General features: G+C 62.8%; 63 protein-coding genes and 1 pseudogene (1 of these 64 running past the window's edge). 31 read left to right on the top strand and 33 right to left on the bottom strand.

Annotated features, from left to right (window positions below):
• Positions 1-32: the final stretch of a 30S ribosomal protein S20 gene (gene rpsT, locus AC1DZ5_RS20125; RefSeq protein ID WP_305644320.1), read on the top strand. Its footprint begins 268 nt before the window's first position; the window shows 32 of its 300 coding nt (coding positions 269-300); the start codon falls outside the window, past its left edge; its stop codon occupies positions 30-32.
• A 120-nt stretch (positions 33-152) separates the two neighbouring features.
• On the opposite strand, the gene AC1DZ5_RS20120 is transcribed toward rpsT, so the two are convergent.
• Positions 153-464, bottom strand: coding sequence for a DUF3579 domain-containing protein (locus tag AC1DZ5_RS20120; protein ID WP_310338169.1), 312 nt, complete (start codon positions 462-464; stop codon positions 153-155).
• A 242-nt stretch (positions 465-706) separates the two neighbouring features.
• On the opposite strand from AC1DZ5_RS20120, the gene AC1DZ5_RS20115 reads away from it, so the two are divergent.
• From AC1DZ5_RS20115 to AC1DZ5_RS20085, 7 genes are all read left to right on the top strand, one after another.
• Positions 707-1,924, top strand: a complete 1,218-nt coding sequence (locus AC1DZ5_RS20115) for an acetylornithine/succinylornithine family transaminase (RefSeq protein ID WP_477892353.1) — start codon at positions 707-709, stop codon at positions 1,922-1,924.
• Positions 1,921-2,886: an ornithine carbamoyltransferase gene (argF, locus tag AC1DZ5_RS20110; RefSeq protein ID WP_477892351.1), complete on the top strand. Its 966-nt coding sequence runs from the start codon at positions 1,921-1,923 to the stop codon at positions 2,884-2,886. The genes AC1DZ5_RS20115 and argF overlap by 4 nt, the downstream gene beginning before the upstream one ends.
• 88 nt (positions 2,887-2,974) lie before the next feature.
• Entirely contained in the window at positions 2,975-3,115 is a 141-nt protein-coding gene (locus AC1DZ5_RS20105; protein WP_477892349.1) for a hypothetical protein, read from the top strand.
• 157 nt (positions 3,116-3,272) lie between these two features.
• On the top strand, positions 3,273-3,776 hold the full coding sequence (locus AC1DZ5_RS20100; protein WP_477892347.1) for a BON domain-containing protein: 504 nt from the start codon (positions 3,273-3,275) through the stop codon (positions 3,774-3,776).
• Positions 3,777-3,863: 87 nt separating this feature from the next.
• Positions 3,864-4,481, top strand: a complete 618-nt coding sequence (locus tag AC1DZ5_RS20095; RefSeq protein WP_477892344.1) for a LysE family translocator — start codon at positions 3,864-3,866, stop codon at positions 4,479-4,481.
• 23 nt (positions 4,482-4,504) lie between these two features.
• Positions 4,505-5,338, top strand: a complete 834-nt coding sequence (locus tag AC1DZ5_RS20090; protein WP_477892342.1) for a helix-turn-helix transcriptional regulator — start codon at positions 4,505-4,507, stop codon at positions 5,336-5,338.
• Entirely contained in the window at positions 5,331-5,648 is a 318-nt protein-coding gene (locus AC1DZ5_RS20085) for a YkgJ family cysteine cluster protein (protein WP_477892340.1), read from the top strand. Before AC1DZ5_RS20090 ends, AC1DZ5_RS20085 begins: the two co-directional genes overlap by 8 nt.
• Here the strand turns inward: AC1DZ5_RS20085 and AC1DZ5_RS20080 are convergent.
• Entirely contained in the window at positions 5,645-6,136 is a 492-nt protein-coding gene (locus AC1DZ5_RS20080) for a hypothetical protein (RefSeq protein ID WP_477892338.1), read from the bottom strand. The genes AC1DZ5_RS20085 and AC1DZ5_RS20080 overlap by 4 nt on opposite strands.
• 117 nt (positions 6,137-6,253) lie before the next feature.
• On the opposite strand from AC1DZ5_RS20080, the gene kynU reads away from it, so the two are divergent.
• Together kynU and kynA are read left to right on the top strand one after the other, a co-directional pair.
• Positions 6,254-7,552, top strand: a complete 1,299-nt coding sequence (kynU, locus tag AC1DZ5_RS20075; RefSeq protein ID WP_477892336.1) for a kynureninase — start codon at positions 6,254-6,256, stop codon at positions 7,550-7,552.
• Between the two features lies 1 nt (position 7,553).
• Positions 7,554-8,447, top strand: coding sequence for a tryptophan 2,3-dioxygenase (kynA, locus tag AC1DZ5_RS20070; RefSeq protein ID WP_477892334.1), 894 nt, complete (start codon positions 7,554-7,556; stop codon positions 8,445-8,447).
• A gap of 16 nt (positions 8,448-8,463) precedes the next feature.
• On the opposite strand, the gene AC1DZ5_RS20065 is transcribed toward kynA, so the two are convergent.
• The 12 genes from AC1DZ5_RS20065 to AC1DZ5_RS20010 form a co-directional block, all read right to left on the bottom strand.
• Positions 8,464-9,843, bottom strand: coding sequence for a hypothetical protein (locus AC1DZ5_RS20065; RefSeq protein WP_477892332.1), 1,380 nt, complete (start codon positions 9,841-9,843; stop codon positions 8,464-8,466).
• 162 nt (positions 9,844-10,005) lie between these two features.
• Positions 10,006-10,443, bottom strand: a complete 438-nt coding sequence (locus tag AC1DZ5_RS20060; RefSeq protein ID WP_477892330.1) for a nuclear transport factor 2 family protein — start codon at positions 10,441-10,443, stop codon at positions 10,006-10,008.
• Positions 10,440-11,165 (bottom strand): alpha/beta fold hydrolase, encoded by a 726-nt coding sequence (locus tag AC1DZ5_RS20055; RefSeq protein WP_477892328.1) that lies wholly within the window; start codon positions 11,163-11,165, stop codon positions 10,440-10,442. Before AC1DZ5_RS20055 ends, AC1DZ5_RS20060 begins: the two co-directional genes overlap by 4 nt.
• Positions 11,166-11,167: 2 nt before the next feature.
• Positions 11,168-12,340: an ABC transporter substrate-binding protein gene (locus AC1DZ5_RS20050; RefSeq protein WP_477892326.1), complete on the bottom strand. Its 1,173-nt coding sequence runs from the start codon at positions 12,338-12,340 to the stop codon at positions 11,168-11,170.
• 98 nt (positions 12,341-12,438) lie between these two features.
• On the bottom strand, positions 12,439-13,653 hold the full coding sequence (locus AC1DZ5_RS20045; RefSeq protein WP_477892324.1) for a LysR family transcriptional regulator: 1,215 nt from the start codon (positions 13,651-13,653) through the stop codon (positions 12,439-12,441).
• 5 nt (positions 13,654-13,658) lie between these two features.
• Positions 13,659-14,282: a phytanoyl-CoA dioxygenase family protein gene (locus AC1DZ5_RS20040; protein WP_477892322.1), complete on the bottom strand. Its 624-nt coding sequence runs from the start codon at positions 14,280-14,282 to the stop codon at positions 13,659-13,661.
• Between the two features lie 9 nt (positions 14,283-14,291).
• On the bottom strand, positions 14,292-15,752 hold the full coding sequence (locus tag AC1DZ5_RS20035) for a pyridoxal phosphate-dependent decarboxylase family protein (RefSeq protein WP_477892320.1): 1,461 nt from the start codon (positions 15,750-15,752) through the stop codon (positions 14,292-14,294).
• A 4-nt stretch (positions 15,753-15,756) separates the two neighbouring features.
• Positions 15,757-16,110, bottom strand: coding sequence for a RidA family protein (locus AC1DZ5_RS20030; RefSeq protein ID WP_477892318.1), 354 nt, complete (start codon positions 16,108-16,110; stop codon positions 15,757-15,759).
• On the bottom strand, positions 16,107-16,370 hold the full coding sequence (locus AC1DZ5_RS20025) for a hypothetical protein (RefSeq protein ID WP_477892316.1): 264 nt from the start codon (positions 16,368-16,370) through the stop codon (positions 16,107-16,109). Before AC1DZ5_RS20025 ends, AC1DZ5_RS20030 begins: the two co-directional genes overlap by 4 nt.
• Positions 16,371-16,448: 78 nt before the next feature.
• Positions 16,449-17,165 carry a hypothetical protein gene (locus tag AC1DZ5_RS20020; RefSeq protein ID WP_477892314.1) on the bottom strand — a complete coding sequence of 239 codons (717 nt, stop codon included), beginning with the start codon at positions 17,163-17,165 and terminating at the stop codon, positions 16,449-16,451.
• 144 nt (positions 17,166-17,309) lie between these two features.
• Complete coding sequence (locus AC1DZ5_RS20015; RefSeq protein ID WP_477892312.1) at positions 17,310-17,984, bottom strand: dihydrodipicolinate reductase; 675 nt, start codon at positions 17,982-17,984, stop codon at positions 17,310-17,312.
• A 28-nt stretch (positions 17,985-18,012) separates the two neighbouring features.
• Positions 18,013-18,516, bottom strand: a complete 504-nt coding sequence (locus AC1DZ5_RS20010) for a DinB family protein (RefSeq protein WP_477892310.1) — start codon at positions 18,514-18,516, stop codon at positions 18,013-18,015.
• Positions 18,517-18,629: 113 nt separating this feature from the next.
• Here AC1DZ5_RS20010 and AC1DZ5_RS20005 point away from each other — a divergent pair, with 113 nt between their 5' ends.
• From AC1DZ5_RS20005 to AC1DZ5_RS19995, 3 genes and pseudogenes are all read left to right on the top strand, one after another.
• Positions 18,630-19,106 carry an Rrf2 family transcriptional regulator gene (locus AC1DZ5_RS20005; RefSeq protein ID WP_477892308.1) on the top strand — a complete coding sequence of 159 codons (477 nt, stop codon included), beginning with the start codon at positions 18,630-18,632 and terminating at the stop codon, positions 19,104-19,106.
• On the top strand, positions 19,103-19,987 hold the full coding sequence (locus tag AC1DZ5_RS20000) for an NAD(P)/FAD-dependent oxidoreductase (protein WP_477892306.1): 885 nt from the start codon (positions 19,103-19,105) through the stop codon (positions 19,985-19,987). Before AC1DZ5_RS20005 ends, AC1DZ5_RS20000 begins: the two co-directional genes overlap by 4 nt.
• Positions 19,974-20,099 (top strand): annotated as a pseudogene (locus AC1DZ5_RS19995) (FCD domain-containing protein); the annotation flags it as partial. The gene AC1DZ5_RS20000 and the pseudogene AC1DZ5_RS19995, both read left to right, overlap by 14 nt.
• A 67-nt stretch (positions 20,100-20,166) precedes the next feature.
• On the opposite strand, the gene AC1DZ5_RS19990 reads toward AC1DZ5_RS19995, so the two are convergent.
• Entirely contained in the window at positions 20,167-21,000 is an 834-nt protein-coding gene (locus AC1DZ5_RS19990) for a hypothetical protein (RefSeq protein ID WP_477892304.1), read from the bottom strand.
• A 284-nt stretch (positions 21,001-21,284) separates the two neighbouring features.
• Between AC1DZ5_RS19990 and AC1DZ5_RS19985 the strand changes: the two genes are divergently transcribed.
• The 6 genes from AC1DZ5_RS19985 (at position 21,285) to AC1DZ5_RS19960 (ending at position 25,130) form a co-directional block, all read left to right on the top strand.
• Positions 21,285-22,223, top strand: a complete 939-nt coding sequence (locus AC1DZ5_RS19985) for a hypothetical protein (RefSeq protein WP_477892302.1) — start codon at positions 21,285-21,287, stop codon at positions 22,221-22,223.
• Entirely contained in the window at positions 22,160-23,068 is a 909-nt protein-coding gene (locus tag AC1DZ5_RS19980) for a hypothetical protein (protein WP_477892300.1), read from the top strand. Before AC1DZ5_RS19985 ends, AC1DZ5_RS19980 begins: the two co-directional genes overlap by 64 nt.
• A 67-nt stretch (positions 23,069-23,135) precedes the next feature.
• On the top strand, positions 23,136-23,423 hold the full coding sequence (locus AC1DZ5_RS19975; protein WP_477892298.1) for a WYL domain-containing protein: 288 nt from the start codon (positions 23,136-23,138) through the stop codon (positions 23,421-23,423).
• A 242-nt stretch (positions 23,424-23,665) separates the two neighbouring features.
• A complete protein-coding gene (locus AC1DZ5_RS19970) occupies positions 23,666-24,013 on the top strand; it encodes an NIPSNAP family protein (RefSeq protein WP_477892296.1) in 348 nt (115 codons plus the stop codon).
• Positions 24,010-24,726: an ArsR/SmtB family transcription factor gene (locus tag AC1DZ5_RS19965; RefSeq protein ID WP_477892294.1), complete on the top strand. Its 717-nt coding sequence runs from the start codon at positions 24,010-24,012 to the stop codon at positions 24,724-24,726. Before AC1DZ5_RS19970 ends, AC1DZ5_RS19965 begins: the two co-directional genes overlap by 4 nt.
• Before the next feature lie 152 nt (positions 24,727-24,878).
• Complete coding sequence (locus AC1DZ5_RS19960) at positions 24,879-25,130, top strand: hypothetical protein (protein WP_477892292.1); 252 nt, start codon at positions 24,879-24,881, stop codon at positions 25,128-25,130.
• Positions 25,131-25,424: 294 nt separating this feature from the next.
• Here AC1DZ5_RS19960 and AC1DZ5_RS19955 read toward each other — a convergent pair whose 3' ends face one another.
• The 3 genes from AC1DZ5_RS19955 to AC1DZ5_RS19945 all read right to left on the bottom strand — a co-directional run bounded on the left by AC1DZ5_RS19955 (position 25,425) and on the right by AC1DZ5_RS19945 (position 28,536).
• On the bottom strand, positions 25,425-27,083 hold the full coding sequence (locus tag AC1DZ5_RS19955; RefSeq protein WP_477892290.1) for a hypothetical protein: 1,659 nt from the start codon (positions 27,081-27,083) through the stop codon (positions 25,425-25,427).
• 39 nt (positions 27,084-27,122) lie between these two features.
• On the bottom strand, positions 27,123-27,875 hold the full coding sequence (locus AC1DZ5_RS19950) for an SDR family oxidoreductase (RefSeq protein ID WP_477892288.1): 753 nt from the start codon (positions 27,873-27,875) through the stop codon (positions 27,123-27,125).
• Between the two features lie 61 nt (positions 27,876-27,936).
• The gene (locus tag AC1DZ5_RS19945; RefSeq protein ID WP_477892286.1) at positions 27,937-28,536 is read right to left on the bottom strand and encodes an ATP-dependent Clp protease proteolytic subunit; all 600 of its coding nucleotides are present in this window, start codon (positions 28,534-28,536) and stop codon (positions 27,937-27,939) included.
• A gap of 91 nt (positions 28,537-28,627) precedes the next feature.
• On the opposite strand from AC1DZ5_RS19945, the gene AC1DZ5_RS19940 reads away from it, so the two are divergent.
• A complete protein-coding gene (locus tag AC1DZ5_RS19940; RefSeq protein WP_477892284.1) occupies positions 28,628-29,428 on the top strand; it encodes an RNA polymerase sigma factor in 801 nt (266 codons plus the stop codon).
• A gap of 77 nt (positions 29,429-29,505) precedes the next feature.
• On the opposite strand, the gene hutH (AC1DZ5_RS19935) is transcribed toward AC1DZ5_RS19940, so the two are convergent.
• The 8 genes from hutH (AC1DZ5_RS19935) to hutC (AC1DZ5_RS19900) all read right to left on the bottom strand — a co-directional run bounded on the left by hutH (AC1DZ5_RS19935) (position 29,506) and on the right by hutC (AC1DZ5_RS19900) (position 38,433).
• Positions 29,506-31,053: a histidine ammonia-lyase gene (hutH, locus tag AC1DZ5_RS19935; RefSeq protein WP_477892282.1), complete on the bottom strand. Its 1,548-nt coding sequence runs from the start codon at positions 31,051-31,053 to the stop codon at positions 29,506-29,508.
• Positions 31,050-32,621: a histidine ammonia-lyase gene (gene hutH, locus AC1DZ5_RS19930; RefSeq protein ID WP_477892280.1), complete on the bottom strand. Its 1,572-nt coding sequence runs from the start codon at positions 32,619-32,621 to the stop codon at positions 31,050-31,052. The genes hutH (AC1DZ5_RS19935) and hutH (AC1DZ5_RS19930) overlap by 4 nt, the downstream gene beginning before the upstream one ends.
• A complete protein-coding gene (locus tag AC1DZ5_RS19925) occupies positions 32,622-33,410 on the bottom strand; it encodes an ABC transporter ATP-binding protein (protein WP_477892278.1) in 789 nt (262 codons plus the stop codon).
• A 7-nt stretch (positions 33,411-33,417) separates the two neighbouring features.
• Positions 33,418-34,140, bottom strand: a complete 723-nt coding sequence (locus tag AC1DZ5_RS19920) for an ABC transporter permease (RefSeq protein WP_477892276.1) — start codon at positions 34,138-34,140, stop codon at positions 33,418-33,420.
• Position 34,141: 1 nt separating this feature from the next.
• Complete coding sequence (locus AC1DZ5_RS19915; RefSeq protein WP_477892274.1) at positions 34,142-34,867, bottom strand: ABC transporter permease; 726 nt, start codon at positions 34,865-34,867, stop codon at positions 34,142-34,144.
• 39 nt (positions 34,868-34,906) lie between these two features.
• Positions 34,907-35,758 carry a transporter substrate-binding domain-containing protein gene (locus tag AC1DZ5_RS19910; RefSeq protein WP_477892272.1) on the bottom strand — a complete coding sequence of 284 codons (852 nt, stop codon included), beginning with the start codon at positions 35,756-35,758 and terminating at the stop codon, positions 34,907-34,909.
• A 104-nt stretch (positions 35,759-35,862) separates the two neighbouring features.
• On the bottom strand, positions 35,863-37,557 hold the full coding sequence (hutU, locus tag AC1DZ5_RS19905; protein ID WP_477892270.1) for a urocanate hydratase: 1,695 nt from the start codon (positions 37,555-37,557) through the stop codon (positions 35,863-35,865).
• Positions 37,558-37,665: 108 nt separating this feature from the next.
• Complete coding sequence (gene hutC, locus AC1DZ5_RS19900; protein ID WP_477892268.1) at positions 37,666-38,433, bottom strand: histidine utilization repressor; 768 nt, start codon at positions 38,431-38,433, stop codon at positions 37,666-37,668.
• A 218-nt stretch (positions 38,434-38,651) separates the two neighbouring features.
• Here hutC (AC1DZ5_RS19900) and hutC (AC1DZ5_RS19895) point away from each other — a divergent pair, with 218 nt between their 5' ends.
• Genes hutC (AC1DZ5_RS19895) through AC1DZ5_RS19875 form a run of 5 tightly spaced genes read left to right on the top strand, consistent with a single transcriptional unit; the run spans position 38,652 to position 43,357 of the window.
• Complete coding sequence (gene hutC, locus AC1DZ5_RS19895) at positions 38,652-39,386, top strand: histidine utilization repressor (protein ID WP_477892266.1); 735 nt, start codon at positions 38,652-38,654, stop codon at positions 39,384-39,386.
• The gene (locus AC1DZ5_RS19890; protein ID WP_477892264.1) at positions 39,383-39,973 is read left to right on the top strand and encodes a HutD/Ves family protein; all 591 of its coding nucleotides are present in this window, start codon (positions 39,383-39,385) and stop codon (positions 39,971-39,973) included. Before hutC (AC1DZ5_RS19895) ends, AC1DZ5_RS19890 begins: the two co-directional genes overlap by 4 nt.
• The gene (gene hutI / locus AC1DZ5_RS19885) at positions 39,970-41,187 is read left to right on the top strand and encodes an imidazolonepropionase (protein WP_477892262.1); all 1,218 of its coding nucleotides are present in this window, start codon (positions 39,970-39,972) and stop codon (positions 41,185-41,187) included. Before AC1DZ5_RS19890 ends, hutI begins: the two co-directional genes overlap by 4 nt.
• On the top strand, positions 41,184-41,981 hold the full coding sequence (gene hutG / locus AC1DZ5_RS19880; RefSeq protein ID WP_477892260.1) for an N-formylglutamate deformylase: 798 nt from the start codon (positions 41,184-41,186) through the stop codon (positions 41,979-41,981). The genes hutI and hutG overlap by 4 nt, the downstream gene beginning before the upstream one ends.
• Entirely contained in the window at positions 41,978-43,357 is a 1,380-nt protein-coding gene (locus AC1DZ5_RS19875; RefSeq protein WP_477892258.1) for a formimidoylglutamate deiminase, read from the top strand. The genes hutG and AC1DZ5_RS19875 overlap by 4 nt, the downstream gene beginning before the upstream one ends.
• A gap of 212 nt (positions 43,358-43,569) precedes the next feature.
• Here the strand turns inward: AC1DZ5_RS19875 and AC1DZ5_RS19870 are convergent, their stop codons facing one another.
• Both AC1DZ5_RS19870 and AC1DZ5_RS19865 read right to left on the bottom strand, forming a co-directional pair.
• A complete protein-coding gene (locus AC1DZ5_RS19870; protein WP_477892256.1) occupies positions 43,570-44,433 on the bottom strand; it encodes a hypothetical protein in 864 nt (287 codons plus the stop codon).
• A gap of 165 nt (positions 44,434-44,598) precedes the next feature.
• Positions 44,599-44,886, bottom strand: coding sequence for a hypothetical protein (locus tag AC1DZ5_RS19865; RefSeq protein ID WP_477892254.1), 288 nt, complete (start codon positions 44,884-44,886; stop codon positions 44,599-44,601).
• Between the two features lie 102 nt (positions 44,887-44,988).
• Here AC1DZ5_RS19865 and AC1DZ5_RS19860 point away from each other — a divergent pair, with 102 nt between their 5' ends.
• Entirely contained in the window at positions 44,989-45,633 is a 645-nt protein-coding gene (locus tag AC1DZ5_RS19860; RefSeq protein WP_477892252.1) for a hypothetical protein, read from the top strand.
• A 41-nt stretch (positions 45,634-45,674) separates the two neighbouring features.
• Here AC1DZ5_RS19860 and AC1DZ5_RS19855 read toward each other — a convergent pair whose 3' ends face one another.
• Positions 45,675-46,619, bottom strand: coding sequence for a LysR family transcriptional regulator (locus tag AC1DZ5_RS19855; protein ID WP_477892250.1), 945 nt, complete (start codon positions 46,617-46,619; stop codon positions 45,675-45,677).
• A 118-nt stretch (positions 46,620-46,737) separates the two neighbouring features.
• Between AC1DZ5_RS19855 and AC1DZ5_RS19850 the strand changes: the two genes are divergently transcribed.
• From AC1DZ5_RS19850 to AC1DZ5_RS19840, 3 genes are all read left to right on the top strand, one after another.
• Positions 46,738-47,412, top strand: a complete 675-nt coding sequence (locus AC1DZ5_RS19850; protein ID WP_477892248.1) for a glutathione S-transferase family protein — start codon at positions 46,738-46,740, stop codon at positions 47,410-47,412.
• A 55-nt stretch (positions 47,413-47,467) separates the two neighbouring features.
• Entirely contained in the window at positions 47,468-48,421 is a 954-nt protein-coding gene (locus AC1DZ5_RS19845) for a hypothetical protein (protein WP_477892246.1), read from the top strand.
• 191 nt (positions 48,422-48,612) lie between these two features.
• The gene (locus AC1DZ5_RS19840; RefSeq protein ID WP_477892244.1) at positions 48,613-48,834 is read left to right on the top strand and encodes a hypothetical protein; all 222 of its coding nucleotides are present in this window, start codon (positions 48,613-48,615) and stop codon (positions 48,832-48,834) included.
• Between the two features lie 63 nt (positions 48,835-48,897).
• Here the strand turns inward: AC1DZ5_RS19840 and AC1DZ5_RS19835 are convergent, their stop codons facing one another.
• The 4 genes from AC1DZ5_RS19835 to AC1DZ5_RS19820 are packed head-to-tail and all read right to left on the bottom strand — an operon-like array spanning position 48,898 to position 51,172.
• The gene (locus AC1DZ5_RS19835; protein WP_477892243.1) at positions 48,898-49,134 is read right to left on the bottom strand and encodes a hypothetical protein; all 237 of its coding nucleotides are present in this window, start codon (positions 49,132-49,134) and stop codon (positions 48,898-48,900) included.
• A 34-nt stretch (positions 49,135-49,168) separates the two neighbouring features.
• Complete coding sequence (locus AC1DZ5_RS19830) at positions 49,169-49,804, bottom strand: DsbA family protein (protein ID WP_477892241.1); 636 nt, start codon at positions 49,802-49,804, stop codon at positions 49,169-49,171.
• A 24-nt stretch (positions 49,805-49,828) separates the two neighbouring features.
• Entirely contained in the window at positions 49,829-50,269 is a 441-nt protein-coding gene (locus AC1DZ5_RS19825; protein WP_477892239.1) for a nuclear transport factor 2 family protein, read from the bottom strand.
• A 36-nt stretch (positions 50,270-50,305) separates the two neighbouring features.
• The gene (locus AC1DZ5_RS19820) at positions 50,306-51,172 is read right to left on the bottom strand and encodes an MBL fold metallo-hydrolase (RefSeq protein WP_477892237.1); all 867 of its coding nucleotides are present in this window, start codon (positions 51,170-51,172) and stop codon (positions 50,306-50,308) included.
• A gap of 128 nt (positions 51,173-51,300) precedes the next feature.
• Between AC1DZ5_RS19820 and AC1DZ5_RS19815 the strand changes: the two genes are divergently transcribed.
• Both AC1DZ5_RS19815 and AC1DZ5_RS19810 read left to right on the top strand, forming a co-directional pair.
• Positions 51,301-52,191: a LysR family transcriptional regulator gene (locus AC1DZ5_RS19815; RefSeq protein ID WP_477892235.1), complete on the top strand. Its 891-nt coding sequence runs from the start codon at positions 51,301-51,303 to the stop codon at positions 52,189-52,191.
• Between the two features lie 221 nt (positions 52,192-52,412).
• Positions 52,413-52,664, top strand: coding sequence for a histone protein (locus AC1DZ5_RS19810; RefSeq protein ID WP_477892233.1), 252 nt, complete (start codon positions 52,413-52,415; stop codon positions 52,662-52,664).
• Positions 52,665-52,910: the final 246 nt, after the last annotated feature.

Genomic DNA, 52,910 nt, shown 5'->3' with positions numbered 1-52,910 from the left:
CCAAGGTGAAAGCCTTGGCCCTCGCAGCCTAACTCGTTAGGCAATCGCACGAATCCTGCTGGTCAGGATTCGCCGTTTGTAGTGGGTGCGCTGTCAGCAAAGCAGAAAAGCCGTTCAATTGAACGGCTTTTTTGTTTCTGGGTGTTTTTCGCTCAGCGCGCGGGAATTTCGGGGCGGGTTTCGCTGACCTGCAGCTCGTTGTCACGCGCGAAATTCAGGCAAAAGTCCCAGGCCATCACGTCGTAGTCGCGCAGGTCGCGGTGCACGATGACGCACTTGGTCTGCCCAAACGAGGTGGGCACGCACCAGGGGGAGTACCCTAAATGGCTGCCCGGCTGGGGACCGCCGGGGCGGAACTGGCTCATCACCCCGGCCAGTCGCTCTGCCCAATCGCTGGGGCGAAACGTCTTGCCTTGCAAGGTCAATCCCAGGATGTAGAGTTCTTTGGAAGGAGTGGAAGCCATCGGGTACAGGGTTAGTGCGGCTGGATGCGCACACGTCTTGGATGCGTGCTGCGCCGCACAAGAATTCTACCCGCTCCGCTGTCATGAAGATGACATCCGGGTTACCAAACAGCGCATCACTGTGATGTGCATTTGTCACCAAACGGCCACGAGGCCTGCGCCTAAAATCAGGCTTCAACGGCCCAACCTGCCTTTGTTCATGTTGGGCCGCCTTGTTTTCTAGCCAACCCCGGAGTTATTGCATGACCGCCGCTCTCGCCACCACGCCGTCCTCACCCCACGTGATGAACACCTATGGCCGACTGCCCATCGCCCTGAGCCATGGCCAAGGCTGCCGCGTGTGGGATACCAACGGCCGCGAATACCTGGACGCGCTGGGCGGCATTGCCGTCAACACCCTGGGCCACAACCACCCCCAGCTGGTGCCCGCGCTGCAAGACCAGCTGACCAAGCTGATCCACACCTCCAACTACTACCACGTGCCCTTGCAGGAAGAACTGGCCAAGCTGCTGGTCGAGCGCTCGGGCATGACCAATGTGTTCTTCTGCTCTACCGGGCTGGAGGCCAACGAGGCCGCGCTAAAGCTGGCGCGCAAGTTCGGGCACGACAAGGGCATTGAACGCCCCGAGATCGTGGTCTATGAAAAAGCCTTCCACGGCCGCAGCATTGCCACCCTGAGCGCCACGGCCAACCCCAAGGTACAAGCCGGTTTTGGCCCGCTGGTGGAAGGCTTCATTCGCGTAGGTATCAACAACATCGAGCAACTCAAAGCCGCCACCGAAGGCAACCCCAATGTGGTGGCCGTGTTCTTTGAAGCCATCCAGGGCGAAGGCGGCATCAATTCCATGCACATGGACTACCTGCGCGAGGTGCGCGCGCTGTGCGACCAGCGCGACTGGCTGCTGATGATTGACGAAGTGCAATGCGGCATGGGTCGCACCGGCAAGTGGTTTGCTCACCAGTGGGCTGGCATCAAGCCCGATGTGATGCCACTGGCCAAGGGCCTGGGCTCTGGCGTGCCAGTGGGCGCCGTGGTGGTAGGCCCCAAGGCCGCCACCATCTTCCAACCCGGCAACCACGGCTCCACCTTTGGTGGCAACCCGCTGTCCATGCGCGCCGGGGTAGAAACCATCCGCATCATGGAAGCGCAAGGCCTGCTGGCCAATGCCGAGAAGGTGGGCGAACACCTGAAGGCCGCGCTAAAGACCGCGCTGGCTGCCGACATTGCCAACGGCGGCGTCAAAGAAATTCGCGGCCAAGGCCTGATGCTGGGCATCGACCTGGCCAAGCCCTGCGGTGCACTGGCGCAGCGCGCGCTGGACGCGGGCTTGCTACTCAGCGTGACCGCCGACACCGTGGTGCGCCTGGTGCCGCCGCTGATCCTGACCACGGCCGAAGCCGACCAGATCGTGGCCATCCTGGCGCCGCTGATTTCTGCGCTGCTGAAGGAGGCGGCATGAACCCCGTAGTCCCCAGCACCCTGCCGCAGGGTGCGCCGCCCGTGCGGCACTACCTGCAGTTTGCCGATTTCAAGACCGAGGAATACCACTACCTGCTGGCGCGTGCCGCGCTGATCAAGAAGAAGTTCAAGAACTTCGAGAAGCACCACCCGCTGGTGGACCGCACGCTGGCCATGATTTTCGAGAAAGCCTCCACGCGCACCCGCGTGAGCTTTGAGGCCGGCATGTACCAACTGGGCGGCAGCGTGGTGCACCTGACCACGGGCGACAGCCAACTGGGCCGCTCCGAACCCATTGAAGACAGCGCCAAGGTCATCAGCCGCATGACCGACATCGTGATGATCCGCACTTACGAGCAGGCCAAACTGGAAAGCTTTGCCGCCAACTCGCGCGTGCCCGTCATCAACGGCCTGACCAATGAATTTCACCCCTGCCAGATCCTGGCGGACATCTTCACCTACATCGAGCACCGTGGCCCCATCGAAGGCAAAACGGTGGCCTGGGTGGGAGATGGCAACAACATGGCCAACACTTGGCTGCAGGCCGCCGCGCTGCTGGGCTTTCACCTGCGCGTAAGCACCCCCAGCGGCTATGAAGTGAATGAAAAAACGGCCGCTGCCCCCCGCCAAATGGGCGCGGGCAGCTACAAAACCTATAGCAACCCGATGGAAGCCTGCGCCGGAGCCGATCTGGTCACCACCGATGTGTGGACCAGCATGGGCTTTGAGGCCGAGAACGAAGTCCGCCGCAAGGCCTTCGCCGCCTGGTGCGTAGACCGCAAGATGATGGCCGTGGCCGCGCCCAACGCCCTGTTCATGCACTGCCTGCCCGCCCACCGCGGCGAAGAGGTGGAAGCCGAAGTGATTGACGGCCCGCAAAGCGTGGTCTGGGACGAGGCCGAGAACCGCATGCACGTACAAAAAGCGCTCATGGAATACCTGCTGCTGGGTCAGCAGGCCTGAGCACACGGCAGGCCCACACGGGCCTTGCCACATAACGATTTATTGAGGAGCTATCACTATGGCAGGCGTTTTTGGCAAAGATCCCAACATGCAAAAGGCCGGCGGCCGCAAAGAGCTGGACCGGGTTATGGGCGAGCGCGTGCGCGCAAAGAAGGAAGCCGCCGCCAGGTTTCTGCAAAAGAATCCGGCCACAACTCCCCCAAAAACGGCTCTCACGCCGAAAAAATGACCCTTGCAGCGCTGCTACGGCCAATTTAATCGCCGTTTGTATGCAGTCGCACGGACGCACCTCTTCGAACGCGGCATTCTGAAGGTCCATTGCACGCAAAGGCTATTTATTCAGCTCTTGGCGTGTGGTTTCAACCTTTCCTTCGAAAGAGAGTTTTATGCCTACATCTACAGGTTCCACATCCTCCTTTGGCCTGCTGCGTCCCGCAATGGCCGCTGCCGCGCTCCTGGCTTGCTCCTTGGCTGTGCAAGCTGCTGATCCACTTGCCCCCGCCGTGGTGGCCCCTGCCACTAACGCCGTGGTCGGCGCCAAAACGATCGCCAGTGGCAAGGTGACTGCTGACGGCCAAGCCAACGTGGCTACAGATGCCAATGTCGATGGCAACGCCAATGCAGCAGCCGACGCAAAAAATGACATGAGCGCCAGCAACAGCGAAAAACCCGTCACTGACAGCTGGATCACCACGAAGGTGAAGTCCGAAATCGTGGCCAACAGCGCCACCAAGGGCCTGAAAGTCCAGGTGACCACCAAGGGTGGCGTCGTGGCACTGAAAGGCAAGCTGCCTACGCAAGAAGCCGTGGACACGGTCAAGTCGCTCGCCGTGAATGTCAAGGGCGTTCAAAGCGTAGACACCTCTGCCCTCGTGGTTGTCGGCAGCTAACGCAGGCCACGCACGCAATTTCATTCAATACAAAAACCCACTGCGCCTGAACACTCCGAACCTTGACCAACAAGGACGGAGGGCGCAATGCCTGCAGTGTGGATATCGATGGCCCTGTTTGCCCTGGCCGGGGCCATTTCACCGGGGCCGGTGAATGTGATTGCGTCCAGCCAGGGCGCACGCCATGGCTTCTGGCGCGCCCTGCCCCATGTGGCGGGCGCTAGCCTGAGTTACTGCGCCGTGGTGCTGCTCATGGGCGGTGGCATGCAGTGGCTGCTGCAAACCTGGCCCGCATTGACTACGGTCACGCAGTACGCTGGCGCCTTGTACCTGCTGTACCTGGCGTTCAAAATTGCGCGGGCACCCGTGCAAGCCCTGAACACCTCGGACACCCCCACCCAACACACGCACTGGGCACACAACGCTCTACATGGCGCGCTCACCCAAGGGCTCAACCCCAAGGCCTGGCTGGTGGCACTGTCGGGCGTGAGCCTGTTTGTGCCTGCGGGTGCCGATGCTGGCCTACGGCTCTGGTTGTTCTGCGCCATCTCAGGGCTCGTCTGTTTCGGCTCCGTGGCCTGCTGGGCCGCGCTGGGCACGCTGATCCGCCAGTGGCTGCAGCTTGCCAGCCACCAGCGCCTGTTTAACCGCGTGATGGCCGGGTGGCTGGTGCTCACGGTGCTGGACATGGTGGACCTGCTCTGAGCGTTTGGATTTACCATTCCGGCATGCCTGCCAGCCCCCACGCCTTCACGCGCCATGCCAGCCTGCCGCACCTGGAACTGCGCACCACCACGCAGGCCAGCGACAGCTACCAGACGCATACGCACGCCGAGTACTCGCTGGGCTGTATCGATGCGGGCGAGGCGGTCTACAGCCATGGCACCCACTCGGTCCCCCTGCACCCCGGCATGACGGTGATGATGGAACCTGGCCTGGCCCACGCCTGCAACCCCAGCCCGCAGCAGCCCTGGTCGTACCGCATGCTGTACGTGGACGCGCAATGGGTGCACCAGAGCTTTCTGCCGTTTGACGCGCTGGCCGTGCCCCGGAAATTGGCGCTGGCGCGCCACCACAGCGACGATGCCAGCCTCTTCCAGACGCTGACCGAACTGCTGGACAGCCTGATTGGTGCGCCCGATCCATTGCAGGTGGACGAACAATTGCTCCTTTTTCTAGAGCAGTATGTGCTTATTCCACGGGGGCTAGAGCCAGAAAGATCTTCAAACCACCAGGGGCTGGCCCGCGTGCGTGACCTGCTGCATACGCGCGTGGAGCAGCCACTGGCCCTGGCCGAACTGGCACGCGCCAGCGGGCTCGACGGCTTCGCGTTGATCCGCAAGTTCAAGCAGGCCTATGGCCAGACGCCACACGCCTACCAGATCGACCTGCGGCTCAACCTGGCCAAGCAACTGCTCAAACAGGGCGCGACCCTGGCGGACGTGGCCCACCAGTTGGGCTTTGCCGACCAGGCGCACTTTCAGCGCCAGTTCAAACAACGACACGCCACCACGCCCAAGAACTACCAGGGCGACCTTCGTGCCGCCCCGTCCCATGGCTGAGTCGGCCTGTACGTCGTGCGGCGCTTGCTGCGCCTGTTTCCGCGTGGAGTTTTCGGTCTACGAGATGGACTTCGCAGGTGGCACCGTGCCCACCGAATTGGCCGATGAGGTCAACGGCAACACCTGGCGCATGCAGGGCACCGGCACCGTGCCCATCCGCTGCACCGCACTCACCGGCACCGTGGGTGAACAGGTGGGCTGCAGCATCTACCCGTTGCGGCCCGCCCCCTGCCACGCACTGGTGGAAGGCAGCGATGGCTGCAAGCGGGCACGTGCCAAGCTGGGACTGCCCGCGCTTGAAGCGCTTTAGCGCATCAGGTCTTCAATCGCATCCACCACCATGCTCGTGCCGATGGCGATCAGCAGGATGTCATTCGCCACGCGCACATATTTGTAGCCCGCAGGCGGCATGCCTATCTTCACGATGACTTGGTTGGGCACGGGGTAGAAGACCACATCCCTGGGCAGTGGCTGACCCCGCGACCACTTCTTGGCCTGGCCCGGGGGCATGCAGCCGTTGTTCTTTTTGGCGAGACCGGGCGGGCAGAAGCCCTTGGCCTTTTGACCGCCGTAGTAGTCCTGCGCGGCGCGGCGCTGGTCGTCACCAAAGTAGCCGCCCACGCGAATTTCTACCGTAGCGCCCTGCTCTTGCCGATGCTCTTCTTCACCGTGTTTGTTCTTGCCCTTGCCGGCCCAATCAGGCTTGCCCGCTTGGGCCGCAGACGCCAGAACAACGCCCGCCAGCAACAGCGTGGTAGCGCGGGCCAAAGAGGTGAGGGATTGAAAGGGACTGTGCATAAGGGCTCCTTGTAATTCGGGACGGAAAGCCCGATTGTGCACATGTTGGAAATAACCGACACCACGCCCCAAAACGCGGTGTTACCTTTGCACCGCTTCACGAATTTGAGGACCGAAATGAGCACTTCCACCACTTTGCAAGACTGCCAGGCACTGGACGCCGCCGATGTGCTGCGCCCGCTGCGCGAGCAGTTTGATATCCCCGCCGGGGTGATTTACCTGGACGGCAACTCACTGGGCGTCATGCCCAAAACCGCCGCCGCACGCGCCGCCGAAGTCGTCACCCAGGAATGGGGCCAGGGCCTGATCCGCTCCTGGAACACGGCCGGCTGGTTCAGCCTGCCGCAGCGCCTGGGCAACCGCATTGCCCCGTTGATTGGTGCGGACGCCGATGAAGTGGTGGCCACCGACACCACCTCCATCAACCTGTTCAAGGTGCTGTCCGCCGCGCTGTCGATTGCCGCGCAGGACGCGCCCCAGCGCAAGCTCATCGTGAGCGAGCGCAGCAACTTCCCGACCGACCTGTACATCGCCGAAGGCCTGTGCAAGGAGCGCGGCTACACACTCAAGCTGGTGGAGCCCGAAGAGATTGCCGACGCGCTCACCGCTGACGTGGCCGTGCTGATGCTCACCCACGTGAACTACCGCACCGGCGCCATGCACGACATGACCGCAGTGACCGCCGCGGCCCACGCCGCCGGCGCGCTCATGGTGTGGGACCTGGCGCACAGCGCGGGCGCCGTGCCTGTGACGCTCAAGGCGTCGAACGCCGACTTCTCCATTGGCTGCGGCTACAAATACCTGAACGGCGGCCCCGGCGCGCCGGCCTTTGTATGGGTGCACCCCAAGCATGCGGACCGCTTCTGGCAGCCGCTGTCTGGCTGGTGGGGCCACGCGGCACCGTTCGCCTTCACGCCCGACTACCAGCCCGCCCCTGGCATCACGCGCTATCTCTGCGGCACCCAGCCCATCGTGAGCATGTCACTGCTGAGCTGTGGCCTGGAAGGTTTTGAGGCCGCCGACACGCTGGGCGGCATGGCCGCGCTGCGCACCAAGTCGCTGGCGCTAACGGACCTATTTATCCAACTGGTAGAAGAACGCTGCCAGGGCTTTGGCCTGGGCCTGGCAACCCCCCGTGCCCATGCGCAACGCGGCTCGCAGGTCTGCCTGACGCGTGAGCACGCCGTGGGTGGCTCCGGTGCTTTTGCCATCGTGCAGGCGCTGATTGCGCGCGGCGTGATTGGCGACTTCCGCGCGGGCGACGGTGGCATCCACAAAGACATCCTGCGCTTTGGCTTCACGCCGCTGTACATCGGGTTTGAAGATGTGTGGAACGCGGTGGAGCACCTGCGCCAGGTACTGGAGACTGGTGAATGGCAGAAGCCCGAGTTCAACCAAAAACACGCGGTGACCTGAGATGAGCGAACCCACCTCTGGCTGCCCCATGCACGGGGCTACACCCAACTCGGCACCGTCCGCCGGCGAATCCATCGTGGCCGACGAAAAGGCCCAACTCGACTTCAGCCAAAGCATGAGCTATGGCGACTACCTGCAGATCGACACCATCCTGTCGGCACAAAAGCCTCTCTCGCCCGCGCACGACGAGCTGCTCTTCATCATCCAGCACCAAACCAGCGAGCTGTGGATGAAACTGATGCTGCACGAGCTGACCGCCGCCATTGCGCACATTGCGCAGGACGACCTGCCGCCTGCGTTCAAGATGCTGGCGCGCGTGAGCAAGATCATGGAGCAGTTGGTGCACGCCTGGGACGTGCTGGCCACCATGACGCCGCCCGAGTACAGCGCCATGCGGCCCTACCTGGGCGCCAGCAGCGGCTTTCAGAGTTTTCAGTACCGCTGCATCGAGTTCTCGCTGGGCAACAAGAATGCCGCCATGCTCAAGCCCCACGCCCATGCACCCGAGCGCCTGGCGCTGGTGCAGGCGGCGTACGCAGCGCCCTCGCTGTATGACGAAGCCCTGAAACTGATGGCGCGCCGCGGCATTGCCGTGCCCGCCAGCCATTTGCAGCGCGACTGGACCCAGCCCTATGTGGCCGACGCGGGTGTGGAAGCAGCCTGGCTACAGGTCTACCGCGCCCCCCGCGAACACTGGGACCTGTACCAACTGGCCGAAGAACTGACCGACCTGGAAGACGCCTTCCGCCTTTGGCGCTTCCGCCATGTGACCACGGTGGAGCGCGTGATCGGCTTCAAGCGCGGCACCGGCGGCACCGGCGGCGTGAGCTACCTGCGCAAGATGCTGGACGTGGTGTTGTTCCCCGAGATCTGGTCGCTGCGCACGGCGCTCTGATGCGGGGGCCGGCCTGTCAGAACGACAGGTCTTTCCTGCCCTCACCCTTGGCGTTCACATTGACCGAGGCCACGGCGCTCAGGGCGGGGTCGGCAAACACGGCATCGAGCGCCTGCTTGTCCCACTCGCCCTGGGACTTGTACTGGGTGGTGTAGCGAATGGTCAGCGGGCTGCCGGGGTCCACCCAATATTTGACGAGCATGGCGCTCTGGTTGCCGTACTGGTAGGCCACATTGGCACGGCCCTGGCGGGCGATCAGGGTGGCAATCTGCGTGTTCCACTCTGCTACCACCTCATCACTGACGCCTTGCGGCTTGACCGTACCCAGAAAGGCCTCGGCCGCCAACACCGGGAAGTTGGCAGAGCTGGTGCGCAAGCACAGGCCCACCGTTTTCTTGAGGATGAACTGCCGCGAGATGCCCCCCATCTGATAGACGGCCTGTTGCACCGCCGCAGGTGGCGGTTCGAAGGTGTGAATGTTGTTGGCAAACTCAGGAATGCAGTTGAGCAAGACCGCCTTGAAGTTGTCCGGGCGCACCTCCACCAGATCAAATTTTTTCTGAATCTGGAGATTGCCCACAGGAACCACGTCTGAGAAGGCAGACATCGCGCGGTTGTCGATCTCAACCGGCTTGCCACCATTCACAGCACCCGGAAACGGCGTTGGCAGATCCAGCGTCGCGGCATTGTTGTCCACAGTCGCCATCAGACTCAAACCGGTCGCGTGCACCCAGGGCTTCATGTGGCTGGCATACGCGGGGTCAAACAAGTTGCCCTCCTGGCGCACAAAGAACGCGCCCTCGATGTTATGGCCGCGAAAACGGCTTGCCGCCACGCTCACCATCAGGGCGTTGTCGGGCAAGGTGAAGGCCTCCGATGACATGGGGGACAACACGACGCGCATCCAGGCGTTGTCGTTCACACCGGCATCGGCCACATATTTCTTGAAGTTGGAGATGCCAAAGCTAACGGCGCAGCCCTGTACGCCGGCAGACCCCGAGGTCGGCCGCTCGGCCAGGGTATCCACCCACTTGTTTTTGTCCACACTGGGGTTGCAGGGCTTGTTGCCCAGGCTGAGGTTGGTCAACCGCCCGGTAATGGACACCACCATCAGCGGCACCATGCTGCCGGGCTGCGCGTTTTTCAGTGTCAGGTCATAGCGGGGCACCGAGCCCGCAGGCTCCTTGCTCTGGCTGCTGACCAGGGGAATGTCCCTGACGGTACGCCCGGCCACCACCCATTGCCCTGGCGGCAGGGGGTAGGGCTTGCTGAACACGCCCAGACCAATGCCTCCTTGCACCGTGGCGCCGACTTCCAGTTGTTCGTAATGGGTTTGCGCCTGCGCGGCCTGCGCCAACAGCAAAACGATGAGCCCCAGACCCTGCGTGATTTTCATGTGCAACCATCCCTGAATGCCGCCAAAACCGGCGAAGCTGGGGCACTGTACCGCACCGGATGACCGCGCCCGGCGCACGGCAGGAAAAAACGTAAGAAAAGTGCCTCTATCCCTCGTGGAATATGCGCGAGCAGCTATTGATTCAGTAGCAGATAAGACCAGTCAATCCCGGCAAAGGATGAACTGGGCCTGGCGGCTGCGAATGCGCCAGCCCTCGGTGGTGTGCGCCAGGGTGTCCACCAACTCGCCCACCTGCGTGAGGGCATCTGCCGCCCGGCCCTTGGGGGTCTGCGGCGTGCTGTGCCGGCCCGTCCACAGCAGCACCTTGCTGCGCACCAGGGCGGCACCCGCGGCCAGGTCCACCTTCACCTGCTGGTTGCACAGCAGGTGCTGGGTCAGGCGGTCCGGGTCACGCGTGGCATAGGCACCTGCAATGGCGGCGCGCCCCTGCAACAGGCTGCCATCGGGCCGCACCAGCAGCCCATCGGGCATGAAGAGGGCCGCAAAGCCGGCTGCATCGCCGCTGTCCACAGCCTCCACGCCTTGCAGCACCAAAGCACGGCACGCGGCTTCGGCGGCCAGCAGTTCCAGGCTGCTCATACCGGCGTGCCCGCAAGCCAGCGTGCCAGGCCCTGGGCCACCGCGGCGGGGCGCTCCATGGGCGCCATGTGGCCCGCGTCGGCCACCACGCCAAGCACCGCATGCGGCGCCAGCGCCTGCATGTCCGCGTGCTGTGTGGGGGGCGACCAGCTGTCCTGCGCGCCACACTGCAGCAGCGTGGGCACAGCCAGTTTGTGCAACACGTCGCTGGCATCGGGCCGCGCCAGCAAGGCTTCTATCTGCGCGGCAAACACATCGGCGTTTTTGCGCGCAAACATGGCCACCACGGCTTCGATCAGCGCCGCGTCACGCAGCCGGTCGGGGTGCACCATGCCCTGCACCCAGGTCTGGGCCATGGCACGCACGCCCTGGGTGCGCGCCACCTCCAGCAGCGCGTGGCGTTTGGCTGCCTCTTGCGCGCCCGCCTCACCCGCTGCGCGCGGCAGGTGGCCGGTGTTCATCAGCGCTACATGGCTCACGCGCTGTGGCGCCTGGCGCAGCACCTCCATGGCCACACGCCCGCCCATGGAGTGGCCAGCCAGTGCAAACCGTTCGGCTGGTGCATGCTGCAGCACCAGCGCGGCCATGGCGCCCAGGCTGTTGGCCAGGCCGTAGTCGGCCACCCACGGCGTGGTGCCTGCAGGCAGGTGCGGGTACAGCGGCTCCCACACACCGGCGTCGCACATCAGGCCGGGCAGCAAAACGAGTGTCGACACGCCCATGATTATTTGCCCGCCTTGGCCGGGTCTTTCACGGCGGTGAAGGTTTGCACCTCGGTATTCCAGAGCTGGCCACCCACCTTCTCCACCTTGCGCACATAGATGTTGTGCACCACGTCACGCGTCTGCGGGTCGATGGTGACCGGGCCACGTGGGCTCTCAAAACTCTGGCCTTTCATGGCTTGCAGCAGTGTTTCGCCCGTGCCACCTTGCGTGGCCTTGGCAGCCTCGTAGATCACGCGCATGCCGTCATAGGCGCCCACGGCCATGAAGTTGGGCCGCAGGCCACCATTGGCCTTGCCAAAGGCTTCCACAAACCGTTTGTTGAGCGCCGAGTTGTGCGCGGCCGAGTAGTGGTGCGCCGTCACCACGCCCAATGCCACATCACCCATGCCATCCAAAATGTCATCGTCCGTCACGCTGCCTTCGGCAATCACGCGGATGCCAGCTTTGTCCATGCCGCGCTCGGCAAACTGCTTCATGAGCGCCGTGCCCACACCCGCTGGCACAAAGGTAAAGAGGGCGTCGGGTTTGGCGTCACGCACCTTCTGCAAAAACGGCGCAAAGTCCGGGCTGCGCAGCGGCACCCGCAGCGACTCCACCACCACGCCGCCCTGCGCCACAAAACGCTGGTTGAACCAGGTCTCGGAGTCCACGCCCGGGGCGTAGTCGGTCACCAGCGTCACCACCTTGCGGATGTCGTTTTTGATGGCCCAGTCCGCCAGAATGGTGACCACCTGCGGCACCGTAAAACTGCTGCGCACGATGTAGGGCGAGGCCTCGGTAATGCTGGAGGTGGCCGCAGCCATCACCACCATGGGCGTTTTGGACTGGGTGGCAATGGTGGCGCTCGCCATGGCCAGCGGCGTGAGGCCAAAACCGGCCAGCACGTTCACCTTGTCGTTCACCACCAGCTCCTGCGCCAGGCGCTTGCTCACGTCGGCCACGCCGGTATCGTCTTTCACAATCAGCTGGACCTTCTTGCCGCTTACGGTGTCGCCGTTCTGGGCGATGTAGAGGCGTGCCGCACTCTCCAGCTGCTTGCCGGTGGAGGCAAACGGCCCGCTCAGCGGCAGTAGCAGGCCGATCTTGAAAGTGTTGTCCTGCGCCCAAGCCATGCCCAGACTGGCGGCCAGCGCGGTGACCGCGGCGGCGCGGATGAAGTTTCGTTTTTGCATGGGCTTGTCTCCGGTTTTTAGTGTCCGGCACCAGTGTGCAATTCCCGCGCAGCAGCGTCCAATGCAAAGACCTTCTTACCTATGCAATTTGCTTATGTCTACTGGCCCGCCCCGAGTGCTTTACCTACCTGCCGCAAGATGCCCTGCCACTGCGTTGCAGCCGGTGTGTGCAGGTAGCCGGTGCGCCACATAGCGCCAATCTGTCGCTGTGCGTGCCGCACCGGCAGTGGCAACTCCACCAGCAGGCCCGCCGCAATCTCGCGTGCGACTTGGCGGGGCGACATCAGGGCCAGGCGGTCGCTGTCTTGCAGCATGGCCTGCATCATCAGTGCGCTGTTGGCGCGCACCTGCCCGGCTGGAGTGGGCAGGCCCGCGGCCTGCAGCATCTGTGCAAATGCCTTTTCGGCCGGGGTGTTGGGCATGGGCATGACCCACTGCGCCGCGCGCAGGGCTGCCCAACCCAAGCGGCGGCGCTGCGCCAGCGGGTGGCCTGCGCGGGCCACCACAGCCAGGCGGTCTTCAAACAGCACCTCCTGGCTCAGGTCTGCCGATGGCGGTATGTTGCGCAAGGCGCCCACAATGCAGTCCAGCTCCGCATGGCGCAGCTGCGCCACCAGCGCATCAAAGGTGCCGTCGATCAGCACCAGCTGCACCTGGGGCTGCTGCGCCAGCAGCTGCTCCACCGCCGGGGCCAGCAGCATGGTGGTAGAAAACGGCAGCGTGCCAATCACCAGCCGCCCCTGCAGGGCCGCGCCGGGCTCCGGCCATTCGTCCACGGCCTGGCGCAGCTCGGCCTGGGCCAGCTTGCTGGCGAGCAACAGGCCTTCGCCCGCCTCGTCCAGCCGCAGCCCGCTGCGCGCGCGGATGAACAACGGGGCTGCGGCCATGTGCTCCAGCTGCTGCAGGCTCTGGTGCACGGCTGGCTGGCTCACACCCAGCTGCTGCGCGGCACGCCCTTCGCTGCCCGTGTCCACCAGCGCCTGCAGCACCTGCAGGTGGCGCGCGGCCACACCCAGCGCCAGCGGGCTGTGGTGCCAGACCGCCGCACTGCGCGTGCGGTGCCGGTCCGCATCGGCCAACAACTGCAGGGCCCGTGTGGCCCGCAGCGCCAGTTGGCGCCCCCGCACCGTGGGTTGCATGCCGCGCCCCACGCGCTCAAACAAGGGGCTGCCCAGCGCAGCATCCAGCTGCTGCACGGCGCGGACGACGGAAGACTGCGCCACATGCAATAGTGTGGCCGCGCGCTGGCTGCTGCCCGCCTGCGCCACGGCCGCCAGGGCGCGCAGCAAGCGCAGTTGCGGCAGCAGCTCCATGCGCCCTACCGCCAGTTCAGCAAGGGGAATAACGCGTCGTCCATCACCGCACCATCAGGCAGGCGGTCTGCCAGGCCGGGGAACGGGGGCGAGGTGCGCCAGCTGCGCACCGCGTGGCGCGCGTCGTCGCCCAAGTAGCGGGCCGAGAACACGCGCCGCCGCGTGCCCGGCCCCACGCCGCTGCTGGCGTGCAGCGTGAGCATGTGGAAGGCCACCGCATCGCCCGGCTGCAGGGCCCAGCCCAGTTGTTCAAACTGGTCCGGGTGTGCATCAATCTGCGGCAGCTCGGCCAAGGCGCCTTCGGGGAACCACTTGGCCTGCTGGTCGCGAAAGGTGCGCACGGTGTCGCTCTGCATCACCTGCGCGGCCACACGGGGCAAGGCGCTGTGCTGCATCACATCGGCATAGTCGGGGTTGTGCTGCCAGGTGCAAAAGTCTTCTACAAACTTGCCCGGGTCATCGGCCTGGCTGGCCACCAGAGCCAGCGGGCTCAGGTGCGCCAGATTGTGCTCGATGCCACGTGCCAGCGTAGCTACATCATCGGGTGTGAGCACGCCGCGCAGCACCACGGCGCCTTGGCGCGCATAGTCCTGCACGGTGGCGGGGGGCAAGGTGTAGGCGTTACGCATGCTCGGATTTCAGGTCCGGCGATCAGCCGCCTGGCGGATGGCACCCAGCAGCAGGCCTAGGTCTTCTTCGCGGGTGCGATGGTTCACAAAGGCGACCCGAATGGCCATCTTGCCGCCCACGCGCGTGGTGGATGGCACGGCAACGCCAGACTCTTGCACGTCGGCCACCACATCGGCGTTGAACGCGTCCAGGTCCGGCACATCAGCCAACACGCGGAAGCACACCACGTTCAGCGTCACTGGTGCCAGCAACTCCAGCGATGCATCCGCCCTCACCCGCGCGGCTAGCGTCTGGGCCAGCGCACAGTTGCCAGCCACCACCTGACCCAGCTTGTCGGTGCCATAGGTCTTGAGCGTCATCCAGACCTTCAGCGCGCGAAAGCCGCGCGACAGGTCGGGCCCAAAGTCCGTAGGCCAGGGGTGGTTGCCCGCCAGGCCGCGCGCACTGCGCTGCAGGTAGGTCGGCTGCGTGGCAAAGGTGGAGGCATGCAGCGCGGCGTCGCGCACCAAGATGCACCCCGCGTCGTATGGCACCTGGGCCCATTTGTGAAAATCAAACGCCACCGAATCCGCATCGCTGAGCCCGGCCACCAGATGCCGCTGCGTGGGCGACAGCATGGCCAGCGCGCCAAAGGCGGCATCCACATGGCACCACAGGCCCTGCGCCCGCGCAAGCGCGGACAGCGCCACCAGGTCATCCACGGCGCCCGTGTCCACCGTGCCCGCGCTGCCAATCACCATGAAGGGCTGCAGGCCGGCGGTTCGGTCCCGCGCGATGGCGGCTTGCAGTACGTCCATGTCCATGCGGTGCTGCGCATCCAGCGTGATCAGGCGCAGTGCCTGGCTTCCCAGGCCCGCCATATCCATGGCGCGCGCCACGCAGTTGTGCGCCTCAATGGATGTGTAGGCCACCAGCGGCTGGCCTTGCAGACCCTGCTGGCGCACCGCCGTGCCCAGCGCCCGTGTGCGCGCCACCAGCACCGCAATCAGGTTAGCCATGGAGGTACCGGTGACCAGCACGCCGCTGGCATCCTGCGGAAACCCCAGCATCTGCGCGGCCCAGCGGATCACCTGGCGCTCCACCTCGATGGGTGCGTGGTCGCGGCCGCCCAAGTTGGGGTTGGTGGCGGCGGTCAGCAGCTCGGCCAGCATGCCCACGGGGTTGCCTCCGCCCTGCACCCAACCCACAAAGCGCGGGTGGGTGTTGCCGCTGCCATAGGGCTGCACCAGCGTTTGAAAGTCTTGGTACACCGCGCCCAGATCGCCGGGCGCCGTGGGTAGATCACCCGTGCGCAGTGCTTGCCGTTTCTCCTCCGGCATGGGCTGCCATACCGGGGCGTCGCGCAGGCCAGCCAGCATGTCCACCATGTCGTCGAGCATGCGGTGGCCCATCTGGCGCACCGCGTTCCAATCGGTCGGATCCAGGCTGTCTGCCGCCGCCTGGAAAGGCGTGTTGGCGGGCGCTGCCATCACGTCAGGCCGCAGCCGCCGTGAACGCGATCTCCAGCAGGTAGTCAGGGCTGGCCATTTCGGCGCTCACGCAGACGCGTGCCGGTGCGCAGCCCGCGGGCAGCCAGGCCTGCCACGCAGCGTTGAAGGCCGTGCGATCTGCCATGTGCTTGAGGTAAATCGTGGCGATCAGCAAGCGGCCCGAGTGGCTGCCCGCAAGTGCCAGTGTGCGTTCGGCTTGGGCAAACACGGCCTGGGCTTGGGTGGTGATGTCGGTTCCGCTTTCGGGCACTTCTACAAAGTACACCGTGCCGTTGTGCACCACGGCATCGGACCAGGAGGGTTGGGGGGCAATGCGCTGGATGTCTGGAGCTGTCATGCCGTGAATTTTAGGTTCTGCATGCTGGGCACGTATTCGACGGAAATCCACTGCGCAATCACCTCAGGCGTCATGCTCTCGGGGTGGCCCGCCTCCTCGCTCACGCGCGCCACCTCCTCGGCCCCGGTCAGGGTGCCCACAAACATCTGCAGCACCGCCTGCAAGCCGCCCTGTGCCAGCGCGGTGTCGCCCAATGCCTTGAGCGCCTCCCAGGCTTGGGCTTCAGAGGCTGCACGCGTGGAAACGTAGGGAGTAGACATAGTCAAATGCTTGCTGAGTTTGCGATTGCGCAAGTCTAAACGGGGCGAGCGCCCCGCCATCTTTGGACCAGTACAGGGCTAGCCGATGCGGTCCATGTGGTGGATCTCCCGCTCATAGGCGGTGGGGCCCACCAGAACAATGGTTTGCCGACCACCGTCATAGTCCGCCTGTGCAAACTGGCGGTCTGGCAAATGCCCGTGAACAGAGGGGAACAAGGCAAAGACCCTATCGCCCGCCTGCAACGCCGCCACCACGTCTGCCACGGGTGCGATGACTTCAGGCCCGGCCCACACGTTCTTGACCGTGTTCACGCTGCCCCAGCGCACGTCTGTCACGCGCCCATCTTCATCCAGCGCCACCTGCGATACGGCATATGTCTTCTTCGCACGGGCACGCGGGGTGTATGCCCGCACCTCTCTTGGCGGTGGATCCTCGGCCAAGGTGGCCAGGTTTTGGATGTTTGCGACGCCGTTGGGGGTTGCGCCGGCGCGCTTCACCAAGTCAATCGTTTGGCTACCGTCCCATCGCTCAATGACTTCAAATGCACATTCCGGCAAATGGGCATGGGGTGGGAGAAAGATGGCGGCAACGTGCGCTCCACCATGGATGGCTTCCACCACCTCGGCAACCGGCACGACCACAGGCGGCCCCACGTCCCCGTTTGATGCCGGGTTGACCTCGCTCCACAACACATGCGTCACCGAGCCAGCCGAACTCAGGCGCACCTTGGAGACTGAAAAGTACCTTTTCTCTTCGCCGTCGAGGGGGCGAGCCCGTGCGCCTTGGTATGTCATGGCGTAACTTTGATGTTTGGGTTTGACCCGGTCTGTTCGGCGCCACACACAATGGCCGCGCACGGCCAGCAAGCTGGGCGTATTGCGGCGCTGGAAGCCCAAGTGCAGAGTTTGCAAGCAATCGCTGCTGCCTGAGCCCCGTCCCTAGAGCCAGCCGTTGTCCACAAACTCCATGACGGAGTAGCTACGGTTTTCCAGCGGGTGAGCCTGCACCGCCGCAACAATGCGGCCAACACCGTCTGCATAGGCCGAGTCACCGTAGACCCGGGTTTCAAACTGCAGGCTGCACTCCCCGTCTTGGATCAAGATGCGGTGGAAGGCATGGCGGGCCAAGTGCGCTTCTGGAATCTGCAGTTCATCCCGCTGCACCGCAGCCTGCCGCACCGAATGGATGTCGCTGTCCTGCAAGCCCAGCGCATGCGCCATGTGGACGGCGGTGCCGGGCACAGAGGTCTTGGTGGCCTGGTGCGACTCGGTCAGTTGGATGTGGTGGTTCTGAAAAAGATGCCCGCTCTTGGCCAGCATGGCCATGAACTTGAGCATCAGGATGTTGGTGTTGGGGCACACCACCACCGGAAAGCTGTGCTGCACAGACTCTAGAGCCGACCCCGTGGACAGTTCGATCAGGGGCGATTGCGTGCCCGCACAGTAGGCGGTGACGGCGCCAAGCTCCCGGCCAGAGCCCGCGTGGATGACCACAGACTTGCCCGCACCCTGGGCCCGGCCCTCCCACGGCATGACTTGGTCCCCGCTGCCTGGCTTGAGCGAGTGGAGCAGTTCGGTGGCCAACTTGCCAGTCCCGACGATGATTATTTGCATGTGTTGGTTCAGTGGGGTTGGCACCGCGCTAGCCCTGCCGTCTGGCAGGCTCGCGCTGGTGCAGAAATTTGGTCAGCAGGTCGCGCGGCGGCGTGACGGCAATGCCCTTGAGCACCTGGCCCACATTGCCGCGGTGGTAGGCCCCATGGGTGAGCACATGGAACAGCATTTCCTCCCGCGTCATGCGCCCGGCGTCGCCATCGGTGAACTGGAACGTCAGGCTCTCGGTCAGCGCGCTGGCGTCCAGCCCGGCTAAGTAGGCCTCAAACCACAGGTCCGTCTCGGCTGCCGCAAAGTGCAGCTCGCCCAGTTCGGGCGTCTCTCCCGTGTTGCTCTGCGTGTAACCATGCGGCTCGCCCAACAGGTGCGCGCGAAAAATGCGGTCCACCACATAGATGTGGTTGAGCGTGCGGATGGCCGTGTGCAGCGGCTCGGCGTGCTGGACCGCATCTACCGTGGCCATGCAGTCGTACTGCTCGGCATTGGCCCAGGTTTTTTGGGCATACAGGGTTTTCAGCATCGCTAGGGACATGGCGGGCTCCGGAGTGAGTTGGGCTGTTGGGCGTCTGCCTATTATCGAATGGCGCCAGCCCCCGCCAAAACCCTTTTCGGACAAGGTTTACATCATGCAACTATATTTGTTGCATGAAACAGAACAGCCAACTGTCCGACGTCCTCCACGTGCTGCTGCACATGGCCGAGGGCGAAGGCCCTGCCACCTCCGAGGCACTGGCCGCCGCCATGCAGACCAACCCCGTGGTGCTGCGCCGCCTGATGGGTGGCCTGCGCGAGGCCGGGTTTGTGATGTCGGCCAAGGGCCATGGCGGCGGCTGGGTGCTGTCGTGCGACATGGACCGCATCACCCTGGGCGATGTGTACCAGGCGCTGGGCGCGCCGCCACTGGTGTCGCTGGGCTTTCGGGAAGACCGGCCCACCTGCCTGGTGGCCCAGGCCGTGAACGACGCGCTGGCAGGCGCCGCACAAGAGGCCGAGGCCCTACTGCTCAAGCGCTTTGGCGCCGTCACCCTGGCCACGCTGTCCGCCGACTTTCACCGCCGCATGGCGCAGCACCACGCTGCGGGCCATGCCGGCCACCACCATCTGAAGGAACACACCACTTGAAGCACATCGACTTTGCCGTCATCGGCGGCAGCTATGCCGGCCTGTCCGCCGCCCTGCAACTGGCCCGCGCGCGCCGCCAGGTGCTGGTGGTAGACGCCGGCCAGCGCCGCAACCGCTTTGTAGATGTCGCAGGCGAAACATCGCACGGCTTCTTGACGCAAGACGGCCGCCCGCCCGCCGAGATAGCCGCCGACGCGCGCGAGCAGCTCATGAACTACCCCAACGTGGAATGGAAACACGGCACCGCAGAAGACGCGCGTGTGGCAGCGGATGGGCGGCTGGAGTTTCGCGTAGGCCATGAGGCCATCAGCGCCCACCGGCTCATCCTGGCCACCGGCGTGCGAGACGAGCTGCCGCCCGTGCCCGGCCTGGCCGAGCGCTGGGGCCGCAGCATCTTCCACTGCCCGTATTGCCACGGCTACGAGATGAACGCCGGCCCCATCGGCATCATCGCCGCGTCTCCGCTGGCGCTGCACCACGCGATCATGCTGCCGGACTGGGGCCGCCCCACCCTATTCCTGAACGGTGCCTACACACCCAGCGACGAAGAACTGGCCGCCATCGCGCGGCGTGGCACGCAGGTGGAGCCAGTGTTGATAGAACGCATAGAAGGCCACGCCGACGTGGTGCTGCAAGACGGCCGCACCATCCGCTTGAACGGCCTGTTTACCCAACCGCGCACACTGTTGGCCAGCCCCGTGGCCGAACAACTGGGCTGCGCGCTGGAAGACGGCCCCATGGGCTTGTTCATCAAAGTGGATGAAGGCAAGGCCACCAGCGTGCCCAATGTGTTTGCGTGTGGAGATGCGGCGCGGGCGGCGGGGAATGTGACATTGGCTGTGGCGGATGGGGCGATGGCGGGGTTTGGGGCGCATCGCTGAGTCACTGGCGGAGCATCAAGCCATCATGGCCGCGCTGCTGGCGCGGGATGCGGTGCGTACGCCGCAGCGCATGCGAGAGCATTTTGCTAATGGGTTGGAGGCGGCGGAGTAGCTGACTCGCTAACTTGCGCATGCCGAATTGCTGGCTGCTGTACCTATGCCTATTTAGGATACGCCTCTCACTGCGGAAGGCTTGGCGGCAATTCTGACCGCACGTGCGCTTGCGCAGACTGCACCAACGATCCGTCGGGATGTACCCGCTGAAATAGTTCATCGCGCCATTCAAGACGGGCGAGAGAAGGATGAGTTGGCTCCAACCTGCCTTGGATACTTGCTCCACGCGAACTCACAACACCGAACAATTTGGCATGCCCTTGTCGATACAAACCAACGAGCTGCGGTTCACCGCCACTGCGTTTATCAGAACCATCTCTTAGTGCATCGCAAAAACCAGAGAAAACAGCGCGACTAGTGCCACCTTGATCGGATCGCTTCCATCGGTCCGTCCAGTCATCCACAGCGGCTTTCCCACTACCGTGAGTTAGCAATACGCTTGATACCAATGGCATGTCAATCTGATACAACTGAACAGTTCTTGACGCAGCCTGATAGTGCACCTCATAAATGTGAAAAGCTGCATTCGGCGGCATTCCCAAGCCCGATCGCGCGGCATAGAACAGAGAAAAGTTCCCTGGAATCGGAAAAGTATGTGCATCTACCTCACGGCGTGTCATCTCCGCCAGCTCCTGAGCACGTCCCGGCACCGAGCTATGGATGAGCGATGGGAGCAATTCGCGGTCGATCCATTCTGTAATCTTCGAAAGGATCATTTGTGGGAGCAGGAGGTAGCCAGTAAATCCGAAGATTTCGGGAGAGCGATGACAAGCAAATAGCTTCCGTCCAGTGTCCCAAGTGCGAGGATCAGTACCCCATGAGAGTCGGCTGTCACTCGCAAAATAAACCGACGTTGGGCCGCGAGAGTCAGCCCCAAGCCAAGCTGCAAACGATGTCATCAGGTATACCTTTTGAGTAGGGTTATAGTGTATTTGCGAACCCGCACTCCTCCACCACCAGTGCCCTAGACGGACTCTGATGATGGGGGAGATGGCTTGTCAGTGACCACCCCCTGGGCTTCGGCCCGGGGGACGGCGGTACAACAGGGTTCTTGAGACTGCACGCGTAAAACAAGAACAACAGCGACTGCGCAGTGACTAACGGCTGGGGATTTATGTCCGTTTTCTTTTGGGGTTCAACCTTTCAAAGAGCGGGCGATTTCAAGTTGAGGGGAGGAGATTAAATGGCTACAGATGGAGCTGCAGACCTGCAACGCTGGCGCGCGCCGCCAGTAATGCAGTTGCTGAGCACAGGCACCCTGCTTTCAGGCAACCACCAAAATAAAGTGTGGCGTGGGATGGCACAGGTGGCCAACAACCACGAGCCCGGCATCCCCATGATTGTCAAATGGGTGCCGAGACATGAAACTCTAGCGACCGAACTTGCGTGCGCGCTGGCAGCCCAAGCATTACGCCTCAACATACCGGCCGGCTTTCTGATCCTCGCTCAAAGGGGCGAACTTCCTGGGATTCCAAATCGCGTCACTGGCGCTCCCAACGATTTGGTGCTTTGCTTTGGTAGCGAAATGCACTTCCCCGATGACACTGTCATGCGCCCCACCAATGCAGCCGCAGCAGAAGACTGGGTCTGGCAACGCGTTTGCGATACACCGCAAGGCCCGGTTGGAGGTGTATGGGATGAGCTGGTTGTGAACGACGATCGCCATTGTGAAAACGTAGTCTGGGATGGGCACCGCTGGTGGCTGATTGACCACGAATACAGCCTGCCAAGCGTGGCCAAGGCCATGAAGAAGTTCACCGACAAGGTGTTGCGCCAAGGCGTGATTGACGATTACGCCAAGGAAAACACGCTGGTTGCCGAGACACTGCGACGCCGCCCCAAAGACCACAAGATGGAGACTTTGCCCGCAAACTGGCAGGGTCACAAAGTACGCTTGGAATGGATAGCCGACCAAGCATGCAACTGGAAAACTGGTCTAACGCCGGTAGATACGGTTCTAATGATGACGGAGATGTACCTGCGCAGCATAGTTCTACGTTTGCCAGCATTGGCACTACACTTGAATCAACGAATGTCGAAACCGATATCGCCAGCCTTATGGAACTCCACTACTCCCCAACCGCCCTCAAGCCGCAAGCCTACACAGCGCCGCCGTGTGTAGCGCGTTACTGCCCGGTTTTCTGGGAGCCAATTGCGGGCACCGGAGAACGGATAGTCGCGTTGGTGTGTCTGGAGCCGCATGAGAACAGTACCAAAGTTGTCAGCGCCGGCACACATCCAGTGTTGCCAGTGGAACGGCTGCGTGCCATGTTGGGTCGGCAGCGTGGTAACGCTACGCACAATGTACTGCGCGAAGTAGCCAGCTTCATGTCTGAGCGGCAAGCCGCTGGAATGCCACTCTCAGAGCTCGACTCCCCGTTCAAAGGTTTTGTCGTTGGTCCCATAGCGATGGCCCGCGGATACACCGTTGAGCAATTGCTGAACGCTGCGGTGCGCACCGTAAGTGCCTTTGGCTCAGCTGAAGACTTAGTTGAAGAAGAAAAGATACAAGAGAGCCCACACAACACCGTGCGGACCTCTGAGTTCCTGCGTACTCTAAAACGCTTTGTGGCAGGTGAAGACAAAAATATCATCGCCCGTTTTGAGAGAAAACTACAGGTGCCTGCGCAGCAATTGGACATCACCGTCGACTACGCCTACAAGCAGTGGATGGTTCAAGTTACCAGTTTGCCGGCCACGCCAAATCAGTTCGTGCATGCTCTAAGAGAAGCCCAGAGCAAGCTGTACGAAGTCGATAAGTTGCGTCGTGGCATGGACGGCAACGAAATTTCACCAGTTTTGTTGGTGAATGAAGACGTGTTGAATAGCGACATTAATGAACGGGGTTTAGCACAAGCAAATGAAATGTTGGAACGGTTGCGCCAGCTCTCAAAAGCTGATGACCTGCAACTCATGCAAGCATCCAATCCCCACGAAGCAGCAACGCTGGTTAACGCCCTCGCGTGAGAGTTGAACAACTCAAACTAATTGGCAGCCCACGTCGCCCCGTACTTCCTTGCAAATAGAGATACACATGAGCATCTCGACCGCTATCGGAAATCGCAATCTGCTGTCTTTCACTTACGACGGGTATCGCCGCACCGTTGAGCCACACACTTATGGCATGGATTCAAAGGGGCACATGGCGCTGAGGGCTTACCAAGTGAGCGGCGGCAGTGAATCGGGCGAATACGTGGGATGGAAGATTTTCCACGTGCAAGAAATGCAGGGAATGTCGATTCTTTCGCAGACGTTTACTGGCCCACGACAAGGCTACAAACGAGGAGACAAGGCTTTCGCCAATATCAAGGCCGAACTCTAGGCCGCTCTACTTCAATTGCCTATAGAAAAAATAAGCCTGCAGCACCCGTGGAACGCGCGCAAGCTGCTTCTCTTTTTATAGCAAATCGGCAATGAACCGGATTGCAAATCCGGTTAGTCCGGTTCGACTCTTGATCGTCGCCAGCTCCACGCCCGTCTATCCCTGCCCTCATTTCGTCACCCACCAAAGCATTCCCAAGAATCGCCCCCCAGACTTCTCTCATCACCACAAGAGAAGTCCCCATGACCATCACCTGCTTCATCCGCTACGAAATCGACCCGTTCCAGAAAGACCAGTTCACGGCCTACGCCAACAACTGGGCGCGCATCATTCCCCGGCTGGGTGGGCATTTGCTGGGCTACTTTGTGCCACACGAGGGCAGCAACTACGAGGCCTGGGGGCTGATCTCTTTCCCCAGCCTGGCGGCGTATGAGGCCTACCGCCAGCGCCTGCGTACAGACGATGAAGCGCAGGCCAACTTTGCGTTTGCGCAGCGCGAACGCTTCATCCTGAAAGAAGAGCGCACCTTTCCCCAGCCGGTGCCCGCCAGCTATCTGCAGGCGCCCACGGGCTATATTGAAGCGGCATGACTTTTCCCTCCCCCGCCCCGTTTGAACCCCGGCTGGCCAGCGTGGCCGCCGTGATTGCCGACGCCACGCGCGCCCGCATGCTGTGCTACCTGCTGGCGGGCGACTACGCCAGCGCGGGCGAGCTGGCGCGGGCTGCGTCCGTATCGCCCGCCACGGCCAGCGGGCACCTGGGCAAGCTGATGGCGGCCGAGCTGCTGGTGTGTGAGCAGCGCGGGCGGCACCGCTACTACAAGTTGGCCGACGACGAGGTGGCCCACGCGCTGGAGGCGCTGGCGCTGATGGCCGAGCGCCGCACCCACACCGCCGCCTGGGCCAACCCCACGCGCCAACGGCTGCGCTTTGCCCGCTGCTGCTACGGGCACCTGGCGGGGCAACTGGGCGTGGAACTATTTTCGCAACTCCTGTCCAAGGAATGGCTGCACCCTGCGGGCGATGGCTACCTGCTCACCGCCCAGGGCAAGGCCGGGCTGGACGCAATCGGCTTTGCGGTGGACGGCATGGACAAACCTTCTGCGTCCACCCGTCTGGCCTACCGCTGCCTGGACTGGTCTGAACGCCGCGACCACATGGCCGGCAAGCTGCCCAAAGCACTGCTGGCGCACTGCCTGGACCAAGGCTGGCTGCGCCGCCATGAAGGCGAACGCGCGCTGGAGGTGACGCCGCAGGGCCGCAAGCACCTGGCGAGCTTGCTGCCTTCGGTCAACGCGTTATGAATGAAATAGGCCTCTAGCCCAGGTGGAATATGCGCGAGCAGCTTCTTTTTTGATAGCATCTCTGCATAGCGAGCGCAGGGAAATTGGCACCCAGCCCATAGCCTTAGCGCAGTGCGGCTGCTAAAGTGCACACACCGCTCTTTGGACTTTTTATGTCTTCCCGCACTAGCTTGCCCCTGTCAGAACACGCAATGCAATTGGCCGAGCGTCGCTTCCCTGAGCTCGCGGCCAAGTCGGGACATGTGGCCTACAAGACCGCGCTGCAACGCACCGGCGCCGTGGTCGTCAAGTCGAGCCTGGGCCAAATGGTGGAGCGCCGTGCGGATGGAACGTCCACCGTCATCAAGCAACTGCTCGTGGACAAACGGGTGAAGTCAGGTGTCATCCTCAAACGTACCAAATAAGCCGGCAGGCGGCAAAACAGCAGCAAAGCTGGCCCATCGCGTATACATTCTGACAACTCGGGCTCCCGGCACAAGCTGCTGGTTGAGATCAACGAACTGGCGGATGAAGGCTCCATCAAACTTCGCACAAGTCGCCTCAATCCCTGGTTTGTCAATACGGCGCTTTGGCGGTCATTCTCCTGATGGCGGGCTTGCTGCCTTCGGTCAACGCGTTATGAATGAAATAGGCCTCTAGCCCCCGTGAAATATGCGCGAGCAGCTATCTAATTAATAGCAAAACCACCACAATCTCCCTCAATCCCGATCGCGCTCGCGGGTCCAGATGGCGCCAAAAGCTTTCAGCTTGGCCCAGAGGCCTACGCGTTCTTCGGACAGCACATCCAGAAAATCAGACAAGCGCTTGGACTTGGCCATGGTGTACAGGGTCAACGCGATGGTGACCACAAACACCACGGCAAACACCAGCACTTTGCGGGACAGGGAAGCGTCCGCCTCGGCCAGCAAGTTCATGCCCAGAAAGCCGGTGGTGATGGTGCCTATCAAGCCCAGGATGGTGACCACGGTGAGGCGCACGACGGTGTTGGCCTGGCGGCGCAGGCTGTCAGCTTCGAGGTAGTTGTTCATGTCGGCGATGCGCTCTTTGACTTCGGCATACAGCGGGTCCAGCCCCAGGTGCTGCGCACACTTGGCAAACAGCGCGCGGGTTTGGGCTTGCTCCGAGATTTCATGAAACCAATAGCGGTGGGTAAAGCGCAAAAAGCTGGCAAAGCTGCTGCGAATACTGCGTTTGAACACGCGCACGCTGCCGGGGTCGCTGATGTTGAGGTTACGCAGTGTTTCGGCCAGCCGGTCTGAAAACATCAGCAGCGCTGCTTTCTGAAAATGCGCAATCAAAAACAGCAGAAAGTGCTGGTGCCGGAACTGTGCCAAAACGCCTCGGTCCCGGCACGAAAAAAAGTGGCTGTTGGCATCGCCCACCACGATCAACGAATGACCGGTGCAGAGGTAGCGGGTGTGGGGCGCAGCGCCGCCGGGTGTCCAGAACCGGTCGTAGCAATAGCGCTCTTCAAAGTCGTGGAGGTGGTCGCCGGCAAAGGGCAGCGCGGCATCACCATCGGCACTGCCCGCGCCGGTGACCAAACCAAGCCGAACGAAATCGCTACGGCTGAGGGTCTGGGGGTCATCCACGGCCAGGTAGCCCAGCAAGGGCATGCGGTAGTACTCAATCTGCCGGTAACGCAACGCGCCCACCTGATCAGAATGGTCGCTCACCAGGGGCTGCAGCAGCCAATCCCAGTGGGCCGCAATGCGGGGCGCGCGGTGGCGGGCCACATGCGACATGAACAAATCGGGCTGGCCCGCGTCGGATTGCGCCAGCACCTGCCCTTGCGCACCCAGCCACTCGGCCTGGTGCAAGCAGTGCTGGGCCTGCCCCTGCGCATCCCAGCCCGAGGGGTAGCCGCGGCCAAAGCGGTATAGCAGTTCTTGCGCGTGCGTAAGCGGCAAGTTGTCGCCCGCCACCTCGACGTTGAGCAGGACCAGGTCCAGGTCCAAAAAGAAATACAGGTCGACATGCACCACACTCAGGGTGATGGCCTCGGCGCCGGGCCACAACACGACGCGTACTGCGCCGACATCGTGGCGGCGGAACACCCGCATGGGCGAGCCGTGTACCTGCCCACCGCCCTTGGCATGGCCTTCGCCATACAGAAAGCGCTGCACATAGGGCAAAAAGGTGACGAACTCGTTGTAATGCCGCTCGTGAAAGTTGCAGGCATCCCCGGTGTATTCGTCCACCACTTCGCGCCAAGGGGTGGAGTCACCCATGGCGGACAAGATTTCCCAGGGCTTGGCGTGCTTCGCCTCCGCCCCTCGCACTGGCATCAGCCGCAGGGGCCACAGCAAAATTTGACCGAAATGGCGAACGCAGTGGGGGACTTCAGGCTGGTGCATGCCCGGCAGTATCGCACCGGCCTCTCGCCCTGAAAAGGCTCAGCCGCGCCCGACAAACGGCATATTGGTCGCCATGATGGTCATGAACTGCACGTTGGTGGACAGGGGCAGCTGTGCCATGTGCAGCACAGCGGCGGCCACTTCCTGCACGTCCATCATGGGTTCCACAGCAATCTCGCCATGGGCCTGCTGCACGCCGGTTGCCATGCGGGCCGACAGCTCGGTCAGTGCGTTGCCAATGTCGATCTGGCCGCAGGCAATGTTGTACTTGCGGCCGTCCAACGAGATGGATTTGGTGAGGCCGGTGATGGCGTGTTTGGTGGAGGTGTAGGGCGCGGAGTTGGGGCGCGGGGCGTGCGCAGAGATGGAGCCGTTGTTGATGATGCGCCCACCCTGTGGCGCCTGGCTCTTCATGAGACGAAAGGCGCCTTGCGCGCACAGGAAAGAGCCCGTGAGGTTGGCGTCCACCACGGTTTGCCATTGCGCGAAGCTGATGTCTTCGAAGTTGGCTTTGGGCGCGCCAACACCGGCGTTGTTGAACAACAGGTCTAGCCGGCCAAACGTAGCCTTGATCATGGCAAACAGCTGGTCCACGGATTCGGGCTGGCTCACGTCCGCGCACACTGGGTAGGCACGCTCGGTACCGCTGGCCTGGGCCACTGCGTTCAAGGGTTCGACCCGCCGCCCGGTCAGCACCACACGGTAGCCCGCCTGCAGCAGCGCCAGGGCCACAGCCCGCCCGATGCCGGTGCCTGCACCAGTGACCAATGCGACGGGGGAGTTGGAGTTCATGGGGGGCCTTTCAAAAAAAAGATGCCATCGCTTTGTACCAGATTGGTTGACGCCCCCAGGCTCAGGCGCCCCGCAGTTCGGTCTTGCGCTCGATGATGCGCGACACCAGCCCGTACTCCACCGCCTCTTCGGCCGACATCCAGTAGTCGCGCTCAATATCCACCAGCACGGTCTCCAGCGGCTTGCCAGTCTCACGCGCGATGGTGCGGGCAATGCGCTCACGCGCCTTGACGATTTCGCGCGCCTGGATAGCGATGTCGCTGGCCGGCCCGCCGGAGCCACCGCTGGGCTGGTGGATCAGAAAGCGCGTGTTAGGCGTGCAGTAGCGCCGCTCACGCGGCACCGACAAATACAGGTGCGTGGCGGCGCTGCCGACCCAGCCGGTGCCCACCATGTTCACCGGCGCGGCGATGAAGCGCACGATGTCGTGGATGGCGTCGCCCGACTCCAGGTGGCCGCCCGGCGAGCTGACCAGCATGTCGATGGGCTCTGCGCTGTCGGCGTCCAGCGCGATGAGGCGGCGCGTGAGGTCGGCGGCCATCAGGTCGGTGACAGTGCCGAAGACCAGCAGCGTGCGGGACTTGAAGGCTTTTTCCTCCAGGTAAGAGGTGCGCGGCTCGGGGGTGCTGGCGGGGGTGTCGGTTTTGTCTGGGGTGTCCATGGTGGGTTTCCTGGTGGTTGAACTGCTATGACGAACGAGGGACGGTTTTCGTGACACTGCAGCGCCAACCAGGCTATGGCACCATGCGACCATGTACGACGCACGCCCCCTCACCCTGCCCGACGCCGACCACCGCCGCCTGGTGCGCGCCGCCACCCGCCTGCTGGGCCCGGCGGACGCCGAAGATGCCGTGCAGGACGCCTATGTGCGTGCGCTGGAGGGCGAGCAACGTGAACTCAACTCCGCCCAGGCCTGGCTGCTGACCGTGGTGCGCAACCTGGCCATCGATCGCCTGCGCCGCCGCAGCTGGATGCAGCAGTGGCTGGAAGCGATGGGCACTGCGGATGCCGAGCAGGCAACGTCCTCTGCCGAGACAGACGCCGCCCTGGCGCAAGAAGCCAACCACGCGCTGCGCCTGTTGGCCGCCCACCTGGCGCCCGAAGACGGCGCCGCACTGCTGCTGCATGAAGTATTTGAAGTGAGCCACGCCGAGATTGCCGAGGCCAACGGCCGATCCGAAGCCGCCAGCCGGCAGCAACTGCGCCGCGCGCTGCTGCGGCTGCGGCTGCGGCAGGCGCGTGGTCCAGCGGATGACGCCACACCGACGGAACGAGAGCCCAACGAAGAAACCGTTTTCCGCCTCTACCTGCAGTCCCTGCAGTTGCGCGACCCGCAAGCGCTGTGGGCCATGCTGCGGCATCCGCCTATCAGCGCGGTGGCGGGGATGTCCGCTATGGCCAACGAGGCCACTGCAACACCGCACACCACCAGCAGTGTGGTGCAGATGGGCGGGCAACTGGGCCTGGTGCTCACACTGGACGGCGTGCGCCTGTGCGTGGTGCCGCTGGGCGTGCGGGCCGAGCAAGAGGCTGACGCGGCGCTGTTTTCATAAGAAATAGGCTTCCAGCCCGCTTGGCGTATGCGCAAGCAGCTTCTATTTTGATAGCACTACCAATGGGGAAAGCTCCCTTAACCCGGAATCCAGAGCGTGGGCAACCCGGCCAGCGGCTTGAGCAGCTTGGCCACCGCACCGCTCTGCACCAGTTGCGTAGCGTGCGCAATGTCGGGCGCCAAGTAACGGTCCACGTGGTGGGCGGGGATGTCTTTGCGCAGCAGCGCGTGCACGGCTTCCAGCACCGGCGAGCTTTGCAGCGGGCGCAGAAACTCGATGCCCTGCGCAGCGGCCAGCAGTTCGATGCCGAGGATGTGGGCGGTGTTGTGGATCATGCCCTGCAGGCGGCGCGCGGCGAAGGTGGCCATGGACACATGGTCTTCCTGGTTGGCGCTGGTGGGCAGGCTGTCCACGCTGGCCGGGTGGGCCATGGATTTATTTTCCGACGCCAGCGCGGCAGCGGTGACGTGCGCAATCATGAAGCCACTGTTCAGCCCCGCATCGGCCGTGAGGAACGGCGGCAGGCGCGACACGCCGCTGTCGATCAGCATGGCAATGCGGCGCTCGGCAATGGCGCCCACTTCGGCAATGGCTAGGGCCATGCCATCGGCGGCCAGGGCCACGGGCTCGGCGTGAAAGTTGCCACCGGAAATCATCGCCCCATCGTCCGGGAAGACGAGCGGGTTGTCGGTCACGGCGTTGGCTTCAATCAGCAGCACGCGCGCTGCGTGGCGCAGCTGGTCCAGGCAAGCGCCCACCACCTGCGGCTGGCAGCGCAGGCAGTACGGGTCTTGCACGCGGTCATCGCCTTCAGCGTGACTGGCGCGGATGGGGCTGCCCTTGAGCAGCTCGCGGTAGTACTGCGCCACGTCGATCTGGCCGGGCTGGCCGCGCACGGCGTGGATGCGGGGGTCAAACGGGCCATCGCTGCCACGCGCTGCGTCCAGCGTCAGCGCGCCAATCAGCAGCGCGGCTTCCAGCACCGGCTCAAAGGCCAGCAGGCCATGCAGCGCCAGTGCGGTCGAGGTTTGCGTGCCGTTGATGAGGGCCAGGCCCTCCTTGGCCTCCAGCTCCAGCGGGGCGATGCCAGCTTTCTGCAGCGCCTGCAGTGCGGGCACACGCACGCCATCTACCACCATGTCGCCCTCGCCCATCAGCGCCAGCGTCATGTGGGACAGCGGCGCCAGATCGCCCGACGCCCCCACCGAGCCTTGTGCGGGAACAAAGGGCACCAGGCCGGCGTTGTGCACGGCTAAGAGCGTGTCCACCACCAGCTCGCGGCAGCCCGAGTAGCCGCGCGCCAGGCTGGCGGCCTTGGTGGCCATCATCAGCCGCATGATGGGGGCGGCCAGCGGCTCGCCCACGCCCACGCTGTGGCTGCGGATCAGATTGCGCTGCAGCGTGGCCAGTTGGTCTTTGCTGATGCGCTTGTTCGCCAGCTTGCCAAAGCCGGTGTTGACGCCGTACACGGGCGCGTCGCCATCGGCCGCGGCCTTGACCAGCGCGTGCGATGCGCGCATGGCGGTGCGGGCCGATGCGGGCAGACTGAGCTGGCACACGCTGGCGTGGATCAAGCCCAGTTCGTCGAGCGTGATCTTGCCGGGGTGAAGGATGAAGGAGGTCATGGAAAGGTCTTTCTTGTCGTTGTGGATGAATTGACGGTGCCCGCACTTAACCATTTGCCCAACGTGTCGGCCACGCCTTCAGGCGCGCGCAGCAAGTCGGCAACTTTGAGAATGTCGGGCGCCAGGAACCGATCTGCCACATACGGTGGGACATGCGCACGCAGAAAACGCCAAGCCTGGCCGGTGCCCGTGCCAAAACGCTGCGCCTTCAAAAATTCAAAGGCTTGTGCTGCCAGCAGGTACTCGATGGCCAGTATCTGCGGCAGGTTGGCCAACGACTTGTGCAGCTCCAGCGCCGCGGTGGTTCCCAGACTCAGGTGATCTTCCTGGTTGCCAGAGGTGATGAAGTTGTCCACCACCACTGGCTGGGCCAGGCGGCGGTTTTCGCTGGCCAATGAGGCAGCGGTGTACTGGGTGATCATCAAGCCGGAATTCACCCCCGGCTCGGCCACCAGAAACGCCGGCAGGCCGCTGACCAGCGGGTTCACCAGCCGGTCTATGCGCCGCTCGGCCACGCCGCCGAGTTCGGCCACCGCAATGCGCAGCAGGTCGGCGGCCATGGCCACCGATTCGCCGTGCGGATTGGCCTGTGAGACCACGCGATAGGCATCCGGTGTGCCCAGCAGCAGCGGGTTGTCGGTGGCGGAATTCAGCTCGGTTTCGATTTGCCGGGCCGCGTGGGCAATCTGGTCGCGGCAGGCGCCGTGGATCTGCGGTATCGAGCGGATGCTGAGCGCGTCCTGGGTGCGGACGCCACGGCTGCTGGCGATGACTTCGCTGCCTTCGAGCAGGCTGCGCAGGTTGCGGCCCACCTGCTGCATGCCGGGGTGGGGTTTGAGCGCCAGTATCTCGGCATCGAAGGCGTCGATCTGGCCGCGCAGGGCTTCAAAGCTCATGGCGCCGACCACGTCGGCCCAGTCGGCCAGGCGCTCCACATCGGCCAGCGCCAGCGCGGCCAGGCCGGTCATGCAGGGCGTGCCGTTGACCAGGCTCAGGCCGTCCTTCGCGCCCAGCACCAGTGGCTGCAGGCCTATGGTTTGCAGTGCCTCGGACGCCGGCTGGATGCGGCCCTGGAACTGCACATCGCCCACCCCCAGCAGCGCCACGCTGATGTGTGCCATGTGTGTGAGGTAGCCCACCGAGCCTTGGGAAGGCACGCAGGGCGTGATGCCGTGGTTCAACAGCGCCAGCAGACCTTCAAGCACCTGGGGTTGCAGGCCGGAATAGCCTTGCGAGAAGTTGGACAGCGCCGCGACCAGGATGGCACGGGTCTGCGCCACCGTCAGCAGCGGGCCTACGCCGACAGCATGGCTGAGCAAGGTGTTGCGCGACAGCTGGGCCAGTTGCTCGCCGTGCAGCAGCACATTGCTCAAAGCGCCGAGGCCGGTGCTGATGCCGTAGGCGCGCTCACCGCGTTCGACGATGCGCTCCACGATGGCGCGGGCGTTGGCGATGCGGGCCCAGGCGGCTGGCGACAGCGCCAACGGTGCGCCGTCACGGGCGACGGCGACCAGATCGCGCCAGCCCAAAGGGGAGTCACCGAGGGTGATGGTGGTGAGGGTGTTCATTTAAGCAGCAGCCCTTTCCTGGTGGCCGGAATTGAACTGGCGAAAGCGTTCGGAACTGTGCGCACCGAACACATCGGCCGGCGCGCCTTCCACATCCACCACGCCCTGGTGCATGAAGACCACGCGGTTCGACACATTGCGAGCAAAGCCCATTTCGTGCGTCACCACCAGCATGGTGCGCCCCTCTTCGGCCAGGGAGCGCATCACCTTCAGCACCTCGCCAACCAGCTCGGGGTCCAACGCCGACGTGGGTTCGTCGAACAGCATCACTTGCGGCTGCATCGCCAGCGCGCGGGCAATCGCCACGCGCTGCTGCTGGCCGCCGGACAGGTGGGCCGGGTAGTAGTCGCGGCGATCGAACAGGCCAACGCGCTGCAGCAGCGCCTCGGCCTCTTCCACGCATTCGGCACGTGCGCGCTTCTGCACCCGCATCGGACCTTCGATCAGGTTCTGCAGCACCGTCATGTGCGACCAGAGGTTGAAGTTCTGGAACACCATGGCCAGCTGGGAGCGCATGCGTTCGACCTGCTTGCGGTGCACCGGCTCCATACGGCCGTCCTTGCGCTGGCGCATCTCCAGGGTCTCGCCGTCCAGGCAGACGCTGCCCTGGTCCGGTGTTTCCAGCAGATTAATGCAGCGCAGAAAGGTGCTCTTGCCCGAGCCGCTGGCCCCCAGGATGGAGATCACGTCGCCCTTTTTGGCGGTCATGGAGATGCCCTTGAGCACGTGGTGGCTGCCAAAGGACTTGTGGATGCCAGTGACGGCCAAGGTCGCAGGTGTGGTGGTCATGGTCGGGTCAAACGGTTTGGGCTTGGGGTTTCACCGTGGTGGTGGGGCGTTTGCGCAAGTGCGGCGACAGCCGGTGCTCCAACATGGCCACGGCGCGCACCAGCAGAAAGTTCAGCACCAGGTAAATGGCGGCGGCGCATATGAAAACCTCCATCGTGCGGTAGGTACGCTGGATGATTTGTTGGGCCACACCGGTCACATCCCATACCGTCACCAGGCTGGCCAGCGCGGTGGACTTGACCAGTAGCACCAGCTCGGTGGAATAGGCCGGCAGACATTGGCGCAGCGCGATGGGGGCGATGACCCGCTGCAGCAGCGTCCAGCGCGACATGCCGGTGGCCAGGCCGGCCTCGATCTGGCCGTGCGGCACGGCCATCAGCCCGCCGCGCAAAATCTCGGCGGTGTAGCCCGCGGTGCACAGGGCCAGGGCCAGCACCGCGCAGGCATAGGGCGAGCGCAGCACGATCCACGCAAAGCTTCCGCGCACCAGCTCGAACTGGCCCAGGCCGTAGTAAATCAGGAACAGCTGGATCAGCAGCGGCGAGCCGCGGAACACCAGCACATAGCCGCGCGCAAACCAGCTGAGCGCCGGATATGGGCTGACGCGCATGGCCACGATGAGCAACGACAGCAAACCGCCGAACAGCATAGACAGAAAGAACAGGCCCAGCGTGGTGGGCACGGCAGCCAGCAGCTTGCCTAGGGTGTCAAGGAGGAAATCGAAGTCCATGTCAGTGGCCTCCCGCCAGGCTGCGGCGTTGCGATTTGTTCATGTGGCGCTCGAAGCGGCTGAAGACCTGGTTCGACATGCCAGTCAGCAACAGGTAAATCAGGCCGCCGACGATGTAGAAGGTGAAGTATTGGCGGGTAGAGCCGGCGGCGATCTGGCTGGTGCGCATCAGCTCGGCCAGGCCGGTGACCGAGATCAGGGCCGAGTCCTTCAGGCTCATCTGCCAGACGTTGCCCAGGCCGGGCAGCGACAGGCGAAAAATCTGCGGCATCAGAATGCGCCGGGCCAGCATCAGCGTGGGCATGCCGATGGCGCGCGCGGCCTCCAGCTCGCCCTGCGACACGGCCAGGTAGGCACCGCGGTACACCTCGGCCTGGTAGGAACCCGAGATCATGCCCACCGCCAGCGCGCCGACCAGAAACGGCGGCGTGGCGATAAAGCCCTCGGCACCAAACCACTGGCCGATGGCCGTGATCAGGGTCGAGCCGCCGAAGTAGAACAGGTAGATCACCAGCAGCTCCGGTATGCCCCGGAACACCGTGGAATACAGCTCGCCCACGCCGCGCAAGCTGCGCCGCGGTGACAGCTTGGCGGCCGCCACCAGCGCACCGAACACCGAGCCGACCAGCAGCCCGCACAAGGTCAGCGCCACAGTCAACAGCGTGGCCAGCAGCAGGGCAGAGCCCCAGCCCTGCTCGCCAAAACCCAACATATCGAATAGCTCCATGGGGTCTCTCCGGTCTATGTGACTGTGGTCTGCCTGGGTTTAGGGTGTGGCGGGAGTCAGGTCGGTCTTGAACCACTTCAGCGACAGCTTCTTCATCGTGCCGTCAGCGAGGGCGGCCTTGATGGCCACATCGAACATGGCTTTCAGGTCTGCATCGGCTTTGCGAAAGCCCAAAGCTTCACCTTCACCAAACACGGGACCGCCGATCTTCGGGCCACTGAAGGCCAGGCCCTTGTTCTCGGGATTGGCGAGGATGGAGTTGATCAGGGTCACGTCGTCGAAAGCGGCGTCAATGCGGCCGGCCTTCAGGTCGAGCATGGTGTCGGCGGAGGCGCTGTATTCGCGCACGGTGGCGATGTCCTTGAAGTGCTCATCGATGAACTTGGTGTACACCGTGCCGGAAGCGATACCAATGGTCTTGCCCTTGAGTGCAGTGCGCAGAGGCTCGATGGCGGCACGTACGGTCTTGGCCTCGTTGGCCAGCTTCAGGGTGTCGCCCTTGCCTTCGGGCAGCAGCTTGCCACTGGCCGCAACGAAACTTGCAGAGGTGGACGCATAGGGAGCGGAGAAGGCGACTTCCTTCTTGCGCTCGTCGGTGATGACGATGGAGTCCATCATCACATCGTACTTGCCGGCCTTCAGGCCGGCGATCATGCCGTCCCAGTTCTGCACCACCAGCTTGCAGGTGATCTTCATGCGCGGGCACAGGTTTTCGATCATGTCGATCTCGAAACCGCCGAGCTTGCCACCTGGCAAGGTCATGTTCCAGGGTTCATAGGCACCTTCGGTGGCAATGGTGACGGTCTTCCAGTCTTTGGCCTGGACGGGGGCAGCGCTGGTCAGAAAGCCCAGGGCGAGCAGACTGGCGGAGAGGAGATGCGAGGTCTTCATGGTTTCACTTTCAGAGGGTTGAGGGACAGGCGAGAATTTGGATAAAAACTGCCGCTGGCGCAACATCTATCAGCGCCAGCAGCTATGAATACAGTAGCAATGCCTTACTTGACCATCGGTAGGTTCAGGCCCTGCTTCTTGGCGGTGGCGATGGCGATCTCGTAGCCGGCATCGGCGTGGCGCATCACGCCCGAGCCGCTGTCGTTGACCAGCACGCGGGCCAGGCGCTCGGCCGCGGCATCGGTGCCGTCGGCCACGATCACCATGCCCGAGTGCTGCGAATAGCCCATGCCCACGCCGCCGCCGTGGTGCAGGCTGACCCAGGTGGCGCCGCCGGCAGTGTTCAGCAGTGCGTTCAGCAGCGGCCAGTCGGACACCGCATCGGTGCCGTCCATCATGGATTCGGTTTCACGGTTCGGGCTGGCCACCGAGCCGGTGTCCAGGTGGTCGCGGCCGATGACGATGGGGGCCTTGAGTTCGCCGTTCTTCACCATCTCGTTGAAGGCCAGGCCGGCGATATGCCGCTCACCCAGGCCCAGCCAGCAGATGCGCGCCGGCAGGCCCTGGAAGCTGATGCGTTCGCGCGCCATGTCCAACCAGCGGTGGGTGTGGTGGTTGTTGGGGAACAGCTCCTTGATCTTGGCATCGGTCTTGTAGATGTCTTCCGGGTCGCCCGACAAGGCCACCCAGCGGAACGGGCCCTTGCCTTCGCAGAACAGCGGCCGGATGTAGGCGGGCACAAAGCCGGGGAAGTCGAAGGCGTTCTTCACGCCCACGTCGAAAGCCACCTGGCGGATGTTGTTGCCGTAGTCCACTGTTGGGATGCCCATGGCCTGGAAGTCCAGCATGGCTTGCACATGGACGGCGCAGCTCTGGGCCGCGGCCGCTGTCAGCGCGGCGTGCTGGGCTGGGTTCTTTTGCGCGGCCTTCCAGTCGGCCACGCTCCAGCCGGTGGGCAGGTAGCCGTTGACCAGGTCGTGGGCGGAGGTCTGGTCGGTCACCAGATCTGGTTTGATGGCACCGGCCTTGGCGCGGCGCACCAGCTCGGGCAGGATGTCGGCGGCGTTGCCCAGCAGGGCGATGGACACGGCTTCCTTGGCGTCGCAGTGCTGCTGTATCAGTTCCAGCGCATGGTCGATGTCGCGGGCTTGCTTGTCTACGTAGCGGGTGCGCAGGCGGAAGTCGATGCTGCTCTGCTGGCATTCGATGTTCAGCGACACGGCGCCGGCCAGAGTTGCGGCCAGTGGCTGGGCACCGCCCATGCCGCCCAGGCCGGCGGTCAAGATCCACTTGCCGGCCAGGTCGTTGTTGTAGTGCTGGCGGCCGGCCTCGACGAAGGTCTCGAACGTGCCTTGCACGATGCCCTGGCTCCCGATGTAGATCCAGCTGCCGGCGGTCATCTGGCCGTACATGAACAAGCCCTTGCGGTCGAGTTCGTGGAAGTGCTCCCAGTTGGCCCACTTGGGCACCAGGTTGGAATTGGCGATCAGCACCCGCGGCGCGTTGGCGTGGGTCTTGAATACGCCGACCGGCTTGCCGGATTGCACCAGCAGGGTTTCGTCGTCGTTCAGTTCACGCAGGCTGGCCAGGATCTGGTCGAAGCAGGCCCAGTTGCGCGCGGCCCGGCCGATGCCACCGTAGACCACCAGGTTCTTCGGGTCTTCGGCGACCTCGGGGTCGAGGTTGTTTTGCAGCATGCGGTAGGCGGCTTCGGTGAGCCAGCTCTTGCAGCTGAGTGTGCTGCCCCGAGGGGAACGTATCACACGCGAAGAATCGAAACGGGGGTCGGTTGTGTTCATGATGGCTTCCTTTGGAGTCATGGTTCTCTCATCTAAATGTGGCAGATTGCCTGGTCCTGTATAGACAGGCTAATATCAAAAAACATTCTTTCAGGGCAAATGGCTTGGTCAGCTGGTCAACGCGTTGCCGTCAGTGCGCATACGGCTGCCTAGCCGATAACGCGCACCGGGGTGCAGACAACGCACCAACGTAATCGGAACATCACGCATCCATGTGCGCCGTGTCAGAAGCAGACAGGGAAGGCCAGCCTCCATTTGCAACAGTTCGGCCTGCTCGCGGGTGGGCAATACAGCGTCCACCACGTGCTCCATCTGATCAAACAGAACCGTGCGCACCAGAAAATCGGAAGGCTGCTCTTTGGAGAAGTCTTGCTGCCCGAAATCCGGGGCCATGCGGGGATTCACAAAGCGGTCCTCGAGTTGGATTGGCACACCGTCTTCCATATGCACACAAATGGTGTGGAACACCGATTCCCCGGTGTGCAAACCAAGGGCTGCGGCCACTTCCAAGGTAGCCGAAACGCGTTCCACCAACACAACCTGACACTGGTAGTCGTGTCCGCGACGACGGATGTCATCCGACAGGCGGGCAATCTGCAGCAAGTTCCCCTGCGGCTTCTCATCCGCCACAAAACTGCCAACTCCCGGCGTGCGTGTAATGCGCCCCTGTTCAACCAACTCGCGGAGCGCGCGGTTTACGGTCATACGGGCAATGCCGAATCGCCCCACCAGTTCACTCTCGGACGGCAAACGATCACCCGCGCGCCATGTACCGTTCTGGATATTGCCCGCAATGAAATCCTTGACTTGCTGATAACGTGCCACGCCGGATTCGGCTGGCGATGATCGGCGCACATTGGACGATTGAGTATGCATAGTTCACTATTTTGGGAGGCACGCACCAACATGTCTATACAGGTTATCCCTAGCAATCCCTGAATGCCCGATATTGAACAGAAAACTGCCGGATTCTCTCTTTTGGTGCACAACATTCTTTACTTGTCTATACATCCACAGCCAATGCATGAACTGTGCCAAAAACTCAACAACGCCTGAAGTTGACTAGACATGGCTAGTTAACCTAACATCCGCAGATGATCCAACCGATGCGGACCAACCGCGAATCTGCCAACAAAGCCCCCTACGCCAAGGTCAAGGACTATTTGATGGAGGGCCTCGCCCGAGGCCGCTGGACGCCCGGCACGCAAATGCCCTCCGAATCCGAACTGGTCAGCCGGTTCCAGGTCAGCCGCATGACGGTGGGCCGTGCCATCCGCGAACTGCAGGCCGAGGGTCTGGTGACCCGGGTGCAGGGCGTGGGCACGTTTGCCGCGCATCTGGCGCGCGTGTCGTCCACGCTCACCATCACCGATTTGCACGAAGACATAGTGGCGCGCGGTCACCAGCACCATGCACGGGTGGTACTGTCGCGCGAGGAGGCCACAACCGATGGCCTGGCCCAGCAGTTGGGCCTGCCGTTGGGAGCACCGGTGTTCCATACCCTCATCGTGCATTACGAGAACGGCGTGCCCCTGCAGTGCGAAGACCGCTATGTGAACCCGGCCTGCGCACCCGACTATTTGCAAACCGACTTCACCCAGACCACACCCACGCATTACCTGCTGGAAGTAGCGCCGCTGTGGGAGGCGCAATACTCCATCGAAGCCGGCCCACCCAGCGCGCGCGAGGCCGAGCTGCTGGGCATCACGCCGGCAGACCCTTGCCTCATCGTCGTGCGCCGCACCATGAACCGCGATGTGCCCATCACGCTGGCGCGTCTGGTGCACCCCGGCACGCGCTACCAGATCCACGGACAGTTCAAACCATGACGCCGCAGCTCATCCATGCGCAAGATTGCCCGCCCCAGCCCTGGCGCAACGGCGGCGGGCAGACGCGCGAACTGCTGGCCTGGCCACCCGTGGGCGAATGGCAGCTGCGCATCAGCCGTGCAGACATTGACGCCGACGGCCCCTTCTCGGCCTTCCCCGACGTGCAGCGCTGGTTTGCCGTACTGCAGGGCGCTGGCGTGGCACTGCAGCTGGGCAGCGAACGCCGGCTGCATGTTGGCGATGCCCCCCTGTGCTTTGACGGAGCCGCAGCGCCCGACTGCCGCCTGCTGGACGGCCCCACACAGGACCTGAACCTCATGGTGCGCAAGGGCAAGGGCCTGATGCAGGCCGTGCGGTCGGGCCAGGCCTGGTCTGCCACATTGGGCGCCTGCGGCCTCTACACCTGTCAGGCCGGGCAATGGAGTGATGGCACGCAGACCGTACACCTGGCTGCCCACACACTGCTGTGGCACAGCACGCCGCGCAGCGCCACCTGGCAGTTTGTGGCCGATGACAACGCCCCAGCCCTGTGCGCCTACTGGCTGGGCTTTTCACCATCCAGCGCCACGATTGGAGGCTATCCATGACCGCCCTCACCCTCTGGCGCAACGCCAAACTTGCCACCCTGCACGGCAACACCCCTTGGGGGTGGATAGAAGACGGCGCGCTGCTCACGCAGGGCGACCGCATCGTGTGGGCCGGTGCGGCATCGACCCTGCCCACCGCCCAAGCCAAGCAGGTAGAAGACGAATACGACCTGGGTGGCGCGCTGCTCACGCCCGGCTTGGTGGACTGCCACACGCACCTGGTCTATGGCGGGCAACGTGCCGCCGAGTTTGAACTGCGGCTGCAGGGCGCCAGCTACGAAGAGATAGCCCGCGCGGGTGGTGGCATACGCTCCACCGTGGCGGCCACCCGCGCCGCCAGCGACGAAGAGCTGCTGGCCAGCGCCATGCGCCGCGCGCAAAGCCTGATGGCCGAGGGCGTGACCACGGTGGAAATCAAATCGGGCTATGGCCTGAGCGAGTGGGACGAGGCGCGCTGCTTGCGCGTGGCCCGTACGCTAGGCCAAACCTTGCCGCTGAGCGTGCGCACCACCTACCTGGGTGCGCACGCCCTGCCCCCCGAATTTGCGGGCCGCACCGATGACTATGTAGATGCCGTCTGCGCCTGGATGCCTGCGCTGCACGCGCAAGGACTGGTGGACGCGGTGGATGCGTTTTGCGAAAACATTGGCTTCGCGCCCGCACAAACACGGCGCGTTTTTGAAGCCGCACGCGCGCTGGGCCTACCAGTCAAGCTGCATGCCGAACAGCTGAGCGACCAAGGTGGAGCCGCGCTAGCGGCTGAGTTTGGTGCGCTGTCGTGTGACCACCTGGAGCACCTGAGCGAGTCCGGCATCCGCGCCATGCAAGCGGCCAGCACCGTGGCCGTGCTACTGCCCGGCGCTTACTACTTTTTGCGCGACACCAAACTCCCCCCCATTGATGCCCTGCGCACCCACGGCGTGCCCATGGCCATTGCCACCGACCACAACCCCGGCACATCGCCCGGCCTCTCCTTGCTGCTCATGCTCAACATGGCCTGCACCCTCTTCCGCCTGACGCCCGAAGAAGCACTGCGCGGTGCGACCGTGCACGGCGCGCGCGCGCTGGGCCTGCACGACCGCGGAACGCTGGCGGCTGGCCAACGCGCGGACTTTTGTGTGTGGGACCTGGAACACCCCAACGAACTGGCCTACTGGTTTGGCCACAACCCTTGCCGCCGCACCGTGGTGGGCGGACTGGAGCGCACGTTATGACGGATGCTGTATTCACCTTGACGCCCGGCAGCACGCCGCTGCTGGTGAGTTTTCCCCACGTGGGCACGGCGATACCACCGGACCTGCAGACCCGGATGGCACCGCGTGCGCTGGCCACGGAGGACACCGACTGGCACCTGGAGCCGCTGTACAGCTTTGTGCACGCCATGGGCGCGGGCACTATCGTCCCGCGCTACGCACGTTATGTGGTGGACCTGAACCGCCCGCCTGAGAACGCGCCCATGTACCCCGGCGTCAACAACACCGAGCTGTGCCCCACCCGCTTTTTCAGTGGCGAGCCGCTGTACCGCGATGGCATGGCACCTAGCGAAACCGAAATTTCCGCCCGGGTTGAAACCTACTGGCGCCCCTACCACGACGCATTGCAAGCCGAGCTGCAGCGCCTGCGCAGCCAGCATGGCCACGCCGTGCTGTTTGACGCGCACAGCATCCGCTCGGTGCTGCCCTGGTTGTTTGAAGGCCAGCTTCCCGACCTGAACCTTGGCACGGTAAATGGCAGCAGCGCCGCACCCGCATTGCGCGAGGCGCTATCGAAAGTATTGCAAAGCCAAAGCCACTTCACGCAGGTGGTGGACGGCCGCTTCAAGGGTGGCTACATCACGCGCCACTACGGCCGACCATCCGACAACGTGCACGCCATCCAGTTGGAGATGTGCTGGCGCTGCTACATGGCCGAGGAGCCACCCTACGCCATTGACCCGGCACGCGCCGCCGCCGTGCTGCCCGTGCTGCGGGCGTTGGTGCAGACTCTGGTGAACTGGAGGCCCGCATGAGCGAACAACTCTTGTGGGCACCCCAGGCTTGGGTGAATGGCCGCTGGGAACAGAACGTGTGCCTGGCGGCGGACGCGCAAGGCCACTGGGCCGACATCACGCCCAACATCCCTGCCCCACCTGCGCACGCCACCGTGCTGCCCGGCCCGGTCCTACCAGGCCTGGTCAATGCACACAGCCATGCTTTTCAGCGCGCGTTTGCCGGTCTGGCCGAGCGGCGCGAATCGGCGGCAGATGATTTCTGGTCCTGGCGCGACCGCATGTATGGCGTGGCGCTGCGCATCACGCCGGCGCAGCTGCGCGCTGTGGCGGCGCAGCTGTATGTGGAGCTGCTACTGGGCGGCTACACGCAAGTGTGCGAGTTCCACTACCTGCACCACCAACCCGACGGCCAGCCCTATGCGGACGAAGCCACCATGGCCTGGGCCGTGGCCGACGCGGCCGCCGACGCGGGCCTGGGCCTGACCGTACTGCCTGTGCTGTACGAGCGCGCGGGCTTTGCCCAGCCAGCGCTGCGGCCGGACCAGCGCCGCTTTGCGGGCACACCAGATTTCATCGCGCGGCTGCAGGCCGCAGTGCAAACCAGTGGCCGCCCGCTGGTGAATGCAGGCGTGGCCATTCATTCGTTGCGTGCAGCATCGGCTGAATCCATAGATGCGCTGCTGGCCCAGGTGGGCGATGCGGATATGCCCATCCACATCCACGTGGCCGAGCAGATGCAGGAGGTGCGTGACTGTCTGGCCGGCACCGGCCAGCGCCCTATCGCTTGGCTGGGCCAGCGCTGGCCCATGGACGCACGCTGGCAGCTGGTGCACGCCACGCACACCGAACAAGCCGAGATTGACGCCGTGGCGCGCAGCGGCGCCGGCATCGTCATCTGCCCCAGCACCGAGGGCAACCTGGGTGACGGTTTTGCCGACTTGCCTGCCTGGCTGGCCGCGGGTGTGCCCATGGCGCTGGGGTCAGACAGCCATGTGAGTCGCCAGTGGGCGGAAGAACTGCGCTGGCTGGAATACGGCCAGCGCCTGCGCCTGCAGCAGCGCAATGTGGCAGCCGCACCCACGCAGCAGCCCGCCACGGCGGCACGCCTGTTCGACGCCGCGCTGCAGGCCGGTGGCCCGGCCGCTGGCCAGGCGCTGTGGGGCCTAAAACGGGGCGCGCGTGCGGACGCGCTGGTGCTGAATGTGCAAACGCCGGGCCTGCTGGGCGTGCCCGCCAGCCATCAGCTGGACGCGCTGGTGTTTGCCACCAACACTTCCGCGCTCAGCGAGGTCTACGTGGCGGGCCGCAAAGTGGTGCATGGCGGTCACCATGTGGATCAGGAACGCATTGCGCGGGATTTTGAGGCCACCATGCAGGCGCTCTGGAATATTTAAGCCAAATAGGCCTCTAGCCCCCGTATCTATTGCGTGAGCAGCTTCTTTTTTTATAGCACACCTCGGAAACAGAAGGATTGGATGCGCCTTGCGATGCCACGAACAAATAGGTCCATGCGCCACATCCAACTGATGAACACTAATGTGTGACCGCGTGCATTCGACCCAAAGCGGAGTTCGGTGCTCGAGACTGACTGTCAGATAGCAGACCTTCAGAATTGAACCGTCTTTGGCAGCGTCCCCGCAATTGAGCGCGCAACCGTTTCCATTTCGTCATAAGGCACCTTCAACTGCCCGTGCAAAAAATCATTCCCAAGCCTCTCGTAGGAATCGATTGGCCTCCGGTTGTTCTCTCGGAGAGCCTTGCGCACCACAGGTAAATGCCTTTTCTCGTGTGCAAACTCCTTCACAGCACGCGAAACAAGCTTTTCAACGTGCTCCTCTGCTCTCCTACCTATGCTTTGGGCATGGTAAACACGAATGAAGGTGCGCAAAAAATGGATCTCGGCCTGGAACGAAATGAACTGTTCGCCCAGCACCTCAATCGCAGGTGACAGCGCATGTTTATTCATGAGTTCACGATAGAACGGCAAGAAACTCTCTTGAACCGAGCCTGCAGAAACTTCATCTGGTTCACCGATGAGTATCCGATACGGACACGGTTTCGTTATGTCAACACCGGCAACAGCATGCGCTCCATAGCATGCAGCTAAGACGACACACAGTTGGTTTCCTATGCTCCAATTGATATTGAGCATGGCTTGCGCGAACTCGGGCCAACTGACAAACGACTTGTCTGCCATACATAGACCATGATCAGCGTCGCCGTGCGCTTCGATATGAATGATAGGCCTGTACCCATCGAAGGCTTTTGCGTGGATCGCATGCAACGTGTCGAAGAACTGCTGTCGATCTCCGACCTTTAAATAGGTTGCGGTCATAGTTCCATTGAATGGCTCTTCTCCCCGCATTTCATCCCACAGTCTTGCTCCAGTCTGCAAATCACCTTCGCTGAGGCAGTCGAGTATCGCCACACCGTTGGTGAGTAGCTGGGACGGGAAGTTAACTGTAGACATGATCAGATGATATTTGGGCAATTGGGCGACCGATTGCTCCCGGCTAATCCGATGGGATCATCAGCGAATAAATTTGGAAAACGGTCAGCCCGTTAGCCGCCACTTGCGACTAACCGCAGCTGGCCCGTTGGGAACTCATCTTTCCTCACAAGCCACAGCACACCGCTACACCACCGTCTTGACAACCCAAGCCGCCACAAGAAACGCGCCCATCCCCAGCTGCACCCACCAGGCAGCCTTGCAGGCCTGTACAAAGCCTGAGACCAAACTGGCTTTGCTACGTGCAAATGCACCTATGCCCAGCACAAAAACAAACCCGATCACCCAGGCAAACCAGGCCACGCCAACGCCCATGCAGCCAAAACTCTCGCACTGCAGGCGCCAGATAGCCACGGCCGCGGCTAGCAGCGCGAGCACCGCGATCACATACACACTGACAAGTGCTTTGGCCATGCCAACAGCCTAACGCAAAAGTACGTAGGCACCCGCAAACTGCACCCCAAACACATGCCAGTTCAACCGCTAAGGCGTAGGAGCGTTTTCACATAATTCCTCATGATCTCGCCCACCCACGCATCCGCCATCTCTGCCACCAATCAGCACGCCTTTGCCGCGCCACCGGCAGAGAACGCGAGCAATGCCTCAGCCTTCCATGAAGACCTGCGACTCGCCACCGATGCGGCGAACCAGCCTGACGACACACGAGAGCGGTTCCGTATCACCGGCCCGGTCCATCAAGGCAAGCTGGTGGCGGAGTACCAGATGCCGGATGCGCTGGTCCAAGAAATGGCCACGCGAGAGCAGGAAGAAAAGCGGCGCGAAGACATCAATTTTCGCTACGCCTATGAGCACCAGTACAAGCCTGTAGGGCAGGTGCTGGTCAATGGGAAGTTGTTTGCCGAGGTGGACGAGAGCAGCGGCTATGGGCTTGCCCACAGCCTGCGGGGCCTGAACCCAAACGACCTGAGCCCCAAGGCACGTGTGGAAGAAATAGCGCGTGCACTGAAAGGTAAGGGCCAGGTGGAGATCAAATACGCCAACTTTGTGCCGGGCTTTGGCGGTTGGAGCGGCCCGTCCGCCCCTGAATCCGCGCTCCCGGCCTTCACGGCACGCAGCCGACAGGACATCATGCAAGAGGCCATGGGCACGATGGCACGCCTGAAGTCGGTAGCGGCAGCGCCGGTACCCCACACCGCCTAGCCTTGGGATTTTCAAGCTAGATAGGCCTCTAGCCCCCGTATCTATTGCGCGAGCAGCTTCTCTTTTGATAGCATTTCGCGGTCCCAATACGGGGGGCTGCCGATGGCGGATTTCAGGTGGTCGATGAACAGCTGCGCCTTGGCCGCATGCGACCGACCCTTGAGCCGCACGGCGTGAATAGCGCTCACGGCCTTGGCGCCGCTGGCATCGTCGGGCGGAAACAGCTGCACCAGTGCGCCGCTGGCCAGTTGGTCGTACACCAGCCAGCTGGCCAGGTGCACCACGCCCAGCCCTGCCACGCCGGCCTGCAACAGAGACGCCGTGTCATCCGACTTGAACCGCCCTTTCACCGCCAGCGCGTGGCCCTGGTTCACCCCGGCAAACGACCACCAGCCTGTGGGCACGCGGGCCGATGACACGGTGAGGCAGCTGTGCTGCAGCAGGTCTTCCGGCACCGCGGGGCGGCCGTGGCGGCGCAAGTAGTCCGGACTGGCGCAGGCCAGGCGGCGGATGGGTGCCAACCGCGTGGCCACCAAATCACTATCAGGCAGCGCGCCAATGCGGATGGCCACATCGGCCCGCTGGGTGCTCAGGTCTACCCACTGGTCGCTCAGGTGCAGATCCAGATCAATCGCGGGGTACTTGGCCAAAAAGCTGGTGATGACCGGCGTGACGTGCTGGCGCCCGAAGGCCGCGGGCACCGTCACCGTGAGCAGGCCCTTGGGCTCGGCTTGTGCGTCCAGCAGGGCGGCGCGTGCGTCCTCCAGCTCAGCCGCAATGTCGGTGGCGCGTGGCAAAAATAGCTCGCCCGCATCGGTCAGCAGCAGCCGGCGCGAACTGCGCTGGAACAGGCGCACGCCCAGCGATGCCTCCAGTGCGTCGATCTGCCGCGAGACGGACGACACCGCCACACCACGCGCCTTGGCGGTGGCGGAAAAGGTGCCGTGACGAGCGACGTCAATGAAGGCCTGCAGGTTCTCAATCATGGTGGGTTGAACGGTTATTTTGCGTTTTTCGCAATCTTAAATTGCACATCGCATGATTGTTGCGAATAAAGCGCAAAAGCACAATCGCTCTCGTCATCAACCCCAAGAGAGCAACACCATGTTCAAGTTCTACTACCACCCCTCCCCCAACCCGGCCAAGGTCGCCCTGCTGCTGGAAGAGCTGGGCCTGCCCTACGAGATGGTGCCCATCGACGTGCGCAAGGGCGAGCAGCACCTGCCCGCCTACCTGGCCATCAACCCCAATGGCAAGACGCCGGCCCTGGTCGATGGTGATGCGACCGTGTTCGACAGCAACGCCATCCTGTTGTACCTGGCGGTCAAGACCGGCAAGTTTTTGCCCGTGAACCAGCCCGCGGTGCGCGCACAGATGTATTCGTGGCTGATGTTCATTGCCACGGGTATTGGCCCCTTCTCGGGCCAGGCCGTGCACTTTGAACACTTTGCGCCCGAGCCCAAAGCCTACGCCCAGCAGCGCTACAACTTTGAAGCCTGGCGCCACTGGAAGCTCATCAACGCCCACCTGGCCGAGCGCACCACCATGGTGGGCGATGAATACACCATCGTCGACATGGCGCTGTGGGGTTGGGCGCGCGCCGTGCCCATGGTGCTGGGCGCCGATGCCTGGGAGCAACTGCCGAACGTGAAGCGTTTTCTGGACCACATCAGCCAACGTCCCGCCGCCCAGCACGCCGAAGCACTGGCCGAACGCCACGCCTTCAAGACGTCCATGGACCAAACGGCCATGGACGCCATGTACCCCCACACCCGGTGATGCGCAGCAGCACCGGTTCATTCATCCCACGTTGTCAACCTACTTTCTTACTCCCATGAAAACACCCCACATCCCCTCTTCCCTGCGCCGCCTTCTGCTGTCCACGCTGTTGGCCAGCACCACCGCCTTTGCCGGCGGCAACATCACCTTCAGTACCGAACAGGCCTACCCCGAGGGCGTGGCCTGGTCGGCCGCGCAAAAAGTGTTCTTTGTCAGCTCCGTGCACCAGGGCGTGGTGGGCAAGGTCACGCTCGATGGGCGCTACACGCCTTTCATCCGCGATGAGAAACTCATCTCCAGCGCCGGCCTGCACCTGGACACGGCGCGCAACCTGCTGTGGGTGGCCATTGGCGACCTGGGCGCCTCGGTGCGCAGCAAGCCCGAAAACCAGGGCAAGCTGGCCGCCATCGCCGCCTACGACGTAACCACGGGCGAACGCCGCGCGTACCACGACCTCGGGGCGCTCATTGAGGGCGGACACTTTGCCAACGACATCACCACCGACCAGCAAGGCAATGTGTATGTGACGGACAGCTTTGCGCCCGTGGTCTACCGCATCGACCCCAAGGGTACGGCCAGCGTGTTTGCCAAGAGTGACCTGTTCAAGGGTGAAGGCTTCAACCTCAACGGCCTGGTCTACCATCCCGATGGCTACCTGCTGGTGGGCAAGTACAACAGCGGCGAGCTGTTTCGCATCAGCACCAAGGATCCGTCCAACATCCACCGCGTGAAGCTCAACGACACGCTGGTGGGGGCCGACGGCCTGTTGCTGCGCGGGCGTGACCGCATCACCGTGGTGCAAAACGCGGGCAAGGACCGTGTGCTGGATGTGGTGTCACACGACGGCTGGGAGACCGCCACACTGCAACCGGCCCAGGCCACCGCGCAGTCCTTCCCCACCGCCGCGGCCGTGGTGGGCAAAGACCTGTATGTGCTGAACGCACGGCTGGACACGCTGTTCTCGGCCGATGCGCCCAAGGTGAGTGAGTTCGTGTTGCAGAAGTTCTGACGGAAGAAAGCGACCTGCATCGAGGTCGCAGCGCCAGCCCGGGCTCCATCCGGGCTGGCGCCGGTACTCGCTGGGAAAACAGCCAGCACTGGGTAAAACCTCACGATTGCTGCATCGCAACAAAACAAGTAGTCTGCCTCTGTGTCGTCAGGTCGTCACCATCTCTTTGCATGAACTTAGGAGTCCACACCATGGGTAAAAAGACGGAAAAGCTGCAGCGCGTAGTCAAAAAACTGGCCAACCGGTATGGCGCAAGTGACGAGGATGTTTTGCGCTTGGCATCCGAGTTGAAGGTACTGGAATCCCTGGAGTCACGCCGTCCCGAGCGGCGCTCCTACAAACCTTCGGACTTCAAATTCCAGACACCGGCCAAGCAGCTATTTTTTGGCTCCAACGAACCGTTAAACCACTAGACCACCGTATTCGCGAGCCTCATCAAAAAAAGTGGGGACACGCAGGTATCGGTTTTTTGCACTTTATTTCTGCAACTCTGCCTCAAAGCGCTCCAGCTCTTCGTCCAGCGTGCCACGGCTGCGGAAATGCCGGTTGGCCTTGCCATACCAGTACTCTGCGTCTTCCAGATCACCTTCTTGGATGTGCAAGATGCCATGCAACCAAGCGGCCGACTCCGAGCCGTCGTCTTGCACCAGGTTGTGTGCCTCGCGCCAGCGGCCTGCGTGCAGGTGCGTCAGAACTTCGTGAAGCAGAGGCATGGAGAACTCCTTAAGACGGTTGCAGTGGCTTTTTTCACACCGCCGCAATATGGCCAAGCAAACTGTCAAAGCTGCCGTACAGCGCGTCGCCGCGCAGCATCCGTGTGCCATTGTCATCCGTCACGATCAGCGCTGGCACACCCTGCGCGCCAAAGCGCTGCATCAGGCCCTGCGCCTTGTGGACGCGCGCCGCATTGGCGGTCAACAATTCTGCGTCGCCCGCCATCAGACGATCGGCGGCGGCACCCAGCCCCATGTCGCGCAACAGCTTTTCCACCGTGGGCACGGCGCAGGTGTCTAACCCCTGCACGTAGCGGGCTTCCTGCAAGACCTTCAAGGCTTCCAGTTCACGCGCAGGTTCCGTCAGCGCCACGGCGGTTAGCGCCAGCGTGGTGGTGGCTGAGTCAAAGCGGCTGCCTACCTTGCCCAGTACCTGCGCTCGGTAGTCCTCAGTGAATCGCTGACCGGTGAGCTTGGCAATGCGCACATCGTTGGACCATGCGTATTCTGCAAACGCCGCATCCATGGTGCGCCCACCGCCGGAAAACAGGCCCGTGGGGGCCAGTTCTAGTTGAATGGTGGCGTGCTGGCCCAGCTGCTGGATTGCGGGCGAAGCACCGTAACACCAGCCACACAGCGGGTCGAATAAATAGGTCACTGTCGTTGTCATGGTGCGCGGTCCTTTACTGTGCAATCACTTTTGCGGGTTGGTGAACATAGGGTTGCCGCTGGCAGTCTTGGTGACTTCCTCTTGCAAGATGTCCCAGTGCTCCACAATTTTGCCGTTGGCCAAGCGGAAGATATCCACGCCAATCATGGCTTTGGGGCCAATGCCGGAGTAGCGGCCATGCACCATGACCAAGTCGCCTTCCGCCACCACCATGCCGGGCTCGTACTTGAAGTCTGGCCCGAAATTGCTCACAAAACCCTTCAAAACAGCAGAGCCGTTCGGCACCATGGGGTTGTGTTGGATGTAGTCGGGTGACCAGTATTTGTCGAGGACCGACGCATCGCGCGAGATGAACAGTCCCTTCATGCCAGCCACGACGATCTCTTTGTTGGTTTGAGCAAGGGCGCTGGTGGAGAAGAGGGCCACCAGGGATGCGGCGACGAGAATTGTTTTAAAGGGTTTCATGGTTGACTCCAATGGGGGTTGCTGTTGATAGATCACTTACCACTTCATTTCGCCCGTGTTGACCTTGGCGCCAATGTCCAGCGACAAGGCGCCTTCGGTCAACGCAGGGTAGGCCTGCTTCATCGCCGGAATCAGCGCTGCGCTGGTCTTGTTGGCGGCCAGGTTCTTCTCAAAAGTCTGCAAGTAGTCCTTGGTGAACGTGATCGCGCTGGCGTCTACCTTGGTGCCGGCCTTCATGTGGCCAGGGACAACCAGCTCGGGGTTCAGGGCCATCATTTCATCCAGCTGCGCCACCCAGGCCGTGCGCTCGGCTGCGGTTTGGGTGTCGGCCGTCCAGACATGCATATTGCCGAACACACCGATGTTGCCAACGATGGCTTTGATGGATGGAATCCATGCGTAGGGGCGATGTGCCAGCACGCCCTGCGTGCCGCGAATCTCAATCGTCTGGCCTTCCAGCGTCAGCGTGTTGCCGTCCAGCGCACGGGGAACTGCGGGCTTGCGTGGTGCGTTGGCGCCCATCTTGGGACCCCAAAACGCCACCTTGCCTGCCAGCTTGGGCGACAGCTTCGCCAAGACAGCGGGGGTGGTCACCACGTCGGCATTCGGGAAAAACTCTTTCAATGCCTCCACACCAAAGTAGTAGTCCGGGTCGGCCTGGCTCACGTAAATGGTGGTGAGCTGCTTGCCGCTGTCCAGCACATTGGCCGCAATGCGCAGCGCGTCCGCACGGGTGAAACCAGCGTCAATCACCATGGCCTCCTTCTCGCCCACCAGCAAGGTGGAGTTGACATTGAAGCTGTTGCCGTCGGCGTTGTAGACCTTGACGGTCAGGGGCTGGGCAGCCTGGGCACCGGTGAACGCGATAGCGAGGGATGCGGCGAGTAGGGTCGTGCGGATCATGTTGAACTCCTGAAGGTTGAGGGACGCTTTGAGGAAGACTCTTCGGCGTTGGGATGAACTTTAGTTTCAATATCCGTGCAGATAAATCGGATAATTCGCCCATTACTGTTTCATAAATTGAGCAAATCATGGACCGATTGACCGCCATGCAAGTGTTTGTGGAAGTGGCCCACAGCGGCAGCTTCAGCGCCACGGCCGACAAACTGGACATGTCGCGCGCCATGGTGACGCGCTATGTGGGGGAGCTGGAGCAGTGGCTGGGCGCCCGCCTTTTGCAGCGCACCACACGCAGTGTCACGCTCACCGACGCGGGTGAAAACTGCCTGCGCCGCAGCCAGCAAATGCTGGCACTGATGGAAAATGTGGAAGAGGAAACCCATAGCCAAGACGGCGCATTGCGCGGCCAACTGCGCATCACTTGCAGCATGTCATTGGCCTACGCGCAGATCGCCGCGGCGGTCACAGACTTTTTGAAGCTGTACCCGCAACTCAAGGTCGACCTCAATGCCAGCGAGGGCGCGCTGAACCTGGTGGAGGCGCGCATTGACCTGGCCATCCGCATCAGTGCGGAGCCGGACCCCATGCTGATCGGTCGTGTGCTGGCGCCGTGCACATCGGTGCTGGTGGCATCACCCGACTACTTGCGCACGCAGGGCACACCCAAGCTACCCAGCGACCTGGCCGCACACCGCTGCCTGAGCTATGCCAACTTTGGCAAAAGCGTGTGGAAGCTGCAGCGTGGAGATGCGCACGCGGAAGTGCGCGTTGGCAGTCATTTCAGCGCCAATGAAGCAACCGCTTTACTGCGGGCCGCGTTGGCGGGTGGTGGTGTGGCCTTACAGCCCACGTACCTGGCCAACCCGCACCTGCGCGACGGCAGCTTGCAAGCGGTGTTGCCAGACTGGCAACTGCCCGACATGGCCATCTATGCGCTCTACCCATCGCGCAAGCATTTGTCACCCGCGGTGCGTGCGCTGCTGGATTTTTTGGTGGAGCGATTTGCCACGGTGCCTTGGTAGACGACCTCCTGAAAACCGCTATCGGCAGAACTACAAATTTGTTCTGTACCTGTGTTTTTTGAACCTGCGCAAATATTGAGGACAATAGAGGCCTGTTCAAGTTCTTGAACAGATAACAAAACAGGAAAAGAAATCAAATGGCAACTGCAAAAAAAGCGGCCCCTAAAGCTGCAGCGACAAAAAACAAAACTACAGCGCCTGCGCAAGCAAAGAAGACTGTGGTGAAGGCTCCCGCCAAGAAAGCCCCCGTCTCCAAAACTGCCAAGGCCATTGAAAAGCTGACCGCAAACATTGCCAAGCTGACTGAACGCAAGAACAAGCTGGGCGCTGAAATCAATGCCCTGCGTGACCAACGCGCTGCGTTGAAAGTGGCTCCAGTTGCAGCCGCTCCTGCTGCTCCCAAGGCAAAGGCCAAGCCTGCTGCCAAAGCCGCTGCACCTGCGAAAAAAGCAAAGCCTGCTGCGAAAAAGTAAGGTACTTCGGCGACCACGTCGCCAAGTAGAAAAGGCCCCGATTGGGCAATGCCAGTCAGTTAAGCCGTACGTGATCTGAAGGGCTGTAAAAAGGGAACGTGTTTCACGTTCCCTTTTTCTTTGATGAGCCTGCTGCAAAACACATTGGACGAAACTCTGGCGGCTTTGCCCGTCAGCGGGATGAGGGAGCTGGGATCGTTGATCGATCCGGCCTGGATCGAACAAGCGCTGAGCGCAACAGGCAAG

Source organism: Rhodoferax sp. P1_F3 (assembly GCF_056405715.1).
Note: the sequence above shows the minus strand (reverse complement) of the source record. Positions and strands in the feature narration are given on the sequence as shown.

What these genes read in the sequence shown, in the direction of transcription:
- AC1DZ5_RS20120 (WP_310338169.1), bottom strand. Translation starts at nt 464, where the DNA reads ATGGCTTCCACTCCTTCCAAAGAACTCTACATCCTGGGATTGACCTTG.
- AC1DZ5_RS20115 (WP_477892353.1), top strand. Translation starts at nt 707, where the DNA reads ATGACCGCCGCTCTCGCCACCACGCCGTCCTCACCCCACGTGATGAAC.
- argF (WP_477892351.1), top strand. Translation starts at nt 1,921, where the DNA reads ATGAACCCCGTAGTCCCCAGCACCCTGCCGCAGGGTGCGCCGCCCGTG.
- AC1DZ5_RS20105 (WP_477892349.1), top strand. Translation starts at nt 2,975, where the DNA reads ATGCAAAAGGCCGGCGGCCGCAAAGAGCTGGACCGGGTTATGGGCGAG.
- AC1DZ5_RS20100 (WP_477892347.1), top strand. Translation starts at nt 3,273, where the DNA reads ATGCCTACATCTACAGGTTCCACATCCTCCTTTGGCCTGCTGCGTCCC.
- AC1DZ5_RS20095 (WP_477892344.1), top strand. Translation starts at nt 3,864, where the DNA reads ATGCCTGCAGTGTGGATATCGATGGCCCTGTTTGCCCTGGCCGGGGCC.
- AC1DZ5_RS20090 (WP_477892342.1), top strand. Translation starts at nt 4,505, where the DNA reads ATGCCTGCCAGCCCCCACGCCTTCACGCGCCATGCCAGCCTGCCGCAC.
- AC1DZ5_RS20085 (WP_477892340.1), top strand. Translation starts at nt 5,331, where the DNA reads ATGGCTGAGTCGGCCTGTACGTCGTGCGGCGCTTGCTGCGCCTGTTTC.
- AC1DZ5_RS20080 (WP_477892338.1), bottom strand. Translation starts at nt 6,136, where the DNA reads ATGCACAGTCCCTTTCAATCCCTCACCTCTTTGGCCCGCGCTACCACG.
- kynU (WP_477892336.1), top strand. Translation starts at nt 6,254, where the DNA reads ATGAGCACTTCCACCACTTTGCAAGACTGCCAGGCACTGGACGCCGCC.
- kynA (WP_477892334.1), top strand. Translation starts at nt 7,554, where the DNA reads ATGAGCGAACCCACCTCTGGCTGCCCCATGCACGGGGCTACACCCAAC.
- AC1DZ5_RS20065 (WP_477892332.1), bottom strand. Translation starts at nt 9,843, where the DNA reads ATGAAAATCACGCAGGGTCTGGGGCTCATCGTTTTGCTGTTGGCGCAG.
- AC1DZ5_RS20060 (WP_477892330.1), bottom strand. Translation starts at nt 10,443, where the DNA reads ATGAGCAGCCTGGAACTGCTGGCCGCCGAAGCCGCGTGCCGTGCTTTG.
- AC1DZ5_RS20055 (WP_477892328.1), bottom strand. Translation starts at nt 11,165, where the DNA reads ATGGGCGTGTCGACACTCGTTTTGCTGCCCGGCCTGATGTGCGACGCC.
- AC1DZ5_RS20050 (WP_477892326.1), bottom strand. Translation starts at nt 12,340, where the DNA reads ATGCAAAAACGAAACTTCATCCGCGCCGCCGCGGTCACCGCGCTGGCC.
- AC1DZ5_RS20045 (WP_477892324.1), bottom strand. Translation starts at nt 13,653, where the DNA reads ATGGAGCTGCTGCCGCAACTGCGCTTGCTGCGCGCCCTGGCGGCCGTG.
- AC1DZ5_RS20040 (WP_477892322.1), bottom strand. Translation starts at nt 14,282, where the DNA reads ATGCGTAACGCCTACACCTTGCCCCCCGCCACCGTGCAGGACTATGCG.
- AC1DZ5_RS20035 (WP_477892320.1), bottom strand. Translation starts at nt 15,752, where the DNA reads ATGGCAGCGCCCGCCAACACGCCTTTCCAGGCGGCGGCAGACAGCCTG.
- AC1DZ5_RS20030 (WP_477892318.1), bottom strand. Translation starts at nt 16,110, where the DNA reads ATGACAGCTCCAGACATCCAGCGCATTGCCCCCCAACCCTCCTGGTCC.
- AC1DZ5_RS20025 (WP_477892316.1), bottom strand. Translation starts at nt 16,370, where the DNA reads ATGTCTACTCCCTACGTTTCCACGCGTGCAGCCTCTGAAGCCCAAGCC.
- AC1DZ5_RS20020 (WP_477892314.1), bottom strand. Translation starts at nt 17,165, where the DNA reads ATGACATACCAAGGCGCACGGGCTCGCCCCCTCGACGGCGAAGAGAAA.
- AC1DZ5_RS20015 (WP_477892312.1), bottom strand. Translation starts at nt 17,984, where the DNA reads ATGCAAATAATCATCGTCGGGACTGGCAAGTTGGCCACCGAACTGCTC.
- AC1DZ5_RS20010 (WP_477892310.1), bottom strand. Translation starts at nt 18,516, where the DNA reads ATGTCCCTAGCGATGCTGAAAACCCTGTATGCCCAAAAAACCTGGGCC.
- AC1DZ5_RS20005 (WP_477892308.1), top strand. Translation starts at nt 18,630, where the DNA reads ATGAAACAGAACAGCCAACTGTCCGACGTCCTCCACGTGCTGCTGCAC.
- AC1DZ5_RS19990 (WP_477892304.1), bottom strand. Translation starts at nt 21,000, where the DNA reads ATGACATCGTTTGCAGCTTGGCTTGGGGCTGACTCTCGCGGCCCAACG.
- AC1DZ5_RS19985 (WP_477892302.1), top strand. Translation starts at nt 21,285, where the DNA reads ATGGCTACAGATGGAGCTGCAGACCTGCAACGCTGGCGCGCGCCGCCA.
- AC1DZ5_RS19980 (WP_477892300.1), top strand. Translation starts at nt 22,160, where the DNA reads ATGGAACTCCACTACTCCCCAACCGCCCTCAAGCCGCAAGCCTACACA.
- AC1DZ5_RS19975 (WP_477892298.1), top strand. Translation starts at nt 23,136, where the DNA reads ATGAGCATCTCGACCGCTATCGGAAATCGCAATCTGCTGTCTTTCACT.
- AC1DZ5_RS19970 (WP_477892296.1), top strand. Translation starts at nt 23,666, where the DNA reads ATGACCATCACCTGCTTCATCCGCTACGAAATCGACCCGTTCCAGAAA.
- AC1DZ5_RS19965 (WP_477892294.1), top strand. Translation starts at nt 24,010, where the DNA reads ATGACTTTTCCCTCCCCCGCCCCGTTTGAACCCCGGCTGGCCAGCGTG.
- AC1DZ5_RS19960 (WP_477892292.1), top strand. Translation starts at nt 24,879, where the DNA reads ATGTCTTCCCGCACTAGCTTGCCCCTGTCAGAACACGCAATGCAATTG.
- AC1DZ5_RS19955 (WP_477892290.1), bottom strand. Translation starts at nt 27,083, where the DNA reads ATGCACCAGCCTGAAGTCCCCCACTGCGTTCGCCATTTCGGTCAAATT.
- AC1DZ5_RS19950 (WP_477892288.1), bottom strand. Translation starts at nt 27,875, where the DNA reads ATGAACTCCAACTCCCCCGTCGCATTGGTCACTGGTGCAGGCACCGGC.
- AC1DZ5_RS19945 (WP_477892286.1), bottom strand. Translation starts at nt 28,536, where the DNA reads ATGGACACCCCAGACAAAACCGACACCCCCGCCAGCACCCCCGAGCCG.
- AC1DZ5_RS19940 (WP_477892284.1), top strand. Translation starts at nt 28,628, where the DNA reads ATGTACGACGCACGCCCCCTCACCCTGCCCGACGCCGACCACCGCCGC.
- hutH (WP_477892282.1), bottom strand. Translation starts at nt 31,053, where the DNA reads ATGACCTCCTTCATCCTTCACCCCGGCAAGATCACGCTCGACGAACTG.
- hutH (WP_477892280.1), bottom strand. Translation starts at nt 32,621, where the DNA reads ATGAACACCCTCACCACCATCACCCTCGGTGACTCCCCTTTGGGCTGG.
- AC1DZ5_RS19925 (WP_477892278.1), bottom strand. Translation starts at nt 33,410, where the DNA reads ATGACCACCACACCTGCGACCTTGGCCGTCACTGGCATCCACAAGTCC.
- AC1DZ5_RS19920 (WP_477892276.1), bottom strand. Translation starts at nt 34,140, where the DNA reads ATGGACTTCGATTTCCTCCTTGACACCCTAGGCAAGCTGCTGGCTGCC.
- AC1DZ5_RS19915 (WP_477892274.1), bottom strand. Translation starts at nt 34,867, where the DNA reads ATGGAGCTATTCGATATGTTGGGTTTTGGCGAGCAGGGCTGGGGCTCT.
- AC1DZ5_RS19910 (WP_477892272.1), bottom strand. Translation starts at nt 35,758, where the DNA reads ATGAAGACCTCGCATCTCCTCTCCGCCAGTCTGCTCGCCCTGGGCTTT.
- hutU (WP_477892270.1), bottom strand. Translation starts at nt 37,557, where the DNA reads ATGAACACAACCGACCCCCGTTTCGATTCTTCGCGTGTGATACGTTCC.
- hutC (WP_477892268.1), bottom strand. Translation starts at nt 38,433, where the DNA reads ATGCATACTCAATCGTCCAATGTGCGCCGATCATCGCCAGCCGAATCC.
- hutC (WP_477892266.1), top strand. Translation starts at nt 38,652, where the DNA reads ATGATCCAACCGATGCGGACCAACCGCGAATCTGCCAACAAAGCCCCC.
- AC1DZ5_RS19890 (WP_477892264.1), top strand. Translation starts at nt 39,383, where the DNA reads ATGACGCCGCAGCTCATCCATGCGCAAGATTGCCCGCCCCAGCCCTGG.
- hutI (WP_477892262.1), top strand. Translation starts at nt 39,970, where the DNA reads ATGACCGCCCTCACCCTCTGGCGCAACGCCAAACTTGCCACCCTGCAC.
- hutG (WP_477892260.1), top strand. Translation starts at nt 41,184, where the DNA reads ATGACGGATGCTGTATTCACCTTGACGCCCGGCAGCACGCCGCTGCTG.
- AC1DZ5_RS19875 (WP_477892258.1), top strand. Translation starts at nt 41,978, where the DNA reads ATGAGCGAACAACTCTTGTGGGCACCCCAGGCTTGGGTGAATGGCCGC.
- AC1DZ5_RS19870 (WP_477892256.1), bottom strand. Translation starts at nt 44,433, where the DNA reads ATGTCTACAGTTAACTTCCCGTCCCAGCTACTCACCAACGGTGTGGCG.
- AC1DZ5_RS19865 (WP_477892254.1), bottom strand. Translation starts at nt 44,886, where the DNA reads ATGGCCAAAGCACTTGTCAGTGTGTATGTGATCGCGGTGCTCGCGCTG.
- AC1DZ5_RS19860 (WP_477892252.1), top strand. Translation starts at nt 44,989, where the DNA reads ATGATCTCGCCCACCCACGCATCCGCCATCTCTGCCACCAATCAGCAC.
- AC1DZ5_RS19855 (WP_477892250.1), bottom strand. Translation starts at nt 46,619, where the DNA reads ATGATTGAGAACCTGCAGGCCTTCATTGACGTCGCTCGTCACGGCACC.
- AC1DZ5_RS19850 (WP_477892248.1), top strand. Translation starts at nt 46,738, where the DNA reads ATGTTCAAGTTCTACTACCACCCCTCCCCCAACCCGGCCAAGGTCGCC.
- AC1DZ5_RS19845 (WP_477892246.1), top strand. Translation starts at nt 47,468, where the DNA reads ATGAAAACACCCCACATCCCCTCTTCCCTGCGCCGCCTTCTGCTGTCC.
- AC1DZ5_RS19840 (WP_477892244.1), top strand. Translation starts at nt 48,613, where the DNA reads ATGGGTAAAAAGACGGAAAAGCTGCAGCGCGTAGTCAAAAAACTGGCC.
- AC1DZ5_RS19835 (WP_477892243.1), bottom strand. Translation starts at nt 49,134, where the DNA reads ATGCCTCTGCTTCACGAAGTTCTGACGCACCTGCACGCAGGCCGCTGG.
- AC1DZ5_RS19830 (WP_477892241.1), bottom strand. Translation starts at nt 49,804, where the DNA reads ATGACAACGACAGTGACCTATTTATTCGACCCGCTGTGTGGCTGGTGT.
- AC1DZ5_RS19825 (WP_477892239.1), bottom strand. Translation starts at nt 50,269, where the DNA reads ATGAAACCCTTTAAAACAATTCTCGTCGCCGCATCCCTGGTGGCCCTC.
- AC1DZ5_RS19820 (WP_477892237.1), bottom strand. Translation starts at nt 51,172, where the DNA reads ATGATCCGCACGACCCTACTCGCCGCATCCCTCGCTATCGCGTTCACC.
- AC1DZ5_RS19815 (WP_477892235.1), top strand. Translation starts at nt 51,301, where the DNA reads ATGGACCGATTGACCGCCATGCAAGTGTTTGTGGAAGTGGCCCACAGC.